The 51,847-nt window shown below is 70.9% G+C and carries 66 protein-coding genes, 3 tRNA genes and 1 riboswitch (2 of these 70 running past the window's edge); of the genes, 35 read left to right on the forward strand and 34 right to left on the reverse strand.

What is annotated here, in order from left to right; all coding sequences use genetic code 11:
• On the reverse strand, positions 1–761 hold the 5' end (the start) of the coding sequence (locus ACBI99_RS38480; RefSeq protein ID WP_375074724.1) for a hypothetical protein. Its footprint begins 2,143 nt before the window's first position; 761 of the gene's 2,904 nt are visible here — the first part of the coding sequence; the start codon lies at positions 759–761; its stop codon lies off the left edge, out of view.
• Between the two features lie 60 nt (positions 762–821).
• Here ACBI99_RS38480 and ACBI99_RS38485 point away from each other — a divergent pair, with 60 nt between their 5' ends.
• Genes ACBI99_RS38485 through serS form a run of 3 tightly spaced genes read left to right on the forward strand, consistent with a single transcriptional unit; the run spans position 822 to position 4,272 of the window.
• Complete coding sequence (locus ACBI99_RS38485; protein ID WP_219498641.1) at positions 822–2,045, forward strand: glycosyltransferase 87 family protein; 1,224 nt, start codon at positions 822–824, stop codon at positions 2,043–2,045.
• A gap of 2 nt (positions 2,046–2,047) precedes the next feature.
• Positions 2,048–2,968, forward strand: a complete 921-nt coding sequence (gene pheA / locus ACBI99_RS38490) for a prephenate dehydratase (protein WP_219498644.1) — start codon at positions 2,048–2,050, stop codon at positions 2,966–2,968.
• Between the two features lie 41 nt (positions 2,969–3,009).
• Positions 3,010–4,272 carry a serine--tRNA ligase gene (gene serS, locus ACBI99_RS38495; protein WP_219498646.1) on the forward strand — a complete coding sequence of 421 codons (1,263 nt, stop codon included), beginning with the start codon at positions 3,010–3,012 and terminating at the stop codon, positions 4,270–4,272.
• 32 nt (positions 4,273–4,304) lie between these two features.
• Here the strand turns inward: serS and ACBI99_RS38500 are convergent, their stop codons facing one another.
• Positions 4,305–5,804: a hypothetical protein gene (locus ACBI99_RS38500; protein WP_375074725.1), complete on the reverse strand. Its 1,500-nt coding sequence runs from the start codon at positions 5,802–5,804 to the stop codon at positions 4,305–4,307.
• 164 nt (positions 5,805–5,968) lie between these two features.
• Positions 5,969–6,172 (reverse strand): cold-shock protein, encoded by a 204-nt coding sequence (locus ACBI99_RS38505; RefSeq protein WP_043619750.1) that lies wholly within the window; start codon positions 6,170–6,172, stop codon positions 5,969–5,971.
• A 223-nt stretch (positions 6,173–6,395) separates the two neighbouring features.
• Here ACBI99_RS38505 and ACBI99_RS38510 point away from each other — a divergent pair, with 223 nt between their 5' ends.
• Positions 6,396–7,202, forward strand: coding sequence for an HAD family hydrolase (locus ACBI99_RS38510; RefSeq protein WP_219498652.1), 807 nt, complete (start codon positions 6,396–6,398; stop codon positions 7,200–7,202).
• On the opposite strand, the gene ACBI99_RS38515 is transcribed toward ACBI99_RS38510, so the two are convergent.
• Together ACBI99_RS38515 and ACBI99_RS38520 are read right to left on the reverse strand one after the other, a co-directional pair.
• Positions 7,193–7,705: a bacterial proteasome activator family protein gene (locus ACBI99_RS38515; RefSeq protein WP_219498654.1), complete on the reverse strand. Its 513-nt coding sequence runs from the start codon at positions 7,703–7,705 to the stop codon at positions 7,193–7,195. The two genes, ACBI99_RS38510 and ACBI99_RS38515, sit on opposite strands and share 10 nt — an antisense overlap.
• A gap of 5 nt (positions 7,706–7,710) precedes the next feature.
• The gene (locus ACBI99_RS38520; protein WP_219498657.1) at positions 7,711–8,667 is read right to left on the reverse strand and encodes an NAD(P)H-quinone oxidoreductase; all 957 of its coding nucleotides are present in this window, start codon (positions 8,665–8,667) and stop codon (positions 7,711–7,713) included.
• Between the two features lie 111 nt (positions 8,668–8,778).
• On the opposite strand from ACBI99_RS38520, the gene ACBI99_RS38525 reads away from it, so the two are divergent.
• Entirely contained in the window at positions 8,779–10,794 is a 2,016-nt protein-coding gene (locus ACBI99_RS38525) for an AAA family ATPase (RefSeq protein WP_375074726.1), read from the forward strand.
• A gap of 1 nt (position 10,795) precedes the next feature.
• Here ACBI99_RS38525 and ACBI99_RS38530 read toward each other — a convergent pair.
• Positions 10,796–10,882, reverse strand: a tRNA-Ser gene (locus tag ACBI99_RS38530).
• 51 nt (positions 10,883–10,933) lie between these two features.
• On the opposite strand from ACBI99_RS38530, the gene ACBI99_RS38535 reads away from it, so the two are divergent.
• Complete coding sequence (locus tag ACBI99_RS38535; protein ID WP_219498660.1) at positions 10,934–11,260, forward strand: STAS domain-containing protein; 327 nt, start codon at positions 10,934–10,936, stop codon at positions 11,258–11,260.
• Here ACBI99_RS38535 and ACBI99_RS38540 read toward each other — a convergent pair.
• The 5 genes from ACBI99_RS38540 to ACBI99_RS38560 form a co-directional block, all read right to left on the reverse strand.
• Positions 11,243–12,088, reverse strand: a complete 846-nt coding sequence (locus ACBI99_RS38540) for an NUDIX domain-containing protein (RefSeq protein WP_357591219.1) — start codon at positions 12,086–12,088, stop codon at positions 11,243–11,245. The two genes, ACBI99_RS38535 and ACBI99_RS38540, sit on opposite strands and share 18 nt — an antisense overlap.
• Positions 12,089–12,200: 112 nt before the next feature.
• A complete protein-coding gene (locus tag ACBI99_RS38545) occupies positions 12,201–12,920 on the reverse strand; it encodes a M15 family metallopeptidase (protein WP_375074727.1) in 720 nt (239 codons plus the stop codon).
• Positions 12,921–12,949: 29 nt separating this feature from the next.
• Complete coding sequence (locus ACBI99_RS38550) at positions 12,950–13,204, reverse strand: hypothetical protein (RefSeq protein WP_375074728.1); 255 nt, start codon at positions 13,202–13,204, stop codon at positions 12,950–12,952.
• Positions 13,201–13,617, reverse strand: coding sequence for a hypothetical protein (locus tag ACBI99_RS38555; RefSeq protein WP_357591224.1), 417 nt, complete (start codon positions 13,615–13,617; stop codon positions 13,201–13,203). The genes ACBI99_RS38550 and ACBI99_RS38555 overlap by 4 nt, the downstream gene beginning before the upstream one ends.
• Positions 13,614–15,350 (reverse strand): MDR family MFS transporter, encoded by a 1,737-nt coding sequence (locus tag ACBI99_RS38560; RefSeq protein WP_375074729.1) that lies wholly within the window; start codon positions 15,348–15,350, stop codon positions 13,614–13,616. Before ACBI99_RS38560 ends, ACBI99_RS38555 begins: the two co-directional genes overlap by 4 nt.
• A 268-nt stretch (positions 15,351–15,618) precedes the next feature.
• On the opposite strand from ACBI99_RS38560, the gene ACBI99_RS38565 reads away from it, so the two are divergent.
• The 6 genes from ACBI99_RS38565 to ACBI99_RS38590 all read left to right on the forward strand — a co-directional run bounded on the left by ACBI99_RS38565 (position 15,619) and on the right by ACBI99_RS38590 (position 19,838).
• A complete protein-coding gene (locus ACBI99_RS38565) occupies positions 15,619–16,749 on the forward strand; it encodes a S1 family peptidase (RefSeq protein WP_375074730.1) in 1,131 nt (376 codons plus the stop codon).
• 102 nt (positions 16,750–16,851) lie between these two features.
• On the forward strand, positions 16,852–17,229 hold the full coding sequence (locus ACBI99_RS38570) for a VOC family protein (protein ID WP_375074731.1): 378 nt from the start codon (positions 16,852–16,854) through the stop codon (positions 17,227–17,229).
• Complete coding sequence (locus tag ACBI99_RS38575) at positions 17,229–17,597, forward strand: VOC family protein (protein WP_364168302.1); 369 nt, start codon at positions 17,229–17,231, stop codon at positions 17,595–17,597. The genes ACBI99_RS38570 and ACBI99_RS38575 overlap by 1 nt, the downstream gene beginning before the upstream one ends.
• A 32-nt stretch (positions 17,598–17,629) precedes the next feature.
• The gene (locus tag ACBI99_RS38580) at positions 17,630–18,067 is read left to right on the forward strand and encodes a GNAT family N-acetyltransferase (protein ID WP_375074732.1); all 438 of its coding nucleotides are present in this window, start codon (positions 17,630–17,632) and stop codon (positions 18,065–18,067) included.
• Between the two features lie 20 nt (positions 18,068–18,087).
• Complete coding sequence (gene macS / locus ACBI99_RS38585) at positions 18,088–19,191, forward strand: MacS family sensor histidine kinase (RefSeq protein WP_375074733.1); 1,104 nt, start codon at positions 18,088–18,090, stop codon at positions 19,189–19,191.
• Entirely contained in the window at positions 19,188–19,838 is a 651-nt protein-coding gene (locus ACBI99_RS38590) for a response regulator transcription factor (RefSeq protein ID WP_219498686.1), read from the forward strand. The genes macS and ACBI99_RS38590 overlap by 4 nt, the downstream gene beginning before the upstream one ends.
• Before the next feature lie 3 nt (positions 19,839–19,841).
• Here ACBI99_RS38590 and ACBI99_RS38595 read toward each other — a convergent pair whose 3' ends face one another.
• From ACBI99_RS38595 to ACBI99_RS38615, 5 genes are all read right to left on the reverse strand, one after another.
• The gene (locus ACBI99_RS38595) at positions 19,842–20,132 is read right to left on the reverse strand and encodes a YiaA/YiaB family inner membrane protein (protein WP_219498689.1); all 291 of its coding nucleotides are present in this window, start codon (positions 20,130–20,132) and stop codon (positions 19,842–19,844) included.
• A 67-nt stretch (positions 20,133–20,199) separates the two neighbouring features.
• A complete protein-coding gene (locus ACBI99_RS38600; RefSeq protein WP_219499476.1) occupies positions 20,200–20,610 on the reverse strand; it encodes a TIGR03668 family PPOX class F420-dependent oxidoreductase in 411 nt (136 codons plus the stop codon).
• A 13-nt stretch (positions 20,611–20,623) separates the two neighbouring features.
• Complete coding sequence (locus ACBI99_RS38605; RefSeq protein WP_219498691.1) at positions 20,624–20,851, reverse strand: hypothetical protein; 228 nt, start codon at positions 20,849–20,851, stop codon at positions 20,624–20,626.
• Positions 20,852–21,187: 336 nt separating this feature from the next.
• Positions 21,188–21,565 carry a zinc-binding dehydrogenase gene (locus ACBI99_RS38610; RefSeq protein ID WP_375074734.1) on the reverse strand — a complete coding sequence of 126 codons (378 nt, stop codon included), beginning with the start codon at positions 21,563–21,565 and terminating at the stop codon, positions 21,188–21,190.
• The gene (locus ACBI99_RS38615) at positions 21,541–21,792 is read right to left on the reverse strand and encodes a hypothetical protein (RefSeq protein ID WP_375074735.1); all 252 of its coding nucleotides are present in this window, start codon (positions 21,790–21,792) and stop codon (positions 21,541–21,543) included. The genes ACBI99_RS38610 and ACBI99_RS38615 overlap by 25 nt, the downstream gene beginning before the upstream one ends.
• Positions 21,793–21,950: 158 nt before the next feature.
• Here ACBI99_RS38615 and ACBI99_RS38620 point away from each other — a divergent pair, with 158 nt between their 5' ends.
• The 5 genes from ACBI99_RS38620 to ACBI99_RS38640 all read left to right on the forward strand — a co-directional run bounded on the left by ACBI99_RS38620 (position 21,951) and on the right by ACBI99_RS38640 (position 24,735).
• A complete protein-coding gene (locus ACBI99_RS38620; protein ID WP_375074736.1) occupies positions 21,951–22,532 on the forward strand; it encodes a YdeI family protein in 582 nt (193 codons plus the stop codon).
• 117 nt (positions 22,533–22,649) lie between these two features.
• Positions 22,650–23,138: a hypothetical protein gene (locus tag ACBI99_RS38625; RefSeq protein WP_219498702.1), complete on the forward strand. Its 489-nt coding sequence runs from the start codon at positions 22,650–22,652 to the stop codon at positions 23,136–23,138.
• Between the two features lie 13 nt (positions 23,139–23,151).
• A complete protein-coding gene (locus ACBI99_RS38630) occupies positions 23,152–24,042 on the forward strand; it encodes a hypothetical protein (protein ID WP_219498706.1) in 891 nt (296 codons plus the stop codon).
• A gap of 5 nt (positions 24,043–24,047) precedes the next feature.
• Positions 24,048–24,425: a YbaB/EbfC family nucleoid-associated protein gene (locus ACBI99_RS38635; protein WP_219498709.1), complete on the forward strand. Its 378-nt coding sequence runs from the start codon at positions 24,048–24,050 to the stop codon at positions 24,423–24,425.
• Positions 24,426–24,429: 4 nt separating this feature from the next.
• Complete coding sequence (locus ACBI99_RS38640) at positions 24,430–24,735, forward strand: YbaB/EbfC family nucleoid-associated protein (RefSeq protein ID WP_219498712.1); 306 nt, start codon at positions 24,430–24,432, stop codon at positions 24,733–24,735.
• A gap of 82 nt (positions 24,736–24,817) precedes the next feature.
• On the opposite strand, the gene ACBI99_RS38645 is transcribed toward ACBI99_RS38640, so the two are convergent.
• On the reverse strand, positions 24,818–25,957 hold the full coding sequence (locus tag ACBI99_RS38645; protein ID WP_375074737.1) for a glycosyltransferase family 4 protein: 1,140 nt from the start codon (positions 25,955–25,957) through the stop codon (positions 24,818–24,820).
• Between the two features lie 36 nt (positions 25,958–25,993).
• Positions 25,994–26,596: a hypothetical protein gene (locus ACBI99_RS38650; protein ID WP_375074738.1), complete on the reverse strand. Its 603-nt coding sequence runs from the start codon at positions 26,594–26,596 to the stop codon at positions 25,994–25,996.
• Positions 26,597–26,672: 76 nt separating this feature from the next.
• Between ACBI99_RS38650 and ACBI99_RS38655 the strand changes: the two genes are divergently transcribed.
• From ACBI99_RS38655 to ACBI99_RS38665, 3 genes are all read left to right on the forward strand, one after another.
• Positions 26,673–27,275, forward strand: a complete 603-nt coding sequence (locus ACBI99_RS38655) for a hypothetical protein (RefSeq protein ID WP_375074739.1) — start codon at positions 26,673–26,675, stop codon at positions 27,273–27,275.
• A 39-nt stretch (positions 27,276–27,314) separates the two neighbouring features.
• Positions 27,315–27,860: an SMI1/KNR4 family protein gene (locus tag ACBI99_RS38660; RefSeq protein ID WP_357591243.1), complete on the forward strand. Its 546-nt coding sequence runs from the start codon at positions 27,315–27,317 to the stop codon at positions 27,858–27,860.
• Between the two features lie 115 nt (positions 27,861–27,975).
• A complete protein-coding gene (locus ACBI99_RS38665; RefSeq protein ID WP_375074740.1) occupies positions 27,976–28,989 on the forward strand; it encodes a DUF418 domain-containing protein in 1,014 nt (337 codons plus the stop codon).
• On the opposite strand, the gene ACBI99_RS38670 is transcribed toward ACBI99_RS38665, so the two are convergent.
• The 3 genes from ACBI99_RS38670 to ACBI99_RS38680 form a co-directional block, all read right to left on the reverse strand.
• On the reverse strand, positions 28,984–29,571 hold the full coding sequence (locus tag ACBI99_RS38670; protein WP_375074741.1) for a hypothetical protein: 588 nt from the start codon (positions 29,569–29,571) through the stop codon (positions 28,984–28,986). The genes ACBI99_RS38665 and ACBI99_RS38670 overlap by 6 nt on opposite strands.
• 135 nt (positions 29,572–29,706) lie before the next feature.
• Positions 29,707–29,795: transfer RNA gene (locus ACBI99_RS38675), tRNA-Ser, on the reverse strand.
• 216 nt (positions 29,796–30,011) lie between these two features.
• Positions 30,012–30,581: a YceI family protein gene (locus ACBI99_RS38680; protein ID WP_375074742.1), complete on the reverse strand. Its 570-nt coding sequence runs from the start codon at positions 30,579–30,581 to the stop codon at positions 30,012–30,014.
• A 95-nt stretch (positions 30,582–30,676) separates the two neighbouring features.
• Between ACBI99_RS38680 and ACBI99_RS38685 the strand changes: the two genes are divergently transcribed.
• Positions 30,677–31,159, forward strand: coding sequence for a MarR family winged helix-turn-helix transcriptional regulator (locus ACBI99_RS38685; RefSeq protein ID WP_219498752.1), 483 nt, complete (start codon positions 30,677–30,679; stop codon positions 31,157–31,159).
• Here the strand turns inward: ACBI99_RS38685 and ACBI99_RS38690 are convergent.
• Positions 31,128–31,616: a SigE family RNA polymerase sigma factor gene (locus tag ACBI99_RS38690; RefSeq protein WP_364168269.1), complete on the reverse strand. Its 489-nt coding sequence runs from the start codon at positions 31,614–31,616 to the stop codon at positions 31,128–31,130. The two genes, ACBI99_RS38685 and ACBI99_RS38690, sit on opposite strands and share 32 nt — an antisense overlap.
• A 218-nt stretch (positions 31,617–31,834) precedes the next feature.
• Here ACBI99_RS38690 and ACBI99_RS38695 point away from each other — a divergent pair, with 218 nt between their 5' ends.
• Together ACBI99_RS38695 and ACBI99_RS38700 are read left to right on the forward strand one after the other, a co-directional pair.
• Positions 31,835–32,782 (forward strand): hypothetical protein, encoded by a 948-nt coding sequence (locus ACBI99_RS38695; protein ID WP_375074743.1) that lies wholly within the window; start codon positions 31,835–31,837, stop codon positions 32,780–32,782.
• Positions 32,783–32,787: 5 nt separating this feature from the next.
• Positions 32,788–33,573 (forward strand): MauE/DoxX family redox-associated membrane protein, encoded by a 786-nt coding sequence (locus tag ACBI99_RS38700; RefSeq protein WP_375074744.1) that lies wholly within the window; start codon positions 32,788–32,790, stop codon positions 33,571–33,573.
• A gap of 91 nt (positions 33,574–33,664) precedes the next feature.
• Here ACBI99_RS38700 and ACBI99_RS38705 read toward each other — a convergent pair whose 3' ends face one another.
• The gene (locus ACBI99_RS38705) at positions 33,665–34,846 is read right to left on the reverse strand and encodes an ATP-binding protein (RefSeq protein ID WP_219498763.1); all 1,182 of its coding nucleotides are present in this window, start codon (positions 34,844–34,846) and stop codon (positions 33,665–33,667) included.
• Positions 34,847–35,081: 235 nt separating this feature from the next.
• On the opposite strand from ACBI99_RS38705, the gene ACBI99_RS38710 reads away from it, so the two are divergent.
• The 6 genes from ACBI99_RS38710 (at position 35,082) to ACBI99_RS38735 (ending at position 40,029) form a co-directional block, all read left to right on the forward strand.
• On the forward strand, positions 35,082–35,552 hold the full coding sequence (locus ACBI99_RS38710; protein ID WP_364168263.1) for a SigE family RNA polymerase sigma factor: 471 nt from the start codon (positions 35,082–35,084) through the stop codon (positions 35,550–35,552).
• A complete protein-coding gene (locus tag ACBI99_RS38715; protein WP_375074745.1) occupies positions 35,549–36,763 on the forward strand; it encodes a hypothetical protein in 1,215 nt (404 codons plus the stop codon). The genes ACBI99_RS38710 and ACBI99_RS38715 overlap by 4 nt, the downstream gene beginning before the upstream one ends.
• An 11-nt stretch (positions 36,764–36,774) precedes the next feature.
• On the forward strand, positions 36,775–37,233 hold the full coding sequence (locus tag ACBI99_RS38720; protein WP_364168259.1) for a MaoC family dehydratase: 459 nt from the start codon (positions 36,775–36,777) through the stop codon (positions 37,231–37,233).
• 149 nt (positions 37,234–37,382) lie between these two features.
• A riboswitch (cyclic di-AMP (ydaO/yuaA leader) is annotated at positions 37,383–37,524 on the forward strand.
• Between the two features lie 10 nt (positions 37,525–37,534).
• Positions 37,535–38,206: a CHAP domain-containing protein gene (locus ACBI99_RS38725; RefSeq protein WP_219498774.1), complete on the forward strand. Its 672-nt coding sequence runs from the start codon at positions 37,535–37,537 to the stop codon at positions 38,204–38,206.
• Between the two features lie 93 nt (positions 38,207–38,299).
• Positions 38,300–38,776, forward strand: a complete 477-nt coding sequence (locus ACBI99_RS38730; RefSeq protein WP_219498776.1) for a SigE family RNA polymerase sigma factor — start codon at positions 38,300–38,302, stop codon at positions 38,774–38,776.
• Complete coding sequence (locus ACBI99_RS38735) at positions 38,773–40,029, forward strand: hypothetical protein (RefSeq protein ID WP_375074746.1); 1,257 nt, start codon at positions 38,773–38,775, stop codon at positions 40,027–40,029. Before ACBI99_RS38730 ends, ACBI99_RS38735 begins: the two co-directional genes overlap by 4 nt.
• On the opposite strand, the gene ACBI99_RS38740 is transcribed toward ACBI99_RS38735, so the two are convergent.
• From ACBI99_RS38740 to ACBI99_RS38765, 6 genes are all read right to left on the reverse strand, one after another.
• Complete coding sequence (locus tag ACBI99_RS38740) at positions 40,016–40,255, reverse strand: hypothetical protein (protein WP_219498780.1); 240 nt, start codon at positions 40,253–40,255, stop codon at positions 40,016–40,018. The two genes, ACBI99_RS38735 and ACBI99_RS38740, sit on opposite strands and share 14 nt — an antisense overlap.
• Positions 40,252–41,805 carry a radical SAM protein gene (locus ACBI99_RS38745; RefSeq protein ID WP_375074747.1) on the reverse strand — a complete coding sequence of 518 codons (1,554 nt, stop codon included), beginning with the start codon at positions 41,803–41,805 and terminating at the stop codon, positions 40,252–40,254. The genes ACBI99_RS38740 and ACBI99_RS38745 overlap by 4 nt, the downstream gene beginning before the upstream one ends.
• Positions 41,802–42,533: a prolipoprotein diacylglyceryl transferase gene (locus ACBI99_RS38750; RefSeq protein ID WP_219498783.1), complete on the reverse strand. Its 732-nt coding sequence runs from the start codon at positions 42,531–42,533 to the stop codon at positions 41,802–41,804. Before ACBI99_RS38750 ends, ACBI99_RS38745 begins: the two co-directional genes overlap by 4 nt.
• Position 42,534: 1 nt before the next feature.
• Positions 42,535–42,831 (reverse strand): hypothetical protein, encoded by a 297-nt coding sequence (locus tag ACBI99_RS38755; protein ID WP_219498786.1) that lies wholly within the window; start codon positions 42,829–42,831, stop codon positions 42,535–42,537.
• Between the two features lie 373 nt (positions 42,832–43,204).
• Positions 43,205–43,837 (reverse strand): response regulator transcription factor, encoded by a 633-nt coding sequence (locus ACBI99_RS38760; RefSeq protein WP_219498789.1) that lies wholly within the window; start codon positions 43,835–43,837, stop codon positions 43,205–43,207.
• Positions 43,834–44,991, reverse strand: coding sequence for a sensor histidine kinase (locus ACBI99_RS38765; RefSeq protein WP_246643591.1), 1,158 nt, complete (start codon positions 44,989–44,991; stop codon positions 43,834–43,836). The genes ACBI99_RS38760 and ACBI99_RS38765 overlap by 4 nt, the downstream gene beginning before the upstream one ends.
• A gap of 134 nt (positions 44,992–45,125) precedes the next feature.
• Here ACBI99_RS38765 and ACBI99_RS38770 point away from each other — a divergent pair, with 134 nt between their 5' ends.
• The 3 genes from ACBI99_RS38770 (at position 45,126) to ACBI99_RS38780 (ending at position 46,408) form a co-directional block, all read left to right on the forward strand.
• Positions 45,126–45,680 (forward strand): hypothetical protein, encoded by a 555-nt coding sequence (locus ACBI99_RS38770; RefSeq protein WP_357591790.1) that lies wholly within the window; start codon positions 45,126–45,128, stop codon positions 45,678–45,680.
• Positions 45,681–45,728: 48 nt separating this feature from the next.
• Positions 45,729–45,801 (forward strand) — tRNA-Arg (locus tag ACBI99_RS38775).
• Between the two features lie 295 nt (positions 45,802–46,096).
• A complete protein-coding gene (locus ACBI99_RS38780; RefSeq protein WP_219498792.1) occupies positions 46,097–46,408 on the forward strand; it encodes a hypothetical protein in 312 nt (103 codons plus the stop codon).
• 302 nt (positions 46,409–46,710) lie between these two features.
• Here ACBI99_RS38780 and ACBI99_RS38785 read toward each other — a convergent pair whose 3' ends face one another.
• The gene (locus ACBI99_RS38785) at positions 46,711–47,406 is read right to left on the reverse strand and encodes a poly-gamma-glutamate hydrolase family protein (protein WP_375074748.1); all 696 of its coding nucleotides are present in this window, start codon (positions 47,404–47,406) and stop codon (positions 46,711–46,713) included.
• Between the two features lie 160 nt (positions 47,407–47,566).
• On the opposite strand from ACBI99_RS38785, the gene ACBI99_RS38790 reads away from it, so the two are divergent.
• On the forward strand, positions 47,567–47,977 hold the full coding sequence (locus tag ACBI99_RS38790) for a hypothetical protein (protein WP_357591782.1): 411 nt from the start codon (positions 47,567–47,569) through the stop codon (positions 47,975–47,977).
• 81 nt (positions 47,978–48,058) lie between these two features.
• Here the strand turns inward: ACBI99_RS38790 and ACBI99_RS38795 are convergent, their stop codons facing one another.
• The 4 genes from ACBI99_RS38795 to ACBI99_RS38810 all read right to left on the reverse strand — a co-directional run bounded on the left by ACBI99_RS38795 (position 48,059) and on the right by ACBI99_RS38810 (position 50,267).
• Entirely contained in the window at positions 48,059–48,706 is a 648-nt protein-coding gene (locus ACBI99_RS38795; protein ID WP_375074766.1) for a DNA alkylation repair protein, read from the reverse strand.
• An 82-nt stretch (positions 48,707–48,788) separates the two neighbouring features.
• The gene (locus ACBI99_RS38800; protein WP_375074749.1) at positions 48,789–49,100 is read right to left on the reverse strand and encodes a hypothetical protein; all 312 of its coding nucleotides are present in this window, start codon (positions 49,098–49,100) and stop codon (positions 48,789–48,791) included.
• A 5-nt stretch (positions 49,101–49,105) separates the two neighbouring features.
• Entirely contained in the window at positions 49,106–49,390 is a 285-nt protein-coding gene (locus tag ACBI99_RS38805; protein ID WP_375074750.1) for a hypothetical protein, read from the reverse strand.
• Positions 49,391–49,412: 22 nt separating this feature from the next.
• Positions 49,413–50,267 (reverse strand): hypothetical protein, encoded by an 855-nt coding sequence (locus ACBI99_RS38810; protein ID WP_375074751.1) that lies wholly within the window; start codon positions 50,265–50,267, stop codon positions 49,413–49,415.
• Between the two features lie 171 nt (positions 50,268–50,438).
• On the opposite strand from ACBI99_RS38810, the gene ACBI99_RS38815 reads away from it, so the two are divergent.
• Entirely contained in the window at positions 50,439–51,788 is a 1,350-nt protein-coding gene (locus tag ACBI99_RS38815; RefSeq protein ID WP_357591774.1) for an FAD-dependent monooxygenase, read from the forward strand.
• 51 nt (positions 51,789–51,839) lie between these two features.
• On the forward strand, positions 51,840–51,847 hold the beginning of the coding sequence (locus ACBI99_RS38820) for a Fur family transcriptional regulator (protein ID WP_357591772.1). Its footprint extends 412 nt past the window's final position; the window shows 8 of its 420 coding nt (coding positions 1–8); the start codon lies at positions 51,840–51,842; its stop codon lies off the right edge, out of view.

Raw genomic sequence — 51,847 nt, forward strand, 5'->3', positions numbered from 1 at the left:
CCGAGGGTGCCGAGCTGGGCGGCGTACCCGGTGTCGGCCTGGTGGGCGGACAGCTCGGCCCAGCCGGGGACCGCCGCGCCGCCGTCCGCGGTGGGCCGGGGGGCGGGGGTGGGCGGGCAGCCCTTGCCGGAGGTGCCCGCGCGCTGGCCCGCAGAGACGGTGAGCCAGCCGGCGACCGGGCAGGTGATGCCGCGGTCCGGGGGCGGGACGGCGCGGGTGGACATGGAGGCGGAGGCGCCCTGGGTGACGAGTTTCCACAGGTTGGGGGTGCGGGACTCGTCGAGGTCGCTCCACTCCAGGCCGGGGACGCCGATGAGCGCCACCCGGCCGGGTGCGGTGGTGGCCGGTGCGGTGGTGGCCGAGGCGGGTGCTGCCAGGACGGTGGTGAGCATGAGGGTGAGCAGCAGGGCGGCCAGTGCGCCGAGGGCCGGTCGCCGTGCGCCTTGTGCCCCGCTTCGCCGTACCCGTTGCGCCGACCTCCGCCGTACCGCGTACTCGCCGCACCGGCGCAGGGAGAGGTCGCGCCCGTGCCCGGGGAGGTCGCTCCGGGCGTCGGGGAGACCGCGCCCGTGTCCAGGGAAGTCGCGCCCGTGCTCGCGGAGGTCGCTCCCGTGCTCGGGGAGGGCGCGCTGGCGGCCGGGGAGCCTGCGCTGGTGCTCGGGGAGACCGGGCAGGCGCCCGGGGAGGTTGTGCTGGCCTTCCGGGAGGTCGCGCCCGTGCTTGGGGAGGGGGGAGGGCGCGCGGAAGGTGGCTTGCGGCATGTGCGGAACCCCCGGTGTTGGCGCGCTCGGTGAACAACAGCCACGGTAACGTGCCACACCGTGACGAGTGTCGAGGCGCCGTGGCGGCGGCAGTGGTGGGCGTGGGCCGTGGCGGTGCTGGTCGTCGCGGCGGCTGTGACGCCGCTGGTGCAGCACTGGCTGACGAACCCGGACGACCAGCGCCTGGTGGACCTCGACGTCTACCGTACCGGCGGGCGGATGCTGCTCGACGGGCGTCCGGTGTACGACTATTTCACCCCGGCGCCGCAGTTGCTGCCGTTCACGTACCCGCCGGTGGCGGCGATGATGGCGGCGGGCCTCGCGGCGATGTCGTGGGAGACGGCGCAGTGGGCGTGGACGGCGGGGATCTTCGTCACGCTGGCCGTGGCGGTGGGGTTCGCGTTCCGGCGGGTGCTGGGCGGCAGGTATGCGCCGTGGGTGTTCGCGTTCCTGATGGTGGCGTGCACGTACCTGATGCCGATCCGCGACCAGGTGCGGTTCGGGCAGGTGGACATCCTGCTGGTGGCGCTGTGCCTGGCCGACTGCGTGGCGCGGCGGCCGTGGTGGCCGCGCGGGTTCCTGATCGGGGTGGCGACGGCGGTCAAGCTGACGCCGGGCGTCTTCCTGATCTATCTGCTGGTGACGCGGCAGTGGCGGACGCTGTTCATGGCGTCGTTCGTGACGGCGTTGCTGACGTTGCTGCCGTTCGCGGTGGTGCCGCAGGACGCGGTGGACTTCTGGTTCGGGGCGCTGCTCGACTCCGAGCGGCTGGGCGCGAACGCCGCCACGACGAACCAGTCGATGCGCGGCATGCTGATCCGCCTGTACATGCCGGACGCGCTGACGACGGTGATCTGGCTGGCGTTGGTGGCGGTGGTCGGGTGGTACGGGTTCCGCGCCGCGCGTGAGGCGTACCGGGCGGGTGACGGGGTGCGCGCGGTGGCGCTCGTGGGGCTGATGGCGGTGCTGCTGTCGCCGGTCGCCTGGATCCACCATCTGGCCTGGGTGGTCGTGGTGCTGGGGGCGATCGTGGGCGACGGGCGCGATCCGGTGCGCCTGCGGGTGGCCGCGGGGGTGTGGCTGTACTACGTGGTGCCGGTCCCGTGGTGGGGGGTGTCGCTGAAGGCGGCGGAGATACCGGTGGTCAGCCCGGTGCTCGGCAAGATCGTGCAGAACGGTTTCGGGCTGGGGGCGCTGGCCCTGGTGTGGCTGCTGGGCTGGTGGCTGCCGAAACGGCGTTCCGAAATACCCGACGCGGCTCGTCAACCTGCGGATACCCTGTGAGTATGCCCAGACTCGCGTATCTCGGACCGGAGGGGACCTTCACCGAGGAGGCCCTGCGGCTGCTGGAGCCAGGGGCCGAGCGCCTGCCGTGCGCCACCGTGCCTGCCGCGCTCAACGCGGTGCGGAGCGGCGAGGCGGACGGGGCCGTGGTGCCGCTGGAGAACTCCCTTGAGGGCGGCATCACGACGACGCTCGACGAGTTCGCCTGGGGCGAGCCGTTGCTGATCACCGCCGAGCTGCTGCTGCCGGTGCGGTTCTCGCTGCTGGCCAGGCCCGACACCGAGCTGGTGCACATCAAGCGCGTCTACACGCATCCGGCGGCGATCACGCAGTGCCGGGCGTTCGTGTCGCGCGAGCTGCCCGACGCGGTCGTGGTGTCCGCGCCGTCGACCGCCGCGGCGGCCCAGGAGGTGTCGCTGCCGGGCTCGCCGTACGACGCGGCCATCGCGGCGCGCATCGCGGGCGAGCACTACGGCCTGGTCGAGCTGGTGGGCGACATCGGCGACCGGTCCGACACCGTGACCAGGTTCGTCAGGGTGAGCCGGCCGGGCCCGCTGCCCGAGCCGACCGGCTCCGACCGCACGACGCTGGTGGCTTTCCTGGCCGACGACCATCCGGGCGCGCTGCTGGAGATGCTGACCGAGTTCTCGGTGCGCGGCGTCAACCTGAGCCGGATCGAGTCGCGGCCCACCGGCAACGGCATCGGCCGCTACTTCTTCCACTTCGACTTCGAGGGTCACGTGGCCGACGCGCGGGTGGGGGAGGCGATCTCCGGGCTGCACCGCATCTGCGGCGAGGTGCGCTTCCTGGGCAGTTATCCGCGCGCGGACGGGGTGGCGCCGCAGATCAAGCGGGGCACCGCCGACGCGGAGTTCGCCGAGGCGGCGGGCTGGCTGGCCCGCGTCCGCGCCGGCGAGGTCTAATCCGGGAGCGGGTGAGGGGCCCGCGCCGGTAGCCTTTCCTTGTGATTGACCTGCGTACCCTTCGTGAGGATCCCGACCGGCTACGGGCGTCGCAGCGTGCCCGCGGTGAGGACGACTCCGTCGTCGACACGCTGCTCGCGCTCGATGAGCGCCGCCGATCCGCGCTGACCTCGTTCGAGGCCATGCGCGCCGAGCAGAAGAGCATGGGCAAGTCGGTCTCCAAGGCGCAGGGCGAGGAGAAGGCCGCGCTGCTCCAGCGGGCCAAGGAGCTCGCCTCGCAGGTCAAGTCCGCCGAGGCCGAGGCCGAAAAGCTGGCCGGCGAGCTCGACGAGGTCCTGCAGACGGTGCCCAACATCGTCGAGGAGGCCGCCCCGCCCGGCGGCGAGGACGACTACGTCGTGCTGGAGACGCACGGCGAGCCCCGGGTGTTCGACTTCGAGCCGAAGGACCATCTGGAGCTGGGCGAGCGGCTCGACGCCATCGACATGGAGCGCGGCGCCAAGGTGTCCGGCTCGCGGTTCTTCTTCCTCAAGGGCGTGGGCGCCAGGCTGCAGCTCGGCCTGCTCAACATGGCGATGCAGCACGCGATCGAGCGCGGGTTCACGCCGATGATCACGCCGGTGCTGGTCAAGCCGGAGACGATGCAGGGCACCGGGTTCCACGTGGCCCACGACAAGGAGATCTACCGTCTGCCTGACGACGACCTCTACCTGGTCGGCACGTCGGAGGTGTCGCTGGCGGGCTACCACGCGCACGAGATCATCGGCGGTGACGAGCTGCCGCTGCGCTACGCGGGCTGGTCGTCGTGCTTCCGCCGCGAGGCGGGCTCCTACGGCAAGGACACCCGGGGCATCATCCGCGTCCACCAGTTCGACAAGGTCGAGATGTTCTCCTACGTGCGTCCCGAGGACGCCGCCGCCGAGCACCAGCGGCTGCTTGAGTACGAGAAGGAGATGCTCGCCAAGATCGAGGTCCCGTATCGGATCATCGACACGGCGGCCGGTGACCTCGGCATGTCGGCGGCGCGCAAGTTCGACTGCGAGGCGTGGATCCCCACGCAGGGCCGCTACCGCGAGCTCACCTCGACCTCCAACTGCACCGAGTTCCAGGCGCGCCGGCTCGCCGTCCGCTACCGGGACAAGGACGGCAAGCCGCAGCATCTGGCCACGCTCAACGGCACGCTGGCCACGACCCGCTGGATCGTCGCCATCCTGGAGAACCACCAGCAGGCCGACGGCTCGGTCGTGGTGCCCGCCGCGCTGCGCCCGTACGTGGGCCTGGACGTGCTGGAGCCCGCCAAGTAGCCCATCGACCGGCTGACGGCCCGTGCGGGCCGTCAGCCGCGTCCTGGGAGCGTGTACGCGTCCGGCCGCGGCTCGCGTGCCTCCAGCAGGGCGCGTCTGCGCAGCGTGACGAGCCCGGCGGCGGCGGCGCCGACGCCGAGCAGGGCGGCGGTCGCCAGGGCGAGGCCGTAGTCGTCCACCAGGCCCACGCTCCACGCCCTGAACGGCGCCGCCACGCCCAGCCCGACCGCAACGCCCACCGCGACCGCCCGCGACAGGCCGCGCCGGCCGAGGTGCGCGTCGGTGATCAGCGAGGCGGCCACGATCACGGCAGTGAGCAGCAACGCGCCGCCGAGTACCGAGGTCATCACCGGCGCCGGGTTGTTGCTGATGAGCACGTGCCGCTCCATCTCGGACCACTCGTCGTACGGCCACGGCCCCAGCAGCACCACGCCGGCGCCGCCGAGGATGACGGCGGCCAGGGGGCGGGTGCGCCGCAGCGGCCGTACCACCTGAATGGCCAGCCCGGCCAGGGCCGCCAGGACGGCGGCCAGCGCGGCGACCCGCATCTCGCCGGAGACGTCGGCGGGCCGGCTCAGCGGGATCGCCGCGGCGTCCGACAGCTCGCCCTGGGGCGTGAGGCCGAGCCGCCGCCAGGCCCTGTCGGCGTCCTTCACGGCCACGCCGTCGCGGCCGTTGGCCACGACGACCACGTGCCCGTCGCCGTGTTCCTGGACGGCCAGCGACCTGGACACGATGGGAGCGCCGTCGGAGAGGGCGCGTTCCAGCATCTTGACGCGCCCCGGCGACACCTCCCAGCCGGGGTTCCACGTCGCGCCGCCGTCGCCGGAGCGCATGACCTTCATCGCGCCCTCGACGATCTGGTAGCAGTGCTCGCGCAGGCAGGCGGCGCGCTGGCCGGGGCCGAGCTCCTGCCCGTCCCATGCGGGGCCGATCGGCGGCTCGTCGCCTTCCAGAGCGGCCGACGCCCTCTCGCTCTCCCAGTCCGTCCACGTGCGCCCGCCGTCGGAGGACGCCAGCGGGCCCATGGACTCGCCCGCGACCACGATGGAGTCGTCGCGCACCACGACGACGTGGGCGGCCGGGGGACCGGGCGCCGCCGAGGTGGCGGTGACGGCGAGCACGGCCAGCGGCATGGTGGTGATCACGAGCCAGCGCCGCGGGACGCCCGTGAGGCTGCGCCGCCGGATCCACCACGCCAGGCCGAGCGCCGGCAGGGCCAGAAGATCCGTGGGATCGGCCAGGACGCGCGACGGGCCCGCCACGGCTGTCCAGACATGGGAGGCGGCCTCAGCGCCCGTCTCCGTCGTTTTCACGAGCGTGAAGAGCACACCGGTCAGGACCGTGGCCGCCAGATCGGCGCGGCGGCACAGCAGGAGGGCCACCAGAGGCGGCGCGACCACCAGCCCGGCCACGTCGCTGAGCTTGCCCGTGACAGGGCTTGACCAGGCGTGTTTGAGCAGGTGGTCGTTGAGAAGCAGAACGAGTGCCGCGACGAGCGTCGCGGGGTGCGATAACCACGCATGCCTCATATATGGCTTGATGTCGCGAAAGGCCGCGTGGTTCGGCGGGGATGTGAATCGAGTCACATCCGTGATCAGCCCGGGATCGGCACGGGATCGGCCGGGGCTCAGTCCGGAATGCGAAAGGCCGAGGCCCGCTGGAAGCGAACCCCGGCCTGTCTCGCTGCTACAGGTCAGATGGCACGGACCTGGGAGGCCTGCGGCCCCTTCTGTCCCTGCGTGATCTCGAACTCGACCCGCTGGCCGTCTTCAAGGCTGCGGTAGCCGTTGCCGACGATCTCGGAGAAGTGCACGAACACGTCCGGCGCACCGCCGTCCGGGGCGATGAAGCCGAAGCCCTTCTCAGCGTTGAACCACTTGACGGTTCCCTGAGCCATAAAAGCTCTCCCTCAGGATGTGAATCTATGGGACCCACACCTCGTGGGTCCCGGTGTGTCGTACAGCAAGCACCCGGGGTGGCTCAGACAATGTCATGCTGGTTTTCACTACGGGATCAGCTAATACAACGCCTCCACATCTAACACCATTCTGGCGCGTTGGTGTTCCCGTCGGTAGGAAGATTTCTGGCCGGTCGCATCACCGGGCAAACTGGAACCTGTTATGTACAGCCTTCCCGCGCCGCGTCTAGTGGCCACCGACCTGGACGGCACTGCCCTGCGTACCGACGGAACCGTGTCTCCCCGCACGGCTGCCGCGTTCGCCAAGGTGGAGGATGCCGGAGCCATGCTCGTGTTCGTGACCGGGCGGCCGCCCCGCTGGATGGGCGGCGTGGCGGGCGCGTTGCGCCACCGTGGCCTGGCCATCTGCGCCAACGGCGCGCTGATCTACGATCTGCATACCGAACGGATAGTTGAATCTCACCTCATCGACGCGGAGGTGCTGGAGGAAGTCGTCGCTCAGCTTCGAGCGAACGTGCCCGAACTCGCCTTTTCGGTCGAGTATGAAGGCGGTTTTGCGCACGAGTCAGATTTCCCGCTCGGGAGCTGGGACCGCAAGGCCGTCCAGGGGCTCGACGCCGGCTGCGAGACGCTCACCGGGCGCCCCTGCGCCAAGCTGCTGGCTCTGCACCCCGAGATGGACCCCGACACCCTCCACGCGACCGTCCAGGGCCTCGTGGGCCATCTGGTGACCGCCACCCACTCCAGCGGCCGGAGCCTCATCGAGATGAGCGCCCACGGCGTCACCAAGGCCACGGCGCTGGCCACGCTCGCCGAGCGGCACGAGATCAAGGCGTCGGAGGTCGTGGCGTTCGGCGACATGCCGAACGACCTGCCCATGCTGAGCTGGGCAGGCACGTCCTACGCGGTCGCCAACGCGCACCCCGGCGTGCTGGCGGCGGTCGACCATGTGACCGAGGCCAACGACGACGACGGCGTCGCGCGGGTGCTGGAGGAGCTTTACAGGTAGGGGCCGGAGCCGTGCGGCCGCGGCTGGTCCTCACCCTGCGGCACGCCGGGCAGCGCCCTGCGCATCTGCTCCAGCTGAGCCCTGGCGGCCATCTGCTGCGCGAACAGCGTCGTCTGGATGCCGTGGAAGAGCCCTTCGAGCCACCCCACGAGCTGGGCGTGCGCGATGCGCAGCTCGGCGTCGCTGGGAACCGCGCCGTTGTCTTCGGTGAAGGGCAGCGACAGCCGCTCCAGCTCCTCGACCAGCTCCGGCGCCAGGCCGTCCTCGAGCTCCTTGATGGAGGACTCGTGGATCTCCTTCAGCCGCTTGCGGCTGGCCTCGTCGAGAGGGGCCGCGCGCACCTCCTCCAGGAGCTGCCTGATCATGCTGCCGATGCGCATCACCTTGGCGGGCTGCTCGACCAGGTTGGTGACCGACCGCTCTTCCTCGCCGTTATCGCCCTGACCTTGGAAGTCGGGGCCCACCACCACGATGTGGGGGGTGTTGTTGTCCTCAGCATTCATACGTCTCACCGTACTAGCAGGATCTTCCCGACGTGCTCCCCGGAATCGACCATTCGATGCGCCTCGGCGGCGTCGGACATCGGCAGCTCGGCGTACACGACAGGGCGCACGGCCCCGGCGCTGACCAGCGGCCATACGTTGTCGACGACGCTGCGGACGATGGCGCCCTTCTCGTCGACGGGCCGGGAACGCAGCGTGGTGCCGTGGACCGAGGCGCGCTTCGCCAGCAGCGCGCCCAGGTCGAGCTCGGCCTTGCGGCCGCCCTGGAGGCCGATGACGACGAGCCGCCCGCCCGTACGCAGTGCCCGGATATTTCCGGACAGGTACTTGGCGCCCATGATGTCGAGAATCACATCCGCCTCGACCTTGTCCGCGAAGTCCTCCTCGCGGTAGTTGACCACCTCGTCGGCGCCCAGCTCCCTGACCCGCTCGGCCTTGGCCGCCGACCCCACCGTCGCCGCCACCCGCGCGCCCAGCGCCTTGGCGAGCTGCACCGCGAACGTGCCGATCCCACTCGCCCCGCCGTGCACCAGCAGCGTCTCGCCGCGTCGCAGCCGCGCCGTCATGAACACGTTCGACCACACCGTGCACGCCACCTCCGGCAGCCCGGCGGCCTCCACCAGCCGCACGCCCTGCGGCACCGGCATGACCTGCTGCCACGGCACGCTCACGCGCTCGGCGTAGCCGCCCCCGGCCAGCAGCGCGCACACCTCGTCGCCGGCCTTGAACTGCTCCACGTCCGCGCCGACCTCGGCCACCACGCCGGACACCTCCAGCCCCGGGTAGGCCGGCGCGCCGGGCGGCGGATCGTAGCGGCCCATGCGCTGGTGCACGTCCGCCCGGTTGACCGCGGAGGCCGTCACCTCGACGAGCACGTCGCCGCGCCCCGGCCGCGGATCCGGCACCTCACGCCATTCCAGCACCTCTGGCCCGCCGCTGCGGGTGATCTCGATGGCTCGCATGCGATCCACGGTAACGGGGCAGAGAAGTTGTGGGTTGGCGGCGTTACCCTCCACTCTTGACGTTAACCTGCGAAGTATTTGCTGCCCCTTTAGACCCACAGGGGGAACACGGTGGCAAGGCACGATCGGGAAGAATCCCTCGAGGAACAGCTGGCCTGGCTCGACGCCATCAAGGAGACGGAAGACGCTCCGGTCAAGGTCAGCGCGTCGTCGGCGTCCGCCGACGACACCGCCGTCGTGTCGCCGTACCCGCAGGACCCGTGGCTCGCGGTGCCGCAGCACGACACGCCGCCCCCGCCGCTGTTCCGGGCCGCGGTCGACTCGGTGTACGGGGCCGCCGCGGCTGAGGAGCCGCCGCCCGCGCCCTCGGCCGGGAGTGAGGCGGGGGAGTGGCCGGACCAGGCCGAGCCCGCCGCCGCCCGTACGGTGTCCGCCGACGAGGCGTTCATGGCGCCGCTGCGGCCGCTGCCCCGGCCCGAGGAGCCGGCTCCGGAGCGGGCCGAGGAGCAGACGGAGGAGAACCTGCCCTGGCCGGCGCCCCCGGCCTGGCGGCCCGCGTCCCGCGAGGACACCGCGCCCCAGCCGGCCGTCGCCGACACCCCGCCGTCCGACGACGCGGGCGAGCCGGACCCCGAGACCCATGACCGCCCGGTCTGGACCCCCGACCGGACCGAACCCGACCGCCCGGATCCGGCGGACAGCCCCGGCTGGGGCTCCGGCGAGCACGACCGGCCCCAGCGGGGCGGCTGGGCGTCCGAGAAGCAGGACCAGGCCGAGAGGCTCGGTTGGGGCTCCGGCGAGCACGAGCGGCCCGAGAGGCCCGGTTGGGGCTCCGGCGAGCATCAGCAGCCCGAGGAGCCCGGGCGGGGTGGTTCGGGCGCTGGGGAGCGTGAGCTGCCTGATCGCGTCGGCTGGGGGGCCGCGGAGCAGGAGCGGGCGTCGGAGCCGATCCGGCTGCGGTGGGGCTCGGGCGAGCACGCGCGGCCCGAGTGGCCCTCCGAGGCCGCCGACCGCCCGTTCGGCGGCCAGGAGCGCCCAGAGCGTCCAGAGCGTCAGGAACGCCAGGAGCGTGCGCAGGAGGCCGTGGAGCCGCGGCACCGGCAGGCCCCCGAGTTCCAGCGCCCGGAGCCGCGCCGCCGCCCGGCCCCCGCGCCGGTCTTCAACGCGCCGCCGAAGCCGCCCGTCACCGGCAGGCCCACGGCTGACAGCCTCGACCCCGAGACCCTGCTGCGCGGCCGCCGCAACGCCCCGTCCAAGGGCTGGCGCCGCCTGATCTACAAGGCGTCAGGCGGCTGGATCAAGCCGGGCGAGCCCCCGGAGGTCAGGCGCCGCCGCGCGCTGATGGCCAGGGCCCGCACCCCCGTGGCCGCAGGTCACCACCGGGTGGCGGTGCTGAGCCTGAAGGGCGGCGTCGGCAAGACCACGACCACGGTCGGCCTGGGCGCGACGCTGGCGCAGATGCGCGGCGACCGGGTGATCGCCATCGACGCCAACCCCGACCGCGGCACCCTGTCGGACAAGCTGGAGCTGGAGACGTCCGCGACCGTGCGCGACCTGCTCAACGAGCGCGAGCAGGTCAAGCGTTACGTCGACATCAGGGCGTTCACGTCGCAGGCGCCGTCGCGGCTGGAGGTGCTGGCGTCCGACCGTGACCCGTCGGTGTCGGAGGCGTTCAGCGGCGCCGACTATCAGGCCGTCTCGCAGGTGCTGGAGAACTTCTACTCGATCTGCATCACCGACTGCGGCACCGGCCTGCTGCACTCGGCCATGGGCGGCGTGCTGGGCCTGGCCGACCAGATCGTGCTGGTCAGCTCCCCCTCGGTGGACGGCGCGCGGGCGGCCTCGGCGACGCTCGACTGGCTGGAGGCCCACCACTACGGCGGCCTGGTGCGCGAGGCGACGGTGGTGCTGTGCAGCGTGAGGCCGCGTTCGAAGTCGGCGGTCGACATCAAGAAGCTGGAGGCCCACTTCGCCGCCCGCTGCCGTGCCGTGATCCAGGTGCCCTACGACCCGCATCTGGAGGAGGGCGCCGAGATCGACCTGGACCGGCTGCAGGAGGACACGCGGGAGGCGTTTCTGCAGGTCGCGGCCAGCGTGGGCGACGGCTTCGCGGGCAGCCACGAGTAAGCGGAGGGTGTGGGATTCGAACCCACGAGGCCATCGCTGACCTGGCCGCTTTCAAGGCGGCTGCACTCGTCCACTATGCGAACCCTCCAGTGCGCACACCACGATAGCGGCTGCGGTGGCGCCGGTGTACGTTCAGGAGGTGGCGGATCTCAGCGTCGAGGTGGAGCGCGGCGAGGGCGTCATCGTCGTGCGCCTGGCCGGCGACCTCGACAAGCTGACGGCCCCCCGGTTCAAGGAGCGGCTGGCCGACCTGCCCGCCGAGGGCCGGTTCGATCTGGTGGTGGACGCGCTCGGGCTGGAGTTCTGCGATTCGAGCGGCCTGTGGGTGCTGGTGGAGCTGCAGCGGGCGGTGGGCGCGCACGGCGGCGGGCTGCGCCTGACGGGCGTGCACGGGGTGCTGCGCCGCGTGCTCGACGTGACCGGGCTCAAGGCGGTCTTCGACGGGGTCCTACCGGCCCAGCTGTGAGAGCAGCCAGCGCGGTCCGGTGGTCTCGGCGCCGAGCTCGGTGACGCGGTCCTTCAGGGCCCGGTCGGCGGTGACGACGAGCATCCGCTCCCACCGTTTGGCCCGGGCCACCACGTCCACGATGGCGTCGTCGCCGTTGCCGGTGGCGGCGACCACCTGGATGCCGGGCATGTCGGGCACGCCCCTGGCGGCGCCCTCGACGACCGCCACCATGCGCGGGAACCACTGCGCCAGCACCGGATGGTCCAGCCGCAGCCCCGCCACGTCGTGCAGCAGCCGGGTGGCGGCACCGAGCCGGTCGTTCCACCAGCCGTGCTCGTGGCGGGCGCCGACGATGTTGGCCACGTCGAGCACGACGGTCTCGGGGCTGATCGCGCCCTGGATGTCGTCCCACGTCTCGGCGAACCCGGGATGCAGCTTGCGCCCCGGCACCTCGGGCAGCGGCACCCAGCGCAGCTCGTCGCTCTCGCCGTTGGCGCACACGGCGGCCAGCCGCTCGGCCGACTCGGCGATCACGGTCTCGAACTGCCAGCCGCCGTGGTCGTCGAGGTAGACGCCCTGGACGCGCAGCCCGTCAGCGGCGAGCGCGGCTTCCTCGTGGGCCTCGCGCAGCGCGGACGCCACGGCGTCCTCGTGGCTGTCGCGGGCTCCGCCGGGCAGGCCCCAGGTGCCGCCGTGGTGGCTCCACCAGGACCGCTTCTGCATCAGCACGTGCGGGGTGCCGAGGTCGTCATGGTGCACGGCCAGGAGCCCGGAGGCGCCGTGGAGCCCCCAGTGCCGGTGGCCTCGTCCGCATTCGGTCCAGCCGTCGCCGTCCTTGTCCGCCATGTCGAAATTGTCGCAGCCTTCGCTTGAGATGACGTGGTGGTCATCATCCTACGTACCTTCTGACCTGCGGTAACCCTGGGCGCACCGTGCGTGACGGGCGCCGGGTCCGGGCTCAGCCGCCGCCCTTGCTGAAGTGCTGGTAGTCCTTGGTGCCGGACCAGTCGCCGCCCCACTCCCAGCCGACGGCCGCGAAGGCCCGTACGACCTTGTCGCCGGGGTTGATGACGCCTTTGCCCTTCATCGGGCGTTCGGTGTACTTCTCGGCGTTCGGGTGGGCGGTGTCGCCGCCGGCGGTGACGTACGGGTTCTCGCGCGGGTTGAGGTCGATGGCCTCGCCGTAGGCGTGGTTGGACCAGCTCCCGGACCCGGTGGCGCGGCGGCAGTTGAAGGCCGAGGTGTTGTCGGCGTCGATGGAGTCGTAGTCGTCGCCCCGGTAGACGTCGACGAGCTCCATCCGCCGGATCGGCCACCGCCAGTCGTACAGCTTGCGGAAGACGGTGACGACGTCGTCGGTGACGGTCTTCCTGACGACGAGCTCGCCGGTGTGCGGTTTGTCGTCGAAGCCCCAGTAGGACATCGTGATCAGCCGCAGGTCGCGGTAGTGGACCGGGCAGCCGGAGCGCCATGAGTGCCGCAGGCGGTCACGGCTGATGGTGCTGACCTCGGCCTTGAACTCGGGCGGCTCGGTGGCGGTCGGGGTCGGCGTCGGGGTGGCGGGCGTCCGCGTCGTGGGTGCGGCCGGCGGGCTGGGCGCGGAGGACGCGACCGGCGCCTGCCCGCCGCACGCGACGGACGCGAGCATCACGAACGTCATGGCGGCAGCACGCTTCATCTGGCCACCATATGCGACGTCGTGCCAGGTCAGGGTGTACGGTCGCCGGTCGGCGAGCCGACGTGCCGTCCCCGGGTGAGCTCGCGCAGGGCGTCGGCCGCGTACATGACCAGGGCGAGGAACGAGACGACGGCGAGCCCGCCGCCGATCCACAGGTCGTTGACGGTGGCGTCGGTGTAGGCGGCGCCGGCGGGCTGGTAGCCGATCGCGAACGGCGCGGCCACCAGCCAGAGGCCGGTCAGGAACAGCAGGACGAGGGCGGAGACGCCCAGTTTGGCCTTCATCGGTTCTCCTCGGCGGTGACCAGGGTGACCGAGCCGTTCTGGCGGTTCGGGCGGGCGGTGTGGTTCAGGTCCTCGCGCAGCGCCTCGACGAGCGGCGCGAGCAGGGCGGCGAGCTCCGCGGATGAGGTCTGCGGCGCCGCCGGGGCGGGCTCGGGCTCCGGCTCGGCCTTGCGCTCGCGTACGGTCACGAGGCCGCGTGCGACGAGGTCCTCGTGGATGGCGGCGGCGAAGGCGGCGGCGCCGGCGAGCCCGATGACGGCCACGCCGAGGCCGGTGAAGAACTCGGCGGTGGTCGGATCGGTCCAGTCGGCGTTCGCCGGCTGGGTGCCCAGGGCGAACGGGGCGAGCATCAGCCACAGGCCGGCCAGGGCCGCCAGGACGGCCGTGACGGCGCCGATGAACTTGCGAATCATTGCGGGATCCCTCCAGTGACGAGGTCTTTGCGCGGCGGCGCGGCCTGCGCGATCAGCGCGCGCGAGGTGGGGCGCAGCACGTTCTGCGCCACCGACCTGGCGCGTTCCGGCTCGGACCGGTCGTCGGGCGGGGCCATCCGGGCGACCGCGGTGAGCAGGGCGGACGGCCGCCCGTTGGTACGCTCCACCCGCTGGGCGACGAGCTCCAGCAGCAGCCCGGCCAGGACCAGGTCGTCCTTGCCGAGCGGCGGGGCGGCGGGCTCGGGCGGGGCCGCGGAGCCGCGCAGCGGCAGCTCCTTGAGCAGGAGCGTGGCGACGAAGCCGAGCAGCGCGATGGGCACGCCGACGATGAACACGGTCTCCAGGCCGCGCGTGAACGCCTCCAGGATGATGTTCTTGATCGGCTCGGGCAGGTGCTGGATCTGGTCGGGGCTGCCGAGCGAGGCGGTGTCGGCGCTGGGCTTCATGCCCGCGGCGCGCAGCATGTCGGCCATCTCGCTGTTGAGGCGGTTGGTGAGGATGGCGCCGAACGCGGCCACGCCGACGGCGCCGCCGAGCGATCGGAAGAACGACACGCCGGACGTGGTCGCGGCCATGTCGCGCAGCTCGGAGCCGTTCTGCGCGGCCAGGATCAGCATCTGCATGGACAGCCCGAGCCCGAGGCCCAGCACGGCCACGTCGAAGCCGATGAGCCATTCGCCGGAGTCGACGTGCAGCCGCGACAGCAGGAACAGCCCGACGGCCACGATGAGCAGGCCGGCGACGGGGAAGAGCTTCCACCTGCCGGTCCGGGTGACGATCTTGCCGGAGACCACGCCGGACACGAACAGCGCGAACACCATCGGCAGCGTCATGAGCCCGGACGCGGTCGGCGACATGCCCTTGACGATCTGCAGGTACTGCGGCAGGTAGATCATCGCGCCGAACATCGCCATGCCGACGAACAGCGAGGCGAGGCTGGTCAGCACGAACGTGCGGTTGCGGAAGAGGCGGGGCGGCAGGATCGGGTTGCCGTGGGTGCGCTCGGCGACCACGGCCAGGGCCAGCATGAGCAGGCTGAGCGCGCCGAGGAAGTAGGTCCAGGGCGAGTTCCACGCGAACTGGTTGCCGCCGAAGGTCAACAGCAGCATCAGCGCGCTCGCGCTGGCCGTGATGGTGGTGGCGCCCCAGATGTCGATCGTGGTGTCACGCTTGACCGACGGCAGCTTGAGCACCTTCTGGATCACGAAGAAGGACACCAGAGCGAACGGCACGACCACGTAGAAGCACCAGCGCCAGCCGAGCCAGTCGGCGTCGACGATGAACCCGCCGAGCAGCGGCCCGGCGACGGTGGAGATGCCGAAGACGGCGCCCATGTAGCCGGAGTAGCGGCCGCGCTCGCGCGGCGAGACGATGTCGCCCAGGATGACCTGCGACAGGGCGGACAGGCCGCCGACGCCCAGTCCCTGCACGGCGCGGGCGGCGATGAGCTGGCCCATGTCCTGTGACAGGCCGGCGACGAGCGACGCCGCGACGAACAGCCCGAGGGCGGTCTGGAAGAGCAGCTTGCGGCCGAACAGGTCCGACAGCTTGCCCCACAACGGCGTCGACACCGTCATCGTCAGCATGGTCGCCGACGCCACCCACGAGTACTGGTCCTGTCCGCCGAGTTCCCCCACGATCGTCGGCAGCGCGGTGCCCACCACGGAGGTCGAGATCATCGAGGTGAGCATGGCGAGCATGAGCCCCGACATGACCTCGAGAATCTCGCGGTGGGTGTAGTGCCGTCCCGCGGGGGTCGCGGTCTGTGTCCGGGCTACCAAGACACCACTTCCCCTCTTAAGTCCGCATTGGAGTATACGCCCGTTTACTAGCCGCTCGGCAAGTGGATATATTCCCGAGCATGGAAGATTCCGGTCTGGGACCGCAAGGGGCCCCATAACTCCGTAATACGGGTCGTTTGGTACGTGGCGGCCGACATACGCAGCGGTAACTTGACAGCACCCCCATCAAGGAGTGCACATGTTCGGTAAACGCTGTGCGCTGGCAGGAACCGCCCTCCTGGCCGCCTGCCTGGCCACTCCATTCACCCCCGCGCTGGCCGCCGAACCGGTCCCCCAAGCGGCACCAGCGGACACCCCGCCGGCCGTCATCGACGCACTCGAGCGTGACCTCGGCCTCACCGAGCAGCAGGTCGTCACCCGTCTCGCCAACGAACAGCGAGCCGCCGCGGTCGAAGCCACGCTGACCGCCTCGTTAGGCGACTCGTACGGCGGCGCCTGGCTGAACGCCGACGCCTCCAAGCTCATGGTCGCCACCACCGACGCGGCCGAGAAGCCGGCCATCGAGGCCAAGGGCGCCGAACCCGTCGTGGTGACCCGCACGCTGGCCCAGCTCGACGGCGTCAAGGCGAAGATCGACCAGGCCCCCCGCAAGGCCCGCTCCGGCGCCTCCCTCTGGTACGTCGACGTGACGACCAACAGCGTCGTCATCGTCGCCGGGCAGCAGCAGGCCGCCGAGGCCCTGGCCGCCGCCGCGGGCGTCGACCGCAGCGCGGTCCAGCTCACCGTCAGCACCGAGAGCCCGCAGCTCTACCAGGACATCGTCGGCGGCGACCCCTACTACATCGGCTCCAGCCGGTGCAGCATCGGCTTCTCCGTCACCCGCGGCTCCACCCCGGGCTTCGTCACCGCGGGCCACTGCGGTCGCACCGGCGCCCGGACCAGCAGCCCGTCGGGCACCTTCCAGGGCTCCTCCTTCCCCGGCAACGACTACGCCTGGGTCGCCACGCCCGGCCACAACGCCACCCCGTACGTCCGCGGCGCCGGCGGCTCGCTCATCGCCGTCCGCGGCTCCACGCAGGCGCCCGTGGGCTCGTCCATCTGCCGCTCCGGCTCCACCACCGGCTGGCGCTGCGGCACCATCCAGCAGCACAACGCCAGCGTCACCTACCCGCAGGGCACGGTCAGCGGCCTGACCCGCACCAGCGCGTGCGCCCAGCCGGGTGACTCCGGCGGTCCGTTCATCTCGAACGGCCAGGCCCAGGGCGTCACCTCGGGCGGCTCCGGCAACTGCAGCACCGGCGGGACCACGTACCACCAGCCGGTCAACGAGATCCTCAGCACGTACGGGCTGACGCTCAGGACGATCTGACCCGGTCGGAGCCCGGCGGCGCGCCGCCGGGCTCCGATGAGTTTCGGCGGGCAGCCTGGTCTTCATGGGTGACAGCGACATCGACCCGCAAGGAGAGAGACCATGAAGCGGCCCGCACTTGACGGCATGCTCCTGGCCAGCGCCGATCCGCGCAGGCTCGCCACCTGGTACGAGACGGTCCTCGACGCCACCGAGACCGCCGACGTCGACGGCTACCGGGTGCTCACGTACGGGAGTTTCCACCTGCTCATCGACCACCGGACGGACATCTCGGACAAGAACCCCGAGCCCGGCAGGATGATCCTCAACTTCGACGTCGACGACGCCCGCGCCGTGGCGAAGCGAATGGAGAGCACCGGCGCCGCCTGGCTGGCCGAGCTGGAGGACCGCGACGGCAGCCTGTTCGCCACGGCCATCGACCCGGACGGCAACTATGTCCAGATCATCCAGCTCAGCGACGAGCACAGGGCGGCGATGTGATGTTCGGCACGACCAAGGCATTCAGCGGCTTCTCCGTCGACGACATCGCCACGGCCAAGGAGTTCTACGGCCGGACGCTCGGCATCAGGGTGTCGGAGGAGCACGGCATGCTCACCCTGCACATCGCGGGCGACCGCGACATCCTGGTCTACCCGAAGGAGGATCACGTGCCGGCCACGTACACGATCCTCAACTTCCCGGTCGACGACATCGAGCAGGCGGTGGACGAGCTGGTCCGCCGAGGGGTGCGCTTCGAGCGCTACCCGCACATGAAGACCGACGAGCGCGGGATCTTCCGGGGCGGCGGCCCGCTCATCGCCTGGTTCACCGACCCGGCGGGCAACGTGCTGTCCGTGCTGCAGGAGTAGTTCTGTCGGTGCCGGGCGGCACACTCGGGCGCATGGACGTGCGTTTGCGAGATGTCACCGAGGCCGACCTCGGCACCTTCCACGAGCAGGAGTGCGACCCGGAGGCGGCCTCCCGGGCCCGCTGGCGGCCCCGGGAGCGCGAGGCCTTCATGGCCCACTGGAAGGCCAACGTCCTCGGCGACCCCGGCTGCCTCGTCCAGGCGGTGACCGTCGACGGCGCGCTCGCGGGCAACGTGGTGGCCTGGTGGCACGGCGAGCGGCGGTTCCTCGGCTACTGGCTCGGCCGCGAGTTCTGGGGCAGGGGCGTCGGCACGCTGGCCCTGACCCGCTTCCTGGAGCTGGAGCGGGAGCGGCCGCTGCACGCCGACCCGCACGAGGGCAACGCCGGGTCCGTCCGGCTGCTGGAGCGGTGCGGCTTCCGGCGGACCGGCACCGACCCCGACGGCCACGTCATGCTGGTGCTGAGCTGACCCGCCTATAGTCGGGCCACATGGGCATCGAGGGGTCGTTCTGGCGGGCCATCGCGGTCTATCGCTTCGCCTCCCTGGGCTACGCCGCGCTGCTGCTGGCCAGTGCCGGCGGCTATGCGCGGCCCGTCGCCGGGTGGCTCGTCCTCGGCGTGATGGCCGGGTGGACCGTGGCCACCACCATCGCCTACACGACCTCGCGCAGCCGTGCCCTCCTGGTGATCGACGTCCTCGTCACGCTCGGCTGCATGGCCGCCTCGCCGTACGTCCAGGGGGCCGACGCCGGGCCGGGGGTGATGCCCGTCACGGCGACCTGGGTCGGCGGCCCGGTGCTCGCCTGGGCGGTCCACGGCGGGCGGCGCGCCGGCGCCGTGGCGGCGATCGTGCTGTCGCTCGCCGACCTGTGGCTGCGCGGACCGCACGGCTTCGACCTCTCCGTCCCGGTCAACGGCGCGGTGCTGCTCATCCTGGCCGGCACCGTCGTCGGCCACGTGGCCAGGCTCACCAAGCAGGCGGAGGAGCGGCTGCAACGGGCCGTCGAGCGGGAGGCCGCCGTGCGCGAGCGCGAGCGGATCGCGCGCGGCATCCACGACTCGGTGCTGCAGGTGCTGGCGCTGGTGCAGCGGCGCGGCCTGGAGATCGGCGGAGAGGCCGCCGAGCTCGGCCGGCTCGCCGGTGAGCAGGAGGCGGCCGTGCGCGAGCTGATCCGCAGCGGTCCTGCCACCGCCGAGGACGACGCCGGCCTGGTCGACGTGGGCGCCCGGTTACGCCGCTTCACCACGCCCACCGTGACCGTCTCCGCCCCGGCCACCCCGCTGCCACTGCCCGCCGCCCGCGCCCGCGAGGTCGAGGCGGCCGTCGGCGCGGCGCTCGACAACGTGCGCCGGCACTGCGGAGAGGACGCCCGCGCCTGGGTCTTCGCCGAGGACGACGCCGGATCGATCACCATCACCGTGCGCGACGAGGGCCCCGGCATCCCCGCAGGCCGCCTCGCCGAAGCCGAGGCCGAAGGCAGGCTCGGCATCGCGCAGTCGATCCGCGGCCGGATCGCCGACCTCGGCGGCACCGTCACGATCGCCTCCGTGCCCGGCCAGGGCACCGAGGTCGAGATTACAGTGACCAGATGACCAGTGCCCTGCGCGTGATGGTGGTGGACGACCACCCGATGTGGCGCGACGCCGTCGCCCGCGACCTGGAGAACGCCGCCTACGAGGTCGTGGCGACCGTCGGCGAGGGCCGTCAGGCGCTGCGCGTCGCCGGCGCCATCCGGCCCGACGTGGTCATCCTCGACCTGCAACTGCCCGACCTGCCCGGCGTCGAGGTCGCCCGTGGCCTGGCCGCCACCGAACAGCCGCCCCGCGTCCTGGTCCTGTCGGCCAGCGGCGAGCACGAGGACGTGCTGGAGGCGGTCAAGGCCGGAGCCTCCGGCTACCTGGTCAAGTCGGCGAGCCGGGAGGAGTTCCTCGACGCCGTCCGCCGCACCGCCGAAGGCGAACCCGTCTTCACCCCCGGCCTGGCCGGGCTCGTGCTCGGCGAATACCGCCGCCTCGCCACCCAGCGCCCCGCCGCCGACGGGCCCAGCCTCACCGACCGCGAGACCGAGGTGCTGCGCCTGGTCGCCAAGGGCCTGTCCTACAAGCAGATCGCCGAACGCCTCGTGCTCAGCCACCGCACCGTGCAGAACCACGTACAGAACACCCTGAACAAGCTGCAACTCCACAACCGCGTCGAGCTCGTCCGCTACGCCATCGAACGCGGGCTCGACCAGGCCTGACGGTCAAAGACTGTCGACCTTGTACGGGTCGTGCTCGGTGAGCAGCTTGTCCAGGCGCGCCTGGTCGACCCGGCTGGACATGTGGGCGACCTCCTGCCGGTCACGGATGACCTTGGCCAGGCCGAACGCGGACGTCACCGTATACAGCACCGCGATCGCCAGGAACGCCCGCACCCAGGGGTCGATCGGCAGGAAGACGATGCCGAGCGCCGTGCTGCCGAGCGCCACGGCGAACGAGATGACACTCTGCGCGTAGTAGGCGGCGGTCATGGTGGGCTGGACTGGTTTGGTCATGCCCCCAGAATTCGCCACCGGGCAGGCGAGCACATGAGTACGCGTACCTGAGTACGTGCCGCCGTTCTCAGTAGCGCCAGCCGGACCAGCGGGTCACGGCCACGACGATCACCGGGCCCTCCGGGCGTCGGCCCGCGTACTGGTCGTACTTGGCCACCAGCGCGTCGAGCGCCTCGGCACGCTCGGCCTCGTCGGCGATCTGCGCGCTGCCGTCGGCACGCGCCCACCACAGGCGCGTCCAGTCGTCCTCGTAATGGTCGACGAGCAGCGAGACGTTCGGATTCGCGCGGATGTCGCGCAGCCGCCTCAGGTCGGCGGTGCGCTTCGGCTTGTGGTCGACAGCCGTCACGACCCGTTCGCCGAGCACGGCGAACGTCACGGGCACCACACGCGGCAACCCGTCGGAACCGGCGGTGCCCAGCCGGGCGACCCGCGCGGCCCCGAACAGCCGGCGCGCCGTCCCGGCATCCAATCGCACCGCCTGAGCGGTCCTACAGCTTGTACAGCTTGTGGAAAGGTGTCGTGATCCGCTCCTGCCGTGACCCGAAGTCGACGACGACGGCGATCTCGTCTTCCACTCCGATGACGACACCCAGGCCGAAACGGTCATGGGTGACCCGGTCGTTCAGGCTGAGCTGCTCGACCGGTGGAGCGGGAGGCGGGGGTTTGAAGGGACTGGTAGGCAGGTGGCGGCGGGGCGCGCCGCTAGCTGGCTTCACCCCTCCAGTATGTGCCGCCCGGGCCACTACCCGCGACCGGGGGTAGGTTACTTGTCCGTGGTGAACACTGTTCGCACCAGGCTGGAGAAGGCTTGTGGGGCCGAATCCCCCTCCGAATCCGCCTATGTCGTAGGCGTGAGACCCCGCTCCGGCCGGTCCAGCCAGATCCGCTGAGCACCGGCGCCACCGTCATCTCGAACCGGTCCTGACCCGGCTCACCCCAGGCGACCTCCAGCACCCGGTGCCCGCCCGGACGCCAGCAGGGTGTCGACGGGCCTCTGGACTGCCCGCCGTACGGTTCCTCGTCCGGGTCGCATGCCGCGCGGGATCGTACGGCTACGGGGTGAGGACGAGGCGGCCGCGGAGGGGGGTGGTGGCGAGGCGGTGGTGGGCGGCGGCCACCTGGTCGAGGGGGAGGGCGCCGGCGACGCGGAGGGTGAGGGCGCCCGCTTCGGCCAGGGCGGCCAGGCGCGACAGGTGGGCGCCGTCGGCGCGGATCCAGTGGTTGAAGACCCGGATGCCGCGCAGCGGGGGCGGCGCGCCTCCGGCGACCGCGACGACGCGCAGCCCGCGCGCGACGGCCAGCTGGACCGCGAACCCGCCGACGGCCCCGGCCGCCCCGGTCACCAGCAGTGTCTGCCCGTCGCCCAGCCCGAGCCCGTCGAGCGCCTGGGCGGCGGTCAGGCCGTTCAGGGGCAGCGTGGCGGCCTCCACGGGCGACAGGCCGTCCCGGCGGCGTCCCAGCCGATGCCGATCACGTCGCGCGCCGGCAGCAGGCCCGCTCCGGTGAGCGCGCCGGACCGGGTGGCCAGGTCGACCGGGTTGACCGTCGCGGCCTCGACCCGGATGCGGACCTGCCCTTCCGCCGCGACCGGCGCCGGGACGTCGGCGATCCGCAGGACTTCGGGCCCGCCGAAGGCCCGGATGACAACGGCACGCATGAAGAATCGCCCCCAGTTCCGGATATTTCAGGAATCGCGGACTACCGTATGGAGAGCGGCTTTCTACCAGGAAGTACGCACTTCAAGGTGCCTTACGTACGCCCGGGTGCGACGATCGAGCCGGGAGCGACCCCGTTCCGAAGGAGCGCGTCAAAGCAGTGACGGACAAGCAAGATCTCCCCATCCTCGCCTTCGCCTCCCAGGCCGAGTTCGAGAAGTGGCTCGACGCCGAGCACGCCGTCTCGCCCGGCCTCTGGCTGAAGATCGCCAAGAAGGACTCCGGCATCCCGTCCGTCACGTACGCCGAGGCGCTGGACGTGGCGCTCTGCTTCGGCTGGATCGACGGGCAGAAGGTGAAGTTCGACGCCGAGCACTGGCTGCAGCGGTTCACCCCGCGCAAGCCGAGGAGCCGGTGGTCGAAGGTCAACTGCGGCAAGGTCGAACGGCTCATCGCCGCCGGGGCGATGCGCCCGGCCGGCCTCGCGCAGGTCGAGAAGGCGAAGGCCGACGGCCGGTGGGAGGCGGCCTACGAATCGTCGAGCACGGCGACCGTACCCGATGACCTTCAGGCGGCGCTCGACGCCGACCCCGCGGCGGCGGAGTTCTTCGCCACGCTCGACAGGGCCAACCGTTACGCGATCCTCTACCGCGTCGGCGACGCCAAGCGGCCCGCGACGCGGGCGGCGCGGATCGAGAAGTTCGTCGCGATGCTGAGGGAGCACCAGAAGATCTACCCGTGAGCCCCCCGGGCGTGCCGAGGACGGGTAAATGTCGCAATGGTGACGAACGGCTGAACATTGGCTTCAGGGGCACCGAATCACCCCACGGCCTTGATCCAAATTGGTAAAAACGAGGCCGTGTCGACCGATGACCCGTCCTCCCAGGCCGGCACGGTGCCGCCGCCGCTGGTGAGCCCGTGCCCGCACACTCCCGCGTGCCCGCCACCGGTCTGCCTCCCGCCCACCGTGCGCGCACAGTCGGCGCAGACCGTACAGGCGTCGTCCGCGCCGCCGCCGTCCGTCGCCGACCCCGGAGGCGGCACCCCCTCGGGCGGCTACGAGGTCGACGCCTGGTACGTGCGCAAGTTCGCCGGAACGATGGGCGACTCGGCCATCGGCGTCGACAGCGTCAAGCAGTGGACGCCCCGCTTCGAAGGCTGGCACCTGGCCCCGATGGCCGGCATTCCGATCGTCGGACTGATGTTCGTCAACCGGCTCAACACCATCGCCGACACCTGGCGGGACAGCGCCGGCATTCTCACCGAGGTGCTGCGCACCGACAGCGGCAAGATCTCCACCGCCGCCGCGAACTACGTCGCCGCCCAGAAGGCCAGCACCATCAAGTAGGAGGAACCCCGCGATGACCACCCCATCCGGCGAACCGCCGAAACTGATCGTGCCGGGTCAGACCACGCCTCCTGCCGGCGGCCAGCAGTTGCACGTCGCCAACGCCCGGGGCGCCGTGCAGCGCACCATCACCGTCTCGCCGCCGCAGCCGCGCACCGACCCCGGCTTCTACCGGCGGCTGATCTCGCAGCTCAACCCCCTGCGCCAGACCACCCGGAGCGCCATGGTCATCTCCGGCCTCGGCGTCGCGGCACTCGCGCTGGACGTGGCGGCCACCCTCAACATGGGCAACCCGTTCCTGTTCTACGACCGGCGCGAACAGTGGAAGGACATGGCCGGGCAGCTCGAAGGCAGCCGCTCCGACCTGTGGCGGTCGTTCTTCGACGACATCGCGCCCAACTGGAAGGGCCGCGCGGTCGAAACCCTGCAGCAGTACGTGCGATTCAACGTCAACGGCCTCTACAGCCAGCTCGGCAAGATCTCCGGCGAGATGAGCAGCACCATGCACAGCCAGTTCAAGGAGGTGCTGGAGTACGACCTGTCGGTGTTCAGCCTGTACGCCTCCTCCGCGCCCGTGCTGCGCACCATCGCCTCGCTCAGCGCCCACCCGGTCGGCAAGGTCGCGCTGTGGACCCAGGTGGGCGTGTTCATGAGCATGGCGGGGAACATGGTCAAGCAGTTCGCCGACGTGTACAACTCGTACGAAGGCGATCTCAACAAGCTCGAACTCAAGCTCAACGAGCTGCGAGGCGCCTTCTACAAGAGCGGCAACCCCGACATGGGGGCGCGCGACCTCAACCTCACGCCCGCGATCGCCGACCCCTTCCGGCTGAAGGAATACTGGGTCCCGGCCTCCCAGCCGCAACAGCCCCAGCAGCCCAAGCAGCCGCAGGCCACGACATGAGGCACGTGGAATCGTTCGCAGAAGGGCGGCCCGACAACCTCTCCGGGCTGCTGCGCGAGGCCGAGAGCTGGGCCGGCGCGCTGTCCGGGGCGATGAGCGACCTGCAGCAGGAACGCCTGGAAGGCACGGACCCGAGCGGGGCCGTACGCGCCGTGGTGTCCGGCGGCGGACGCCTGCGCGCCCTGACCATCGACCCGCGCCTCTCCCGCGACCTGGACCACCTGCGGCTCGCCCAGGCCGTGCTGGACGCGATCGCCGCCGCCCACGCCACGATGGGGGAGCGGCTGGAGGAGGTCATCGAGGGCCTGAGCGTCCCGGGCGCCGCCGGCAGCGCGGCCGACCCGCTGGAGGGCTACATCCGCAACGTGCTGAAGGGGGAGTGAACGCATGCAGGACGCGAACGCGCGCCTGGAGGAGCTGATCGCCGCCGCCGCACGAGCGGAGGCGCGGGTGGACGAGTGGAGCGCCGCCGAGTTCACCGGCCGGGCCGACGACGGCGGCATCGTTGCCGTCACCGACGCCCTCGGCGCCCTCACCCGCCTGGACATCTCCCCACGCACCCGACGACGCCTGGACGCCACCAACCTCGCCGCCGCCATCCTGCAGGCCATCAGCACGGCCGAGGAAGCCGCCACCGCCTCCAGGGACGCCCTGCTCACCGACCTGCACCCAGGACCCCGCCAGAAGCCCTGAAGGCTCATTCCGCCCCGACCACGAGCCTTCGAGCTGCCGTACGAAGCCGGTCTCCGCGCATGATCCGGGAGCTGCCTGGGGCCTATGGGCGTGTTGTGCCCCTGTGTTCCCGTGCAGCTGCGGAATCACTCGCGGCGCGCAGGCGAGGGTGAAGGGTGAGCGCCAGGACCAGCAGCGCGAACACTACTGCGACCAGGAGAACGACCAGCGGAACACCGCCCAGGGCGAGGGCCACCACGCCGAACGTGAAGATGCCTGCCCAGGCGTAGAGAATGAGCACCGTCCGGGTGTGGGAGTGTCCGCTGTCCAGAATGACGTGGTGAAGGTGCCCCCGATCCGGGGCGAACGGGGATTTCCCGTGGGACGTCCTGCGTATGACGGCGCTCAAAAGGTCTATGAGAGGCACGGCGATCAGCGCAACGGGCAGGACAAGGGGAATGACCATCGGAAAGCGGTTCACCTCGGCAACCGCGTCCGGCGCGATATCCGATGTCACCAGCACCATGGAGGTCGCAAGCACCAGCCCCAGGAGCATGGAGCCTGTGTCGCCCATGAAAATCCGCGCGGGGTGAAAGTTGTGCGGCAGGAACCCTAGGCAGACGCCGATCAGAATGGCGGACATGATGGCGGTCACCTGAATGCGATCGCCGCTCAGATGCTGGGAAAGCATGATCGAATAAAGCCATACCCCGGCCGCGGCAATCGTTGTTATGCCCGCGGCCAGGCCGTCGAGCCCGTCGACGAAGTTCAGCGAATTGATGATGGCCACGACGATGCCGATGGTGACTATCGTGCTCAGCGTGCTGTCGAGTATGTACGTCGCCCCGTTGGGGAGCGGTATCCACGGTAGCCTGATTCCGAAGAAGGACAGCACTCCACCTGCGGCGATCTGCCCACAGAGCTTCGTGAGCGAGCCGAGACCCAGCCAGTCGTCAAGAAAGCCGAGAGCCACGATGACGACGCAGGAAATGACCAGCCCGTAAAGGAAATTGCTGTCCGCGAGCTTGGCGCCCGACTTGTCGAGCCGAGCGGCGATCAGAAGGGTCGTCACCAAACCCGCGCACATGGCCAGCCCGCCCAGCCGGGGCGTCGGGGTGGCATGCACGTCGCGCTCTCTGACCTCGGGCATCGCGCCTATGGAGACGGCGAATCTGCGAACGAGTGGCACGAGGATGTACGTCGCCACCGCTGCCGTGAGAACGAGGTACAGATATTCGCGCACGCCGTGCAGTGTTTCACGCCGGCCGCCTCCCCATTCTCAGTCGAGCTGCGGGCGTTGGCCGGAGGGGTCCCATTCGATGGTGACGAGTCCGCCGTATTGCTTGGCCAGCCGGCGGCGTAAGCCCTGATCGAAGGCATTGGTCTGGAGGGTGATCCGGCTGAGCTCCGGCCTGATTCCCATGCCCCACACTTCAGGCTCGTCGATCGGTCCGCGTTCCGCCTCCATCAACGCGGTGAGTTCCGCCTGGCTGTTCTCCGCCGGCCGGACCTGGGGCACGATCACGTACGGAACGGGTTTCCCATCCGACCGGCTCACCCCGGAGATCGGGGGCGAGGCAAGCGCGCGTCCTCGCGTGGTGACGTAGGGGGCGACCAGCCGGTACGGCTCGTACAGGATGTACGGCGGAGCCAGATCGTGCGGGTGAAGCTCGGCCCGTCGCAGGGCGGCTTGCTGGGCGTCCTGGAAGGGCTCGATGCCCTCGTGCGACCGGAGCAGCACGGGTGAAACCGGTTGGTAGTAGACCTCGGCGGCGTCGCTCGTCGCGGGCTGCACGATCACCCGCCACTCGCCGGGCAGGAACTCGGGCGCCGCCGTGACGGCGTACACGGCGAACAGCGCCAAGATCGCCTTCAGTCGCATGCGCGCCGAGTGTAGGCCCGCCCCGGCTCTCCGGTGCCCTGACATACTGGATCCTCAGGCTCTTACGCTGCGCCTCATGGACAACGGCGAAACACTTCCCCAACTGGCGGACATCACTGCGGCGCTGGACACGGTGCTCACCATCATGCGAGCCGCAGGCGCCGACATCACCTACCGCCTCGGGGGTACGAGCGCGGCCCTTCTTCAGGGGGTTCATCTTCCTGTCGGTGACATCGACCTTCTGGTGGCGCGACGGGAGGACGTCGACACGTTCGGCGCCGCGCTCGCCTCGTTTCCCTGCCTTTACGCTGCCTCGTGGATTCCGGAGTCCTCGCAATACTTCGCCAGGTACGAGGTGCGCGGGGTCAAGGTGGAGATGAGCACCGTCGAGAAACCGTTCGACTCCGACGGGATGGAATGCATCGGGCGCGGCCCGTGGCAGCACTACGTATGGGTCGCATGCGGCTCGCACCGGGTCCCCGCGGTTCGGCTGGAGCTACGGCTGGCGACGGAGCTCGTACGGGACAGAGCCGACCGGTACGAGCCCCTTCTCCGCCACCTGAGCGCGCACGGGTGTGAGGTGGACCTGCTGGATCGGGCCATGAGAGACCAGGGGCTGCCAGCGGAACGCCGGCGCTTCGCCTGGGATCGCCTCCACCGCTCTGCTCCCTCCGCCTGACAGCCGAGAATGTCGGGGCCGGATGGCAACATCATCGCCGTGACGAACCTGGACGACCTTCTTCAGCGGGTGCGGGCGAAGGCGTACGCGACCGCGGAGCAGCAGCTGCCTCCCCCTGCCACGGCCGAGGAGGTGGCGCAGGCGGAGAGCACCCTGGGGTTCAGCCTTCCCCCTCTGCTCGTCCGGCTCTACCGCGAGGTGGCCAACGGCGGCTTCGGCCCCGACTACCAGCTCCTTCCGCTCGTGGGCGAAGGCCGTACCGCGGTCAGTGTCTACCGCGAGGAACGCGAGGAGCTTGCGGACGGGGCTCCGCACTGGCCTGCGGACGTCCTGCCGGTCCTCGACTGGGGATGCGGCATGTTCGCCGCCGTGGACTGCCGCAGCGCCGAGGGCGCCGTGCTGCTCTTCGAGCCGAACGGCGTCGACGACGAGTGGTCCCAGGCGTGGTACGTCGACGCCGAAGGGCTGGCCGGCTGGCTGGAGACGTGGCTTTCGGGGACGGGCTGGTACGAGGAGGACGCCGGCGAAGACGGCGGGATGCGGCCGTGGGAGGCGGCCCGGCAACGACTTTCAGCGAGTAGCTGACCTGACCGGCTGTGCCTCGTCCTCATCGAACCGGCCGAAAGGACGATCCCGGACGCGCCGGATCCTGCTTTGGACCGGTGCCGTCCCCCCGGGAGGCCATACAGGATGAGGCCCCATGCCACGCGAAGACCTCCCCGAGGCCCCGTCCAGCCACCGCCTCCCGTCCCTGGGGCGGCCCCGGATCATTGCGCTCGACGTGCTGCGCGGGTTCGCGCTGTGCGAGATCCTGCTCGCCAACATCCAACTCATAGCCACCGGCGCCTCCGCCGTCGTGGTGCAGCCCATGGGCGACTGGGACCCCTGGCTGGGGTTGCCGATCTTCTCGCTGCTGTTCGGCATCGGGTTCGCACTGCTGCTGAGCTCCGCCGCGAACCGCGCCCCCCGCCCCCGCCTGGTCCTGCTGCGCCGGCTGCTGGCGTTGCTCGCGATCGGTCTCGTACACATGCTGCTCTGGCCAGGCGAGATCCTCACCATCTACGCCATCGTCGGCATGCTGGTGCTGCTGCCCTCGACCTGGCTGCCGCGGTGGGCCATGGCCAGCCTCGCCGCGGCACTCATCCCGGCGGCGATAATCTTCGGCGTGGGCGGGCCCCTGCTGATCGCCGGGCTCTTCGTCCTCGGCTCGGCCCTGGTCCGCTATGGCGTGATCGAGCGGATCGAGCAGTCCACCCGAGGGCCGCTCCTGCTGGGCCTGCTCTTCGCGGCGGCACTGGCAACCGCCCTGTGGGCGAAGGCCGGCCTGCGGGCCGTGGGCGCCACGACGCACCTGCCCGCCGTGACGAGCCTCGCCGACCTGCTGCTCGTCGGCGTGTACGTGTGCGGCCTGCTGCTCCTGCTCCGAACGCCGCTGCGACCGGTGCTGCAGTTCGTCTTCGCGCCACTGGGCCGGATGGCGCTGACCAACTACCTGACCGCCACACTCCTCGTACTGGTTGCCAGTCGAGTCCTCGGCCTGCCGATCGGCCAGTCCTTGGAGACGGCGTACTGGACCGCGGGGGCCATCCTCCTGACCCAGTGGCTGTTCAGCGCCCTCTGGCTACGCCACTACCGCCAGGGGCCCCTGGAGTGGCTCTGGCGCTGGACCACCTGGCTGCACCGCCCACGCCTCAGCCGAACCAGGACGTCATGAACCGGAGCCGTGGCCGGTGCCGACAGAGGGAATGCCTACCTTGGCCGCGAACTCAGCGGTGAAGACGACCATGACATCGTCCGTGCCCAGGTGGTAGACCTCGGCTGGCGGCCATTCCGCCGGGCTCGCGACGGCTATCCACACGACCTCCTCCCGCGAGCACAACCTGACCGCGTTCGGCGTCGGGAGGCCGCTCGCGGAGTCTGAGGACCAGGCGATATCGACGCGGGTGACTTTTCTGCCGACGAGGCCCGACCAGCGTGGGTGATCCGTCACGTCCACCGCCGCCGACCCGCCGGGCTGCCCGATCAGCCGCAGGTGAGCGGTCATCGGCTCAGGGAAGACTTCAAGCCCGAAGTGGTCGAAACTGCTGCCCCACACAGCCGAGAAGCAGGCACCACAGTCGGTGAAAAGTTCCACCCCCATGGTCGGCTGGTGCCACGTCCCGAAGTCCCACTCCTCGACGTCGCAACCGTCGTCGCCGCCCATCAACGGGTAGTAGACGACCCTCTGGATACGCCGACCTCGCAACATGGCAGCCGTACGTTCGTACTCCGCCTGGGTCAGCAACGATGACGACATCGGTACAGCATCACCCGAGACGGGCGTCATGGGCCAACGCATTTCCGCTGCGCACGACTCGGCCGGCCAGTCACAGCACACGTCGAAAAATCAAAAGGCCCTCTCCCCATCCAAGGGGCGAGGGCCTTCAACCTGCGGAGGATCGGGGATTTGAACCCCGGATGGTGTTGCCACCAAACCGCATTAGCAGTGCGGCGCCATAGACCTGACTAGGCGAATCCTCCTGGTAGCCACGTGGCTCAGGACAGCGTACCGGCCTTCTGGCAGTGCGGCAAAGCGGTTCCCGTCACGCGTCCCCGCGCGGCCGCCTCGTCGCTGTCCAATCAGTGTCCAGCGAGTTGTCCACACCCTGTGGGTAACCGGCTGTGGACAAAGCCCGCTCCTGGTCAGGAGCGGGCTCAGGGCTGTGGATAACCCCCCGCTGTGGACAACCGCGAAACCTAGGCGGCGGCCGCCGGGTTGGCCTCGCCCTCGATCTCGACCTTGATCTTCTTGCCGACCAGGACGCCGCCCGTCTCCAGGGCCTGGTTCCAGGTGAGGCCGAAGTCCTCGCGGTCGAACTCGGTGTTGATGGAGAAGCCCCAGACGGCCTGGCCCCACGGGTTGGTGCCGGCGCCGCCGTACTCGACCGTGAGCTCGACCTCCTTGGTGACCTCGCGGATCGTGAGGTCGCCGACGACGGTGAACTCGTCGCCCGAGTGGTCGGTGACGCGGGTGCTCCTGAAGGTGATCTCCGGGAACTTGTCCACGGCGAGGAAGTCGTCGCTGCGCAGGTGGCCGTCGCGGTCGGCCACGCCGGTGGAGATGCTCTCGGTCTTGATCGTGAGCTCGGCGGACGAGTCCAGCGGGTTCTCGGCGATCGTGACGGAACCGGAGAAGTTGGAGAAGCTGCCGCGTACCTTGCTGACCATCATGTGCTTGACCACGAAGCCGATGGTGGTGTGGGCGACGTCGAGCGTGTAGGTGCCGGCGGCGGGGACGGTCAGGCCGTTCCAGGTGCGCGTGCTCATGGGGTTCCCTCCGATGGAGCTTGTTGTGCGGACGTTTGCGCCAACAAATTTCTACACGAGGAATATTCCGCGCGTCAACCAACGTCCGTTAGGGTATGAGCGTGACGAACATTGACGACCCCAGGCTGACGGCCATGGGCCTGCTGGCGGAGGTGCATGCCGGGCTGACGGCCAGGATGCAGCCGGTGTTCAGCGCGGCCGGGCTGTCGGACGTCGACTTCGAGACCCTGGTCAGGCTGGGGCGTTCGCCGCGTCAGCAGCTCCGGATGACCGATCTGGCCGCGCAGACCGGTCTGTCCACGAGTGGCGTGACCCGCGTGATCGACCGTTTGGAACGTGACGGCCTGGTCTCCCGCGAGGCGTGCGCCACCGATCGGCGGGCCTCCTACGCCACGCTCACCGGATCCGGCCGCGACAAGCTGGAAGAGGTGCTGCCCCGCCACCTGGAGGACATCGACGAGTGCCTGACCGGGCTGCTGAGCTCCGCCGAGCTGGAGACGTTCCTGGCCACGCTGCGCAAGATCCGGCAGGTCGTACGGCCCTGCGCTACGGCCGGGGCAGACCCAGTTCACTCCTGAGCTTGGCCATGGCCCGCGACACCGTGCTCTTCACCGTGCCGACGCTGATCCCCAGCGCGCTGGCGATCTCCGGCTCGGTCATGTCCTCGTAGTAGCGCAGCACGATGGCCGCCCGCATCCGCTCGGGCAGCTTCTGCAGGGCCAGTTCGAGCCGCTCGTGCACGTCGCCGCAGGCTTCTACCGGCGTAACCACCTCGGGCAACTCGTCGGACGGGTACTCTTCCAGCTTGCGCCGTCGCCACTGGGAGATGTTGATGTTGACCATCGCCCGACGCACGTACCCGTCGAGCGCCCCCCGGTCCTGGATGCGGTCCCATGCGAGGTATGTCTTGGTCAGTGCGCTCTGCAGGAGATCCTCCGCATCCAGAGGGTGTCCGGTCAGCTGCTTGGCGGCACGCAGCAGCGCAGGGCCGCGCGTCATCACGTACTCGCGGAACTCCTCGTCGAATCTCTGCATCCCGGCCAGAATCCCAGCCCGGGGCCGCATTCAGGCAGAACCGCAATTCAGGATTCGGCCCGCCGTGGATAAAGGTCAGTCAAGGTCGGTGGCAGTTTGTATGACGCCGGATGTCATCTCCTTCCCCGGGGGATGCGTATTTTGCTCCCGTGTGCGGTGGAAGGCCCTGGCCCAGCCGCATGCGTGTGACTCTGGTACCCGGGACGAGGGAGGGGCGGATGGGCTTTCCTGATGTTGAGCGTCGCCGGGTGCTGGCAGCGGCGGCGCTGGGGCGCGAGGCGACGACGCCGGGCCCGGGGCCGGAGGGGGGCGAGCCCCTGCGCGCGGTCACCGGCGAGATCCTCGACGTGAGCCCGCACATGATCGCCGTCGAGGCCCCAGACGGGAGGCAGGAACGCCTGGTCATCGCGCCGTGGGCGACCGCGTGGCACGGCGGCGACGTCGCCCCGGCCGACCTGCCGGTACGGGCCACCGTGCTGATGAGGGCGTTGCGCGAAGGCAAGGTCGTCGAGCGGATCTGGGCCGACACCGTACGCCTGACCGGCACCATCGTGTCGATCGAAGGCCGCAAGGACGTCACCGTGGAGCTCGACTGCGGCCCGCACCGGGGCCGCCGCACGATCGTGATCCCCTACCGCGCCACGGGCCGGCTGCGGGTGCGCCATCCCCAGTTCGAGCCCGGTTACCTGTTCGACGCGATCGGGGTCAGGAAGGACGGCGCCACGCTGGCGCTGCTGCCCGCCACGTCGCAGCCCGCCTACCCGGCGCGGGCCGTGCCGCCGCCACCGCCGTCGTACGCCGGCGCCCAGGCGCGCATCGCGGGCACCATCACCTGGTCCGACGTGTTCGACGGCGAGGAGCGCGGCGCCGCGTACCCGATGGTGGAGCGCTCGGACGCGGGCTGCCCCGACGCGGGCGTGTCCTGCGCGGCGCTGCCGTACCTGGCGATCGGCTCGCTGCTGCAGATCCAGAACGTGTGCGCGAACCGGTCGGCGGTCGTGCCGATCGTCGCGTGCGGGTGCGTGGCCGGGCGCTTCTGCGACCGGTGTGTCGAGTGCGGCACCTCGCCACGCGGCCGGATCACCGAGCTCTCCCCGGCCAGCTACGTGGAGCTGGGCGGGGACCTGGTGAACGGGTGTTTCAACGCGCAGATCGGATTGGGGTGACACACGTGCTGGCTTCACAGGTGCCTGTCCTGATCGTCCTGCTCGTCCTGGGGACGGTGGCCAAGTTCGCCGTCGTCCGGTCGGGCCGGGAGCCGGGGGAGCTGGCCCGGCTGGGCCCGGCGGTCCTGATGCCGGGCCGGTTCCAGCAACCGGCCCTGCTGCTGTGCGGCGTCGTCGAGCTGGTGCTCGCCGCCGGGCTGCTGGTCTCGGCGCACCCGCTGTTCCGGTGGGGGACGGTCACGTTCTTCGCGCTGTCCACGTACGTGCTGCTGGAGCTGCGCAGGCGCCGGCCGGATGCCGGGTGCGGCTGCTTCGGCGAGGTGAGCTCGGCGCCGGTCGGGCTGCGTTCGATCGGCCGGACCGTGGTGCTGACCGGGATGGCGCTCATGGCGGTGTGGGCCGGGACGCCGGGCTGGACGGCGTTCGCCGAGCCGGCCTGGGGGTTCACGCTGGCCGGGGCGGCGGTGCTGGCGGTGCTGTCGCCGGAGATCGACGAGCTGGTCGACCGGGCCCGGCACCGGGCCCCGTGCGAGCAGCGGCGCGGCCCGCAGGAGGGGGTGTCGCTGGCGCGGCTCAAGTCGAGCGGCACGTGGCGGGCCCACGCGGCGCAACTGGCGACCACCGAGCCCTATGACAGCTGGCGGGAGCTGTGCTGGCGCTTCTTCGCCTTCCAGAACCACGAGCGGGACGACGTGGTCTTCGCCGTGCACCTGGCGGGGCGGCGGCCCGCGGTGCGGGTCGCGGTGGTGAGCGCGGAGTCTCTGCCGGAATATACGACCGTATCGGCCTGACGGTAGACAGCCTTATAGAGCGCTCGATTGAACTCTATTGGGCTGTCTAGCTTCCCCACTAGACAGCCCAATAGAGGGCTAGGGGCGGTGCTCACACCGGTTGGGCACGCAGGAACCTCCCGAAATGCGGCACCGTGAACGCGATCAGGCCGCGCTCGGCACTGTAGATCAGGCCCTTCTTGATGAGGCTGTCGCGGGCAGGGGAGAGGCTGGAGGGCTTGCGGCCCAGCGCCTCGGCGACCTCGGCGGTGGGCACCGGCTCGTCGCCGATCTCCGCCATGGCGTGCATGTAGTCGCGCTCGGCGGGGGTGGCGCGCTCGTAGCGGCTGCCGAAGAAGCCCACGGCCAGCTCCTCCTCCGCCTCCGGGGCCGACACCTTGACGTCGTCGAGCGTGATCGGGCTGCGCAGCGCCAGGTCCCAGGCCACCTTGCCGTAGGCCTGGACGAAGTAGGGATAGCCGTCGGCCGCCTCGTAGAGGGCGTCGAGCGCCTCCTGGGTGAACTCGACCTGCTCCTCGCGCGCGGGCAGGATGAGCGCCAGGTCGGCGGCCTCCCGGTCGAGCTTGTCGATGCGCGCATAGCGGAACAGCCGCTCGCTGTAGCTCTTGCTGGCCGACAGGACGCTCGGCAGGTGCGGCAGCCCGGCCCCGACCACGATGAGCGGGCCGCCGGACTGCGACAGCTCGTGGCAGGCGGCGCAGAGCGCCGAGACGTCGGCGGCCTGCACGTCCTGCATCTCGTCGATGAACAGGGCGATGCCGACGCCCAGGTCGGTGGCCACGCCGGCGGCGTCGACGAACAGCTCGGTCAGGTCGATCTCCAGGTCGCCGGAGTCGGCCCGGCCCCGGCTGGCCGGCACCTCGATGCCGGGCGACCAGTGCGAGGTGCCCTTGGCGGCGGCCGGGTCGCGCATCGCGAACGCCTTGAGCACGCCCAGGAACTCCTCGATGCGCTCGGGCGCGCGGTGGCGCGGGGCCAGCTCGCGGATCGCCATGTGCAGGGCGGCGGCGACGGGACGGCGGATCGACTGGTCGGGCCGGGCCTCGATCTTGCCCGTGCCCCACAGCCGCTGCATCGCCATGGACTTGAAGGTGTTGAGGAGCACGGTCTTGCCGACGCCGCGCAGGCCGGTGACGACCATGCTGCGCTCGGGACGGCCGCGGGCCACCCGCTCCAGCACGACCTCGAACTGCTGCAGCTCACGGTCGCGCCCGGCGAGCTCCGGCGGACGCTGTCCGGCTCCGGGGGCGTAGGGGTTGCGCACAGGGTCCACGCTCTCGGACTCTATTGCCGGATATAGCCGCCGTCTTAGATTTGGGAAGAAAGCGCTACGGCGTGTCCGGGCAGGGGCGAGCGCGAGCACCGTCACCGGACACACCCCCTCTCACCAGGCCGAACCCTTGTTCGATTCGAGTACCTAAGACTGTAGCGCGGACTCGAACAGGTGCGCGATGATTTCGGGTAAAGAAGTTTGCAACAGCCGAGCCCACCCCGGGCGTCATGGTGGTGTGGAGTTCGAGGATTTCGTCCGGGCCCGCGGGCCGGCCCTCCTGCGATACGGCTACGTGCTCACCGGCAACGCCGATGACGCCGCCGATCTGGTGCAGGAGGCGCTGCTGCGGCTGAGCGACACCTGGCGGCGGGTGCGCAACAAGGACAATCCGGAGTCGTACGTCCGTACGATCATGGCCCGCCAGCACGTGAGCTGGTGGCGCAAGGTGCGGCGCGAGCGCCTGACGGGCGAGCTGCCCGAGGGCTCCTACACCGACATCCACTCCACCGGCGAGCTCTGGAGAGAGCTCGCCACCCTGCCGCGGCGGCAACGCGCCGTGCTGGTGCTGCGCTACTACGAGGACCTGTCCGACCAGGAGATCGCCGACATCCTCGGCATCTCCCGAGGAACGGTGCGAAGCCAGGCGTTCCGCGGGCTCAACACGCTCCGGGTCAGGCCGGCGATGCTCGAAAGGGGACGGGCGTGAGGACAGAGGACGAGCTGGTCGCAGCGCTGCGACAGGGCGCCGCGGACGCGCCGGAGCCGGACCTGCTGGCGGGGGTCGCCCGGCTGCGCAGGCGGCGGCGCGCCAGGAGAAGGGCGCAACTGCTGGCCGCGGCGGCCGTGGTGGCGGTCGCGGGCACGGGCACGGCGGTCTTCAGGGGCACCGCCGTCCAGGAGGCCCCGCAGCCGCTGGCGACGGCCACGGCGTCGATCGCCCCGGTGCCCGTCGAGCCGGTGGAAGCGGTGGCGGCGGAGCTGTGGCCGGAGGCGGTGTTCACCATGCCGGCCAGGAACTCCGACGGCTGGCGCTACCGCCCCATCACCGCCATCAGCCCCACGGAGGTCCTGCTCAGCGCCGAGTCGTCGTTCGAGAAGGCCGGCAAGTTCGAGGTGTACGACTCGCGTACCGGAAAGGCCAGGCTCGTCGCCGAGGTGCCGAAGGACGACCGGCTGAAGAAGTACATCGTGCAGGGCGTGACCGTGGACGGCGCGAACGTCGCCTGGTTCGCGTACGGCGAGCAGGGCGATGGCGCGCAGATCCGCGACATCTGGACGGTCCCGCTGGCCGGCGGCGAGGCCAGGCTGGTGGCCAGCCGCGTGGGCCAGGACGCCGACCTCGACGCGATCGGCCTGGACGGCGACCACGTCGTCTGGTCGGAGGTCGACGGCGGCGTGTGGCGGCACCCGCTCGGCGGGATCGAGCCCGAGCGCGTCCCGGGCAGCGACGGCCTGCACCTCATCCAGTGGCCCTGGGCCACCGACGTGGCCGACCTGCCGGGGGATCTGGACCACAACCAGCTCCGGCTGGTGAACCTGGAGGACGGCTCCAGCCTCACCGTGGCGGCGCCGCCGGGCGTGCAGGGCATGCGCTGCGGGCCGGTCTGGTGTTACGGCCGGGCGGAGCGCGGCACGGTCATCAGCCGCGTCGACGGCTCGCAGCCGCCCCGGGAGGTCGCGCGCGGCATCGGCATGGGCGTGGCGCGCTACCCGATCCTGGACCGGTTCCTGGCGGCGGGCAATGCGGTGTACGACCTGGCGACGGGCACGATGGTGAGCTTCGGCAACCCGGGCAACTGGTACGGGGCGGGCGTCTCGTCGGAACCGAGCACCGTCTTCTACTGGGGCGCCACCAAGGGGGACAAGCCGGACAAGTTCCGGGTGCTGAACTTGGCAGCGGTCCCACCGGCGCAATAGCGTTCCGCCTCATGCGGACCTTCGCGAACGTACAGGAACTCAAGGCTGCCGTCGGCGAGAAGTTCGGCCCCACCGAGTGGCGCACCGTCACCCAGGAACAGGTCAACCTCTTCGCGGACGCCACCGACGACCACCAGTGGATCCACGTCGACGTGGAGCGGGCCAAGGAGGGCCCGTTCGGCGGCACGATCGCGCACGGCTACCTGAGCCTGTCGCTGCTGCCGGCGTTCATGTTCGAGCTGGTGCGGGTCGAGGGCATCGCGATGGGCGTCAACTACGGCCTGAACAAGGTGCGCTTCCCCCGCCCGGTGCCGGTCGGGGCCAGGGTGCGGGCCACGGCCGAGCTGACCGACGTCAAGGGGACGCCGGCGGGCTACCTGTCCAACCTCAAGATGACCATCGAGGTCGAGGGCGAGAAGCGCCCGGCGTGCATCGCCGAGACGCTCAGCCTTTACGTTCCCGCGGAGTAGCCGGGCCGCGGGCCCCCGCCCGCGGCCGGTTTCGTGGAAATTTCGTTACGAGGGAATTACCCAGGTCAGGGGTGTGTTGGACATTTCTGTACGCGGGTAAGACGCGACCGACTCTCGGGCGTCACGACCCACCGTCCATCACAGGGACCGACCTGTGACCGCTGAATCCGCTCACACGCGGAACCGGGGACCCATGTGTTCCACCGGGGTGAATCGGCACCGACATCGCCGTAGGGCAGCTTCCACGCCCGAACCCGTCAGCTAACCCGGTAAGCGGTATGGAAGCGAGGAGTTACCCTTAATGCGCCCCATCCGCACCCCCAAGATCAACGTGTCCAAGGCCGTCCTCGGCGCCGCGCTCGTCGCGACCGCTTTCGGCGCCCACGTGTCGGCGGACGCCAGCACCGCGACCACCGCCAACACCCAGCCGCAGGCCGCCCAGGCCCAGCAGGCCGCCACGAACCAGAACACCAGGGTCAACGTCTCCGCCTCGCAGGTCCTGGCCGTCGCCAAGGCCCAGGTCGGCACCTCCGAGAACGCCGCCGGCGGTGGCACCAAGTTCCAGCAGTGGTACGCCAACTCCCAGCGCGCCGCCGAGACCGTCCAGCGTGACGGCGGCAACCGCCAGGACTACCTGAACGCCGCCTGGTGCTCGATGTTCGTCTCCTGGGTCGGCGAGCAGACCGGCGCCCGCCCGCAGGTCGGCTGGGACGCCTACACCGTGACCCACGCCAAGTGGTTCGCCGCCAACGACCGCTGGGGCCAGGAGGCCAAGCCCGGCGCCGTGGTCTTCTTCTCCTGGAGCGGCAGCAAGGACATCAGCTCCATCGACCACGTCGGCTTCGTCGTCAAGGACAACGGTGACGGCACGATCTCCACGATCGAGGGCAACACCGGCAACGGCAAGGTCGAGGAGCGGGTCCGTCCCACCTCGCAGGTCGCCGGCTACGGCTACCCGTCGTACGCCGCCTGATCAGACCGCCTCGAAAGCGCGCGTCCCCTTCCGGGGGCGCGCGCTTTTCGCGTTTCGTGCAACGGTACGGCGTGCTGGAGGATCCCTGGATACGTGGACCACACAACCGAGTTCGACGAGTTCGTCCGGAGCCGGGGCGACGCGCTCCTCCGGTACGGCTACGTGCTGTCCGGCAACGCGGACGACGCGGCGGACCTCGTCCAGGAGGCCCTGGCCAGGCTGGGTGACGCCTGGTCACGGGTGCGCAAGAAGGACGACCCCGAGGGGTACGTGCGCACGACCATGGTCAGGCTGCACATCACCTCGTGGCGGCGCAGGCACCGGGAGGAACTGGTGTCCGTCGTGCCGGAGAAGGGGCGCTTCGACCGCTACGAGGACGCGGACCTGTGGGCGGACCTGCAACGGCTGCCGCCCAGGATGCGAGTGGTCCTCGTGCTGCGCTACTACGAGGACCTGCCCGACGCGGAGATCGCCGCGATCCTCGGCGTCTCGCGCGGCACCGTGCGCAGCCAGGCGGCGCGTGCCCTGGACAAGCTCCGGATCAAGCGAATGCTGCAGGAGGCACGATGAGAAGCGAAGAGGACCTGGTCCGGACCCTGCGTGCCGGGGCCGGGCACGTCACGCCGACCGGCGGGCTGGCGGCGGCGGTCGCGGCCCGGCGGCGGTCGCGGCGACGCCGGCAGTGGGCGGGCATGGCCCTGGCGGCCGCCTCGGTGGTGCTGGTGGCCGGAGGGACGATGGCGATGTGGCGGGGGGAGCCTCGGGTGTCGGTGGAGCCGGCGGTCGCGGTGACCACGGTGTCGCCTGGAGAGGTGGCCAGTGCCGTCCCCAGGGTGGCGGAGGTGAAGCCGGTGGCCGAGGTGTGGCCGGAGGCGGTGTTCACGATGCCGGCCGCGGCCCCCGATGGTTGGAAATATCGCCCGGTGACCGGAATTTCCCCCACCGAGGTGCTGCTGACCGCCGAGTCCTCCTTCGAGAAGGCCGGCCGCCTGGAGATCTACGACACCACTGCCCGCACGACCAGGGTGGTGGGCGACATGCCCGCCCCCGAAGGCGTCAAGGGCTACTTCGTCCAGGACGTCGAGGTAGGAGAGCGGCACTTCGCCTGGTACGGCACCACGCCCAACGACAGGGACAAGTGGGCCGACTTCTGGATCATCCCCCGCGAGGGCGGCACCGCCCAGCGGGTCGGCGAGGTCACCGGCGACCTGGCGAACGTGGAGCGGATCGGCCTCACCGAGGACGCCCTGGTCTGGTCCGTACGCGACGGGGGTGTCCACCGGCTGCCGCTGTCCGGGGGCGAGCCCGAGAAGGTCGCCGGCTCCGACGGCCTCCACCTGGACTCCTGGCCGTACGCCGTCGGCTACGCGCCGGGCGAGCGCGGGCAGAAGAACCAGGACCGCAGGGTCGACCTGGTGACCGGCGAGAAGACCCCGCTCCCGGCCTCCGGCTCCGTCACGAAGCTGACCTGCGTCGCCGAGTGGTGCTACGGCGACGCCAAGGGCGGCGGGCTCCTGGTGCAGGGCCTCGACGGCTCCGACGCCACGCTGCTCCCGTCGCTCGGCTTCCACGGGGAGGTCCTGGGCGACCGGTTCGCCTCGGTCATGCCGGTCAGAGGTGACGCCGATCCGGCCAAGGAGTACGTCGCGCCCGTCGCGGTCTACGACCCGGCCACCGGCAAGATCGCCGGCGTGAACCGGGTGTCGCCCGACGGGTCCGCCAGCTACGGCAGCGGAACGTCGTCCTCGCCCACCACGATCATGTACTGGGGCAAGGGCCCCGAGGTCACCGTGATGAACCTGGCGGCCGTCACCAGAAGATGATCGCCGCCACCGCGAGCGCCGCCAGCAGCCCCAGGTAGGCCAGCACCAGCCGGGTGTCCCGGAGCAGGCACTTGCTCCGGGTCAGCCCGGCCCGCCGCGCCTTCCAGTAGCCCGCGAACCCCAGCCCGGCGAACGCCAGCAACGCCCACGGCCCGAACAGCCACGCCAGCAGCGCGACCGTGGCATAGACGCACAACCTCAGCGGATCGTACGGCTCGGCCTTCACGTGATCACCTCCAGCGGGAGCCGTACCCTCGGCTCGGCGGCCACCGCCGACAGCCGCTGGGCCGAGAGCTGCGGCCACGCCTGCACGGCGCAGAACGGCGCGCACTGGTCACGGTCGGACCGCGTGCCCACGTGCACGCAGCACTGCGTCAGCCGCTCCTCGATCATGGTCGACAGGTCCATGAACGGCTTGACCGTCACCCGCACCACCCGCTCGCCCAGCATCCGGCGCAGCTTCGCCCGCCTGCCCGGCAGCGCGGACGAGGCCAGCGCCAGCAGGGTGGAGACGCCGAGGTCGCAGTTCTCGCAGATGTTGCGCCACAGGTCGCCGATCCGGGGGTGCGACAGCGACGACTGCTCCGACAGCAGGCCGAGCAGCGACTCCTGGACGGCCAGCCGCAGCTCGCGCGGGATCTCGGAGTCGGCGATGCGGTTGGCGACCAGGCCCAGGTTCTCCTTGAGCCGGTCGTGGCCGATCAGCGCCACCAGCGAGCGCCACTGCCGGGAGTCGTCGCGGATCAGGTAGCCCACCGAGCAGCAGTGCGGGTGCGAGCACGGCAACGCGGTCAGGTCGCGCCAGGTCACCAGGCCGCCGGTCTGCGGGCCGAGCCGCTTGAGCACGCCGGTGTGGGTCAGCCGGTCCATCGGGTCGATGGCCCCCGACCGGCCCGAGCCGAACTGCGGCTGCAACGACACGCCGCCCACGTACGGGGTGTCGAGGGCCAGCCTGATCACGTCGCCGATCTCGCCGTCGTTGACGCCCAGGGCGGCGGTCATCACCAGCGTGGTGAAGATCTCCCGCTCCGACAGCCTCCGTACGGCGTCGGCCTTCAGCCTGCGCAGGTCACCGCCTCGGTGATGCCGGGAGGACTCGGCCGACGAGCCGTCGTACTGGAGGTAGACCTCGACCCGCTCGCGGTGCTCGGTGAGCAGGTCCAGCAGCGAGTCGTCGCGGGCGATCAGGACGCCGTTGGTGTTGATCAGGATGCGGGTGACGGGCCGGGCGGTCAGCTCGGCCAGGAGCGTCTTCAGCTCGGGGTGCAGCGTGGGCTCGCCGCCGCTCAGCATGAGGACGTCCAGCCTGCCGTTCTCCCTGGCCAGCCGCTGGTCCACGTTGGCCAGCACCTCGGCGACGGGCACGACGCCGGACAGGTCGGGGGAGCTGCCGGCGAAGCAGGTGGGGCAGCGCAGGTTGCACGCCTCGGCGATGTCCTCCAGCAGGATGCAGGTGTGCTGCGTCTGCATCTCCGGAAGCCCTTGCAGGTACGCGCCCGGCACGGGGGCGAAGTTGCCCGACACGTCCGGGATGTGCTGCTTGGTGGGAGCGGTCCATTCCTCCAGATAGGCAAGAATCTCCGGGTCCTCGTCGTACAGCGTCCTGACCAGCCCGTGCTCGCGGCACCCGCGTTCGAGCCACACCCGGCCGTCCCGCTCCGCCAGGTAGCCGCTCAGCCGCTCCACCCGGGTGAGATCGGGCTCCTGACAGTGCGGGCAGAACGCGTTGACGTAGCGGAGGATGCGGTCGCCCCGCAGCTCCATGCCTGTGCTCACTGGTGCACCTTCCGGTCGAAGAGGGCATCGTAGTAGCCGCGCCGCCAGCCGTAGCCGACCCGGATGCCCAGCAGCAGCAGACCCGGCAGGAGGAAGCACTGCGGACCGGTCAGGCCGGACCACAGGATGTCGTTCACCCGGGTGAACTCCACCAGGAAACGGAACACCGCGTAGCCCGCCAGATAGAGCGTGAACAGCTCGCCCGGCCTGGTCAGCCGCTTGCGCGCCCACACCAGGGCGGCGAACGCGGCGAGCTGGAAGACGATCTCGTAGACGAACGACGGGTGCATCGCCTGGCCCGCCAGGCAGCCGGGGCAGTCCGGGGTCGTCGCCGGCGCGTGGATGCCCCACGGCAGCGAGGTCGGCCGCCCCGGGGCCTCCGTCAGATGGCAGCCGATCCGCCCGACCGCCATGCCCAGCGCCACCGCCGGCGCGAACAGGTCACCGGTGCGCTCCCGATAGCCGATCACCCGCTTGGCGACGAGCACCCCCACGTACGCGCCGGTCAATCCGCCCAGGACGCTGCGCGACCCGTACAGCCAGAGGCTCTGCAGGTCCAGCGTCTCCAGCCAGCCCGCCAGGCGCATGCCGATGGCGCCGCCGACCAGCGCCCCGGTGACCGCCACCAGCGACTGCTCGTTCAGCGCGCCCCGGCTGCGGGCCTCGCGGACGAACACCACCGAGGCCACCAGCACGCCGAGACCGACGAAGATCTCGTGCAGCGGCACGTCAGCCGCCGTAGAGGCTCGGGTTGAGACCCGTGCACAGCCCCGCCGTGACGATCGACCACAGCGCCCAGCCGATCATCAGCCCGAGCCCGGTGCCGATCGACCACGGCTTGCGCACCAGCAGCAGGCCGACGCCCACGCCGAGCCCCACCAGGGCGAGGAACGCGGCCGCCGCCCCGATCACGACCCCCGCCTGGTCGCCGCCCATGGCCGAGCCGGCGACCATGAGGACCCCGAACACGACCATGACGTTGATGACGCTGTAGATGGCCACCCCGGCGAGCGCGAGCCCGACCACGATCCCCGCCGAGCTGCCCTGCGGCTGCGGCGGAGGCGGAGGCGGCCACGGCCCGTGCTGTTGCCCGTACGGCGGCCACTGCTGTTGCCCGTGCTGTTGGCCTTGCTGTGGCCCGTGCGGCGGCGGCCCGTGCGGAGGCCCTTGCTGCGGCCCTTGTTGTGGCCCCTGCGGCGGTCCCTGGGGTGGCTGGCGCCACGCCGGGTCGTCCGGGCCCTGCGGCGGCGGCGGTGGTGTGGTCATCGGCTCTCCCCCCCTGGTCCGGCAAAGGTTAGGGGGCGACACTTTCACTTGGCTATACATACCGGCCGATATTGCTGCCCCGCGCCCGGCCCCACCCCCCAGCCCTGCCCAGGAAGAACCTCCTCAGACCGCCCTATAGCCCCTCCGAGTAATAGATCGCCGCCTGAACCCGGCTCTTCAGCCCCAGCTTGTTCAGCACCCTGCTGACGTGGGTCTTGGTCGTGGCCTCCGCCATGTCGAGCTCCCGGGCGATCTCCGCGTTGGACAGCCCGCGCCCGATGCAGGCCAGCACCTCCCGCTCGCGCGGCGTCAGCCCGGCCGGATCGACCGCCTCCTTGCGCACCGGCGGCGCCTGCTCGCCGAACGCCGTGATCAGCCGCCTCGTGACTGCCGGCGAGATCAGCCCGTCACCCCTGGCCACCAGCCGCACGGCCTCCACCAGCGAATCGGCGTCGGTGTTCTTCAACAGGAACCCGGCCGCCCCCGCCCGCAACGCCCCGAACACGTACTCGTCCACGTCGAACGTCGTCAAGATCAGCACATCGGCCACCCCGACCAGCTCCCTGGTGGCCGAGATGCCGTCCATCCGCGGCATCCGCACGTCCATCAGCACCACGTCCGGCCGCTTCTCTCTGGCCAGCGCCACGGCCTCCACCCCGTCGGCCGCCTCGCCCACGACCTCGATGTCGTCGGTGCCGTCGAGGATCAGCACGATCCCGGCCCGGACCGCCGCATGGTCGTCGGCCACCAGAACCCTGATGCTCATCCCGCGCTCCCGTCATCCTGCCCAGAGGTCGGCAACCGTGCCGTGACCCGCCACCCGTCGCCCTGCGGCCCGGCCTCGAACGTGCCGCCGACCAGCGCGGCCCGCTCCCGCATGCCCACCAGCCCGGCGCCCGCCCCCGGCAGCCGCGCGTCACGCCCGTTGACCGCGTTGTCCACGGTCACCGAGACCTGCCGCGCCTCGTAGCGGATGTGCACGCTCGCCGGCTGCTCGCCGTGTTTGAGCGCATTGGTCAATGCCTCCTGAAGAATCCGGAACGCGGCCAGATCGACCGGCGGGGGCAGCTCCCGGGGCTCGCCCTCGACACGCAACGACGTCTCCATCCCCGACCCGCGGGCCCGTTCGACCAGGCCCTCCGCGTCGGCCAGCCGTGGCCGCACCGCCTCGGCCTCCTCGCCCGCCTGCCGCAGCAACCCGATCATGGACCGCATCTCGGACAACCCCTTCACGCTGTTCTCACGTACGGACTCCATGATCTTTCGCACGGTGCCCTGATCCAGGTCCTTGCGGGACAGCACGGCCGTGGACTGGATGGCGATGGCGCTGAAATGGTTGGCGATCATGTCGTGCAGCTCGCGGGCCATCCGCGTGCGCTCGGCCGTGATCGCCGCCTGCCGGTCGAGCTCGGCCAGCCGCGCCACCTGCTCAGCCCGCGTCCGCTCGGCCACCGCCCGGTCGCGCTGCTGCCGCAGCACCTGGGCCGTCGTCACCGGCGACACCAGCACCAGCCCCAGCTGCACGCTGATCAGCGCCAGCACCCGCCAGTCGCTCGCCAGGAACCCGCCCACCGCCCCGGACACCACCGCGATCATCGTCGTGCCGATCAACAGCCACCGCGACGCCCTGGCCGGCCCGTAGAGCGCGGCCGCGTACAGATTGTCCGTGTAGACCAGCACCGTGCCCAGCGACGGCCCCACCACGGTGTCGAGCAGGATCCCGGTCGTGCCCAGCCCCAGCGAGGCCATCGGCGCCCGCGTGCGCCCCAGCGTGGCGAGGCACACCATCGCCAGCGGCACCGCCATCATCCACCGGGACGGCTGCCACGCGGGCGGGTCGCGGGGGATGTAGGCTCCAGCCGCGATCAGGAGCAGACCCACCGCGAAGGCCAGCCCCGCCAGCAGCGGCACGCGTTTCATGCCTCCTATCCCACCACCCCGGACCACCGGTTCCCTCCTTCGCGGGGCCGCCTGTGGATACACCCTTCGATGTATCCACAGGTTCCTTTTCCTGGCGGAGGAAACCGCCCAAAGCGCCCGCAAGACTGGACAGCGTGATTGTCGCCATCCTGATCGCGTGCGAGATCGGCTTCTGGGTCCTCCTCGGACTCGGCCTCGCCTGCCGCTATCTCTGGAAGCGCCGCCGCCTCAGCACGGCCCTGCTGGTCAGCGTCCCCCTCCTGGATGTCGTCCTCCTCACCGCCGCCGTGATCGACATGCGCGGCGGCGCCGTGGCCGACTTCAAGCACGGCCTCGCGGCCGCCTACCTCGCGTACTCCGTCGTCTTCGGCCACCGCACCCTGCGCTGGGCCGACGCCAAGTTCCACCACCGCTTCGCCGGCGGCCCCCCGCCCCCGAAACCCCCACCCGGAGGCAGGGCCCGCACCCTCTACGAATGGCGCTACTGGCTGCTCATCCTGCTGGCGTACGGGATCACCTGGGCCGTCGTCCTGCTCATGACCTGGCTCGTGGGCGACCCGGCGCGTACGGAGGAGCTTCGGATGTTCGCCCTGCAACTCGTCAGGGTGCCGGCGATCGCCCTGATCTGGCCGGTGAGCCACACGCTGTGGCCCAAGAAGGTGGAGACCGAAGACGCGCGATCGGCGTAACTGGTTCGAGGCATCGCTCCGGACCCGCTATGCTTGCTTACGCAGCGAGCGGCCGTAGCTCAATGGATAGAGCATCTGACTACGGATCAGAAGGTTGGGGTTTCGAGTACCTCCGGCCGCACAGCAGGTCAAAGGCCCTTCGGGATGATCCCGGAGGGCCTTTCGCATGGGCGTACAGCCACGGGCTCTACCGCCTTTCTCCGCTGGCCCTGACGGCGCGCCGGAGACGGTTCCTGGAAGCCTGCGGATCAGCTGACCTTCGCGCGGAGGTACGTGACCCGCGCACACCGAAGCGGAAAGGCGCTCGCCCTTGACTGTGCGCTGCGTCCGGCTACTTTCTAATAAGAAGCTTTCCTAAGAGTGCACCACCTTCGGGGACCATCCGCGCACCAGCCAACCCTGCTGGAGGTCAGCACATGCACCTCAGAAAGCACGCCGCGGCCCTGTCCGCCACAGCTCTCCTCACCGCCTCCGCCCTCTTCGGCATGGCCTCTCCGGCGAACGCCGACCCCAACTGCACAACCGGCGTGGATAGTCCCAAGACCGCCTGGGCGATCTGCACCGGCTACGCCCGGTACGCCGTCCTCATCTATGTCAGCCACCCCAACCCCAACGCCGGCGTCGGTTCCTGGCACGAGGTCGGCACCTGCGTGTCCACCGGACAGCGCTCCGAGCACACGCCGTACCACAGCATCCCCTTCACCGTGGGAGTCGCCCTCATCTGCTGACGCCGGCTCCACACCCCGAAGCGAAGGCCCGTGCTACCAGGGAAATCTGGGACGGGCCTTTCGGTTTGTTCGGGCAATCCCGGGATCTTGCTGACATGGACTCGTCGAGGGCATCGCCGGTCCCGAGGAGGCCGAAGAGCGTACAGCTTGGCTGGTGGCCGTCGTGCTGGGAGTCGACTCGCACGGTGCGGCGGACGGCTGGGCCGCTCTGGCCGACGGCGGGAAGGTCCGAGGCGGGTTCGTGCCCGCGGTCCGGCGGGACGGCTGACGGGGAGGGCACCCGCGCTCCCGGAAGGCGCTGGTCAGGAGGCTAGGGCGCTGTTGACGGCGTTGACGTAGCGGTAGAAGGCGCTGGTGCGGTTGGCCGGGTTCTCCACCCGGGCCCTGGACAGTTTGCCGCCCTTGAAGAAGCGTGTGCGCTGGCCCTTGCTGATCTCCAGTTGTACGCCCATGCGGCGCTTGTTCCTGTTGACGATGTTGCGGGGGCTGGTGCCGTTGATCCGGTCGGGGACCGTGGCCGCCACGGGGAAGCCGGCCTTCCTGAGGGCGGCGGTGACCTTGGCGACCAGGCGGGCGTCGCGGCCGCCGACGTAGGTGGTCGCGTGGGTGGCCGCGGCGGCGTGCCAGGAGACGGTCCGGTCGACGGCGGCGACGAGCTTGAGCGCGCGAGGCTCGTCGAAGCGGGTCGAGGTGATGTGGAGTTTGCTGTTGCCGTCGGGCTTGATGCCGACGAACGAGTAGAAGGCGTGCTTGGTGCCTGCCGCGTGGTCGGCGAGCTGGGTGGTGGGTGACTCGATCGCGCCGCCGTGGATGGCGATGTGCGCGACCTCGGCGCCCCGGGGGAGGCGGCGCAGGCGCAGGTAGTCGCGGCCTTCGACCTCCTTGGCGGCGAGGGTCGCGTAGTCGGGGTACGTGTCGGCGGCTGCGGCGTGGGCGGGGTGCGGGGCGGCCACGGGGACGAGCAGGGCCACGAGCCCGGCGGCGATGATCTTTCGCATGGCGCCCATCGTGTCATCTCGTCCCGGTATCAGGGGCCGTGTCAGGGCGGCGACGATCTGGTGTCAGGGCGGTGGGCGAAAGTTGGGGACATAAGCGGTTCGTCGCTGCGAACCGCGCCACCCGGCCGACAGGCACCGTACAGCTCAGAAGGAGCGTCTCATGACCATCGCCATCTCCCTCACCGACCAGGACAAGCTCACCCTCCGCGTCGCCGCCTGGGGCGCCGTCTCGCTGATGTCCGCCGCCGGCGCCGCCGGTTCGGCGCACCGGGTCGCCACCGAGGGGTCCATCGCGCTGACCTCGGCGACCGGGCTGGTCGGGCACGTGCTGGCCAAGGCGCCCAAGGGCGTGAAGTACGGCAGGACGGTGGCCACGCTGGCCGACCAGGTGCTGCCCGCGCTGACGGAGTCGATGCGCCTGCTCAACCGGCAGGACCCGGCCGAGGCGGCCAACTTCCGCGGCACCGTCCTCGTCGCCGTGGACGCGGCGGCGCAGATCCACAAGGGCACGCCCAGCCCCGCCCTGGCGGACATGGCCCGCAAGATCACCGCGGCTCTCGACGCCGCCTGACCCATGCGGGTCCGGGCGAGAATCGTACGCACGGTCACGGGGTCCACGACGGGCCCCGTGACCCTGTGGCCCGGGAATCGGCTACGAGGCCGCCTGTTGCCGGCGCACCATCTCGCCGATCCAGATCGGCGCATACGGCGACGTGCACCCCGGCGAGGTCGGGTAGTCCTTGAGCACCTCCAGCCGCTCCCCGATGGCCAGGGCGCGGGCGCGGTGTTCGGGGTGTTCGATCCCGATCTGGGCGAGGCAGGTGTTCATCGCCCACTGAAGCCGTTCCGGGGCGTTCTTCATCTCTTTCTCGACGAGGTCGAGCAGCCCGGCGAGGTCGATCCCCTCGGGCTTCTTCGTCACCCGTTCGGAGGTCAGCGCCCAGCCGGCGCTCGCGACCACCGGGTCGGGGTCGGCGAACCAGGCCACGCGCAGCTCCTCGGCGTGCGGGCTCTTCTTCACCACATAACTGACGAGCCAGTCGTGCACCTTGGGCGTGCGCGCCTCGCGCATCATGGCGTCGAGTTCGTCGCGCTCGTACGCCTTCGGGCGGCAGATCAGCATCGCCAGCAGCCTGGCGGCGGTGTCGCCCGTCTCCCAGAGCCGGCGCGCGAGGTCCTGCTGCGTCTTCAGCCGCTTGGCGAGGGCGCGCAGCTTGCCGAGGTTCACCCCGTGATCGTCGCCGTGCTTCTCGTTCACCTCGCGGATCCTGGGGTCCTCGAGCTCGGCCAGTTCGGCCATCACCTCGGCCACCGTCGTCTCGGCCACGTCAGCCTCCCGTCCATCACCTGCGGGTTCAGCGTACGCCCGACTCGGCGGCCGTTCACCGCGTCGGCGTGAAGGACGAGACGGCCGCCCAGACGACGGCGACGGCGAGCACGACCCCCACGCCGAGCCGCCCCAGTCCCGCGGCCTGCACCACCGGCCGCCTCAGAACCCGGTCGCGCCCCCGGCGGACGAACCCGGCCAGCGGCACCAGCAGCCACCAGTGGGAGTACGCGGTGGCCGCCAGCGCGACGAGGACGACCGGCAGCCCGATCACCCCGGCATCCACGGACCACTGGGTGAGATCATCCCAGAACGTCCCCCGCGTCCACACGTACACGGTGTGGAGCAGGCGCTCCTCGTGCACCACCGGCGTCAGGCGGTGGAACGCCGGCCCCCACGCCGCCGCCCCCACGGCCAGCAGCCACAGGACGATCCGGTACGGCCTCCGGGGCCGGGCTGAACGGGAGGCCGTGAGCAGCGCAGCGGCGGCGGCGCGGTCAGGCTGGTCGGGCCGTCCGGCGCGGTCAGGACGGTCGGGGCGCAGAACCAGCCGGTGCCTGATCTGCCGATCCCGAACGTCGTGAGGATCACCGGCCCGGACGCGGCCAGGACCGCGCCGGCGCGTAACGCTCCCGCCGCCGGCTCGCGCACGGACATCACCCTTCCTGAGGCGACCGGATCAGGTGTTGCCCGAGTCCTCGGGGATGGGGGTGTTCTCGTCGCGGGTGTACTTCAGCAGGGCGGCCTCGGTGATGACCTCGTCGGCGGGCGGGGCGGTGACGGCGAGGCGGAACCCCCAGCCGGTGTAGCGCGTGTCGCTCCGCTTGACCAGGGGGTTCTTGCCCGTCCCGGCGGTGTCGTTGGTGACCAGGCGCTTGAGCAGCCCGTCGCGGCCCGTCCAGAGCTGCCAGGAGACCTTGCCCTTGCTCCGGGCGGTGATGGCCTTGCCGGACGACCAGTTGACCAGCGTGCCCTTGGCTGTCTTACGCAGCTCCGCGTAGCTCATCGTGCCCCGGTAGAGGCGCCCGCCGGGGACGGCCTTGCTCGTCGAGCACTTCAGCAGGGCCTTCACCAGGGCCGGGTCGTACACGTCGATGGGCTGCAGGCTGGCGTCCCCGGCCAGGTCGCGGCCGAAGCGGCCCCGGTGGCGGTCGGGGTAGATGATCCAGTTCTTGCCGGACGGGACCGGGCCGGACACGTGGCTGCGGCTGACGTACACGTCCTTGCGGACGCGGATCACCCGGTGGGACCTGGACTCGCCGAGGTCGCGCCAAGACAGGTCGGCGGCCACCGGGCCCGACGGGGAGAGCTGGACGCGGCCGGTGATCCGGGTCCCGGCAGGTTTGGCCTTCGTGCCGAAGGAGTAGCGGGTGGTCTCGGTGACGCGGACGCCGTGTTCGTGCCGGAGTTGCCGCTTGAGCGCGCTCGCCGGATCGGGGGCGGCGCCGGCGGCCTGGGCGGGGGCGGCCTGGGCGGGGGCGACGGGGACGAAGGCGATCAGGAGGGCGGCGGCGAGGGCGACCCGTCGTCTCATGGAATCGGTCCTTGCTCGGGGGCGCTGTGAAGGCGGTCCCCAAGGGTATCGCGCGGCTTTCCGGCTGTCCCATCCGAAAAGCCCGTCCGGTGACAGCGCGTCCGGTGATAGCGGGTTCGTCCCGTGGTTTAGGGGTGGGGTGGCGGACGGGCGGCGGTCATCGTGGGTGTCATGAGGCATGCCGTCGTCATCGGAGCCAGCGTCTCCGGCCTGCTGGCCGCCGCCGCGCTGAGCAGGATCGCCGAGCGGGTCACCGTGCTCGACAGGGACCGGCTGCCCGGGGAGGACGTGCACCGGCGCGGCACGGCGCAGAGCCGGCACGCGCACGGCCTGCTGGCGCGCGGGCTGGAGGTGATGGAGCTGCTGCTTCCCGGCCTGACGGTGGAGCTGATGGAGCGGGGGGCGTTCGGCGGGGACCTGCAGGCGGACTGCCGGTGGATCAACGAGGGGCGGCGGCTGGCTCCGGCGCCGGGCCGCATGCCGGGGCTGCTGGTGAGCCGGCTGCTGCTGGAGGGGCAGATCCGGCGGCGGGTGAGCGCGCTGCCGGGGGTGGAGGTGGCCGGGGAGAGCCAGGTGGCCGACTTGACGCGCAGCGGCGACTGGGTGACGGGGGTGCGGCTCGTCTCGGGGGAGACGGTCAGCGCGGGCCTGGTGGTGGACGCGTCGGGGCGGGGCTCGCGGATGCCGGCGTGGCTGGGGCAGCTCGGGTTCCCGGCGCCCGCCGAGGAGCGGGTGGAGATCGACCTGACGTACACGACGCGGGTGTTCCGCCGCAGGCCCGACGACCTGGCCGGGGACCCGGTGGTGATCATGGCGGCGACCAGGGCGGTGCCGCGCGCCGGGGTGGCGCTGGCGATGGAGGGCGACCGGTGGATCGTCACCATCGGCGGCTACGGTGACGCGCCGCCCGCCGACCTGGCCAGCTTCGTCGCGTACGCGAGGTCGCTGCCCGCGCCCGACATCCACGAGCTGGTCTCCCGGGCGGAGCCGCTGGACGAGGGGACCCACCACCGGACTCCGGCCAGCGTGCGGCGGCGGTACGAGCGGCTGCCCCGCTTCCCGCGCGGGCTGGCGGTCGTGGGTGACGCGGTGTGCGCGTTCAACCCGATCTACGGCCAGGGCATGAGCGTGGCCGCCGTGGAGGCGCTGCGGCTGGGCGAGTGGGCCAGGCGCGACCGGCCCGCCCGTGAGCTGTTCCGGTCGATCGCCCGGGTCGTCGACGCGCCGTGGGACATCGTGGCCGCCAACGATCTGCGCCTGCCCGGGGTGCGCGGCCGGCGCACCGCGAAGATCAAGATGGTGAACGCCTATCTGGAGCGCTTCCACCGCGCCGCCGAGCACGACACCGAGCTCGGCCGCCGCTTCCTGCGGGTGGCCAACCTCCTCGATCCGCCGTCGGCGCTCCTGCGTCCGGCGTGCCTTTTCCGCGTGTTACGCGGGGGCTCGGACGTGGTGCGCGGCGATACTGGAGACGCGGTGCCGGCGGGGGAGCCGAGCTATCCGGCGCGGCACCAAAATTAAACGATTCGTTATCTTGTACCGTTCGCCTTTGCGTAGGTAAGTTTGGCGGCCATGACCGC

The sequence above is a fragment of the Nonomuraea sp. ATR24 genome (assembly GCF_041950485.1).
GTDB classification, from domain to species: Bacteria; Actinomycetota; Actinomycetes; order Streptosporangiales; family Streptosporangiaceae; genus Nonomuraea; species Nonomuraea ceibae.

What these genes read in the sequence shown, in the direction of transcription:
- ACBI99_RS38805 (WP_375074750.1), bottom strand. Translation starts at nt 49,390, where the DNA reads ATGTCCGTGCGCGAGCCGGCGGCGGGAGCGTTACGCGCCGGCGCGGTC.
- ACBI99_RS38695 (WP_375074743.1), top strand. Translation starts at nt 31,835, where the DNA reads ATGGGCTTTCCTGATGTTGAGCGTCGCCGGGTGCTGGCAGCGGCGGCG.
- ACBI99_RS38670 (WP_375074741.1), bottom strand. Translation starts at nt 29,571, where the DNA reads ATGTCGTCATCGTTGCTGACCCAGGCGGAGTACGAACGTACGGCTGCC.
- ACBI99_RS38565 (WP_375074730.1), top strand. Translation starts at nt 15,619, where the DNA reads ATGTTCGGTAAACGCTGTGCGCTGGCAGGAACCGCCCTCCTGGCCGCC.
- ACBI99_RS38570 (WP_375074731.1), top strand. Translation starts at nt 16,852, where the DNA reads ATGAAGCGGCCCGCACTTGACGGCATGCTCCTGGCCAGCGCCGATCCG.
- ACBI99_RS38540 (WP_357591219.1), bottom strand. Translation starts at nt 12,088, where the DNA reads ATGGCGGACAAGGACGGCGACGGCTGGACCGAATGCGGACGAGGCCAC.
- ACBI99_RS38685 (WP_219498752.1), top strand. Translation starts at nt 30,677, where the DNA reads ATGAGCGTGACGAACATTGACGACCCCAGGCTGACGGCCATGGGCCTG.
- ACBI99_RS38655 (WP_375074739.1), top strand. Translation starts at nt 26,673, where the DNA reads ATGGACAACGGCGAAACACTTCCCCAACTGGCGGACATCACTGCGGCG.
- ACBI99_RS38765 (WP_246643591.1), bottom strand. Translation starts at nt 44,991, where the DNA reads ATGAAACGCGTGCCGCTGCTGGCGGGGCTGGCCTTCGCGGTGGGTCTG.
- ACBI99_RS38725 (WP_219498774.1), top strand. Translation starts at nt 37,535, where the DNA reads ATGCGCCCCATCCGCACCCCCAAGATCAACGTGTCCAAGGCCGTCCTC.
- ACBI99_RS38630 (WP_219498706.1), top strand. Translation starts at nt 23,152, where the DNA reads ATGACCACCCCATCCGGCGAACCGCCGAAACTGATCGTGCCGGGTCAG.
- ACBI99_RS38785 (WP_375074748.1), bottom strand. Translation starts at nt 47,406, where the DNA reads ATGCGAAAGATCATCGCCGCCGGGCTCGTGGCCCTGCTCGTCCCCGTG.
- ACBI99_RS38510 (WP_219498652.1), top strand. Translation starts at nt 6,396, where the DNA reads ATGTACAGCCTTCCCGCGCCGCGTCTAGTGGCCACCGACCTGGACGGC.
- ACBI99_RS38590 (WP_219498686.1), top strand. Translation starts at nt 19,188, where the DNA reads ATGACCAGTGCCCTGCGCGTGATGGTGGTGGACGACCACCCGATGTGG.
- ACBI99_RS38760 (WP_219498789.1), bottom strand. Translation starts at nt 43,837, where the DNA reads ATGAGCATCAGGGTTCTGGTGGCCGACGACCATGCGGCGGTCCGGGCC.
- ACBI99_RS38690 (WP_364168269.1), bottom strand. Translation starts at nt 31,616, where the DNA reads ATGCAGAGATTCGACGAGGAGTTCCGCGAGTACGTGATGACGCGCGGC.
- ACBI99_RS38735 (WP_375074746.1), top strand. Translation starts at nt 38,773, where the DNA reads ATGAGAAGCGAAGAGGACCTGGTCCGGACCCTGCGTGCCGGGGCCGGG.
- ACBI99_RS38640 (WP_219498712.1), top strand. Translation starts at nt 24,430, where the DNA reads ATGCAGGACGCGAACGCGCGCCTGGAGGAGCTGATCGCCGCCGCCGCA.
- ACBI99_RS38575 (WP_364168302.1), top strand. Translation starts at nt 17,229, where the DNA reads ATGTTCGGCACGACCAAGGCATTCAGCGGCTTCTCCGTCGACGACATC.
- ACBI99_RS38500 (WP_375074725.1), bottom strand. Translation starts at nt 5,804, where the DNA reads ATGAGGCATGCGTGGTTATCGCACCCCGCGACGCTCGTCGCGGCACTC.
- ACBI99_RS38780 (WP_219498792.1), top strand. Translation starts at nt 46,097, where the DNA reads ATGCACCTCAGAAAGCACGCCGCGGCCCTGTCCGCCACAGCTCTCCTC.
- ACBI99_RS38810 (WP_375074751.1), bottom strand. Translation starts at nt 50,267, where the DNA reads ATGAGACGACGGGTCGCCCTCGCCGCCGCCCTCCTGATCGCCTTCGTC.
- ACBI99_RS38595 (WP_219498689.1), bottom strand. Translation starts at nt 20,132, where the DNA reads ATGACCAAACCAGTCCAGCCCACCATGACCGCCGCCTACTACGCGCAG.
- ACBI99_RS38515 (WP_219498654.1), bottom strand. Translation starts at nt 7,705, where the DNA reads ATGAATGCTGAGGACAACAACACCCCCCACATCGTGGTGGTGGGCCCC.
- pheA (WP_219498644.1), top strand. Translation starts at nt 2,048, where the DNA reads ATGCCCAGACTCGCGTATCTCGGACCGGAGGGGACCTTCACCGAGGAG.
- ACBI99_RS38795 (WP_375074766.1), bottom strand. Translation starts at nt 48,706, where the DNA reads ATGGCCGAACTGGCCGAGCTCGAGGACCCCAGGATCCGCGAGGTGAAC.
- ACBI99_RS38615 (WP_375074735.1), bottom strand. Translation starts at nt 21,792, where the DNA reads ATGCGTGCCGTTGTCATCCGGGCCTTCGGCGGGCCCGAAGTCCTGCGG.
- ACBI99_RS38720 (WP_364168259.1), top strand. Translation starts at nt 36,775, where the DNA reads ATGCGGACCTTCGCGAACGTACAGGAACTCAAGGCTGCCGTCGGCGAG.
- ACBI99_RS38555 (WP_357591224.1), bottom strand. Translation starts at nt 13,617, where the DNA reads ATGATTCGCAAGTTCATCGGCGCCGTCACGGCCGTCCTGGCGGCCCTG.
- ACBI99_RS38550 (WP_375074728.1), bottom strand. Translation starts at nt 13,204, where the DNA reads ATGAAGGCCAAACTGGGCGTCTCCGCCCTCGTCCTGCTGTTCCTGACC.
- ACBI99_RS38520 (WP_219498657.1), bottom strand. Translation starts at nt 8,667, where the DNA reads ATGCGAGCCATCGAGATCACCCGCAGCGGCGGGCCAGAGGTGCTGGAA.
- ACBI99_RS38580 (WP_375074732.1), top strand. Translation starts at nt 17,630, where the DNA reads ATGGACGTGCGTTTGCGAGATGTCACCGAGGCCGACCTCGGCACCTTC.
- ACBI99_RS38665 (WP_375074740.1), top strand. Translation starts at nt 27,976, where the DNA reads ATGCCACGCGAAGACCTCCCCGAGGCCCCGTCCAGCCACCGCCTCCCG.
- ACBI99_RS38545 (WP_375074727.1), bottom strand. Translation starts at nt 12,920, where the DNA reads ATGAAGCGTGCTGCCGCCATGACGTTCGTGATGCTCGCGTCCGTCGCG.
- macS (WP_375074733.1), top strand. Translation starts at nt 18,088, where the DNA reads ATGGGCATCGAGGGGTCGTTCTGGCGGGCCATCGCGGTCTATCGCTTC.
- ACBI99_RS38650 (WP_375074738.1), bottom strand. Translation starts at nt 26,596, where the DNA reads ATGCGACTGAAGGCGATCTTGGCGCTGTTCGCCGTGTACGCCGTCACG.
- ACBI99_RS38680 (WP_375074742.1), bottom strand. Translation starts at nt 30,581, where the DNA reads ATGAGCACGCGCACCTGGAACGGCCTGACCGTCCCCGCCGCCGGCACC.
- ACBI99_RS38560 (WP_375074729.1), bottom strand. Translation starts at nt 15,350, where the DNA reads ATGTCGGGGCTCATGCTCGCCATGCTCACCTCGATGATCTCGACCTCC.
- ACBI99_RS38790 (WP_357591782.1), top strand. Translation starts at nt 47,567, where the DNA reads ATGACCATCGCCATCTCCCTCACCGACCAGGACAAGCTCACCCTCCGC.
- ACBI99_RS38505 (WP_043619750.1), bottom strand. Translation starts at nt 6,172, where the DNA reads ATGGCTCAGGGAACCGTCAAGTGGTTCAACGCTGAGAAGGGCTTCGGC.
- ACBI99_RS38815 (WP_357591774.1), top strand. Translation starts at nt 50,439, where the DNA reads ATGAGGCATGCCGTCGTCATCGGAGCCAGCGTCTCCGGCCTGCTGGCC.